Annotated in this window: 51 protein-coding genes (1 of these 51 cut by a window edge); 15 read left to right on the top strand and 36 right to left on the bottom strand. The window is 62.6% G+C overall.

The window, feature by feature from the left end; translation table 11 throughout:
- The first annotated feature begins 12 nt into the window (after window positions 1-12).
- Window positions 13-978 carry a DUF2608 domain-containing protein gene (locus AEYBE204_RS31870; RefSeq protein ID WP_023462613.1) on the top strand — a complete coding sequence of 322 codons (966 nt, stop codon included), beginning with the start codon at window positions 13-15 and terminating at the stop codon, window positions 976-978.
- Window positions 975-1,949: a nucleoside hydrolase gene (locus AEYBE204_RS31865; protein WP_023462612.1), complete on the top strand. Its 975-nt coding sequence runs from the start codon at window positions 975-977 to the stop codon at window positions 1,947-1,949. The genes AEYBE204_RS31870 and AEYBE204_RS31865 overlap by 4 nt, the downstream gene beginning before the upstream one ends.
- On the opposite strand, the gene AEYBE204_RS31860 is transcribed toward AEYBE204_RS31865, so the two are convergent.
- The 3 genes from AEYBE204_RS31860 to AEYBE204_RS31850 all read right to left on the bottom strand — a co-directional run bounded on the left by AEYBE204_RS31860 (window position 1,950) and on the right by AEYBE204_RS31850 (window position 7,093).
- On the bottom strand, window positions 1,950-3,995 hold the full coding sequence (locus AEYBE204_RS31860; RefSeq protein WP_023462611.1) for a glycoside hydrolase 43 family protein: 2,046 nt from the start codon (window positions 3,993-3,995) through the stop codon (window positions 1,950-1,952).
- 66 nt (window positions 3,996-4,061) lie between these two features.
- Complete coding sequence (locus AEYBE204_RS31855; protein WP_023462610.1) at window positions 4,062-5,396, bottom strand: sigma-54 dependent transcriptional regulator; 1,335 nt, start codon at window positions 5,394-5,396, stop codon at window positions 4,062-4,064.
- On the bottom strand, window positions 5,393-7,093 hold the full coding sequence (locus AEYBE204_RS31850) for an ATP-binding protein (protein WP_023462609.1): 1,701 nt from the start codon (window positions 7,091-7,093) through the stop codon (window positions 5,393-5,395). The genes AEYBE204_RS31855 and AEYBE204_RS31850 overlap by 4 nt, the downstream gene beginning before the upstream one ends.
- Window positions 7,094-7,316: 223 nt before the next feature.
- Between AEYBE204_RS31850 and AEYBE204_RS31840 the strand changes: the two genes are divergently transcribed.
- From AEYBE204_RS31840 to AEYBE204_RS31830, 3 genes are all read left to right on the top strand, one after another.
- Window positions 7,317-8,687 (top strand): dicarboxylate/amino acid:cation symporter, encoded by a 1,371-nt coding sequence (locus AEYBE204_RS31840; RefSeq protein ID WP_023462607.1) that lies wholly within the window; start codon window positions 7,317-7,319, stop codon window positions 8,685-8,687.
- Window positions 8,688-8,749: 62 nt separating this feature from the next.
- Window positions 8,750-11,821, top strand: coding sequence for a TonB-dependent receptor domain-containing protein (locus tag AEYBE204_RS31835; RefSeq protein WP_023462606.1), 3,072 nt, complete (start codon window positions 8,750-8,752; stop codon window positions 11,819-11,821).
- Window positions 11,822-11,960: 139 nt separating this feature from the next.
- Window positions 11,961-13,235, top strand: coding sequence for a hypothetical protein (locus tag AEYBE204_RS31830; protein ID WP_023462605.1), 1,275 nt, complete (start codon window positions 11,961-11,963; stop codon window positions 13,233-13,235).
- 67 nt (window positions 13,236-13,302) lie between these two features.
- Here the strand turns inward: AEYBE204_RS31830 and AEYBE204_RS39560 are convergent, their stop codons facing one another.
- Window positions 13,303-13,881, bottom strand: coding sequence for an NTP transferase domain-containing protein (locus AEYBE204_RS39560; RefSeq protein ID WP_023462604.1), 579 nt, complete (start codon window positions 13,879-13,881; stop codon window positions 13,303-13,305).
- A 197-nt stretch (window positions 13,882-14,078) separates the two neighbouring features.
- Between AEYBE204_RS39560 and paoA the strand changes: the two genes are divergently transcribed.
- The 4 genes from paoA to AEYBE204_RS31805 are packed head-to-tail and all read left to right on the top strand — an operon-like array spanning window position 14,079 to window position 18,790.
- A complete protein-coding gene (gene paoA / locus AEYBE204_RS31820; RefSeq protein ID WP_035442066.1) occupies window positions 14,079-14,708 on the top strand; it encodes an aldehyde dehydrogenase iron-sulfur subunit PaoA in 630 nt (209 codons plus the stop codon).
- Window positions 14,705-15,655, top strand: coding sequence for a xanthine dehydrogenase family protein subunit M (locus AEYBE204_RS31815; RefSeq protein WP_023462602.1), 951 nt, complete (start codon window positions 14,705-14,707; stop codon window positions 15,653-15,655). Before paoA ends, AEYBE204_RS31815 begins: the two co-directional genes overlap by 4 nt.
- 3 nt (window positions 15,656-15,658) lie before the next feature.
- Entirely contained in the window at window positions 15,659-17,854 is a 2,196-nt protein-coding gene (gene paoC, locus AEYBE204_RS31810) for an aldehyde oxidoreductase molybdenum-binding subunit PaoC (RefSeq protein ID WP_023462601.1), read from the top strand.
- Window positions 17,855-18,790 (top strand): XdhC family protein, encoded by a 936-nt coding sequence (locus tag AEYBE204_RS31805; protein ID WP_023462600.1) that lies wholly within the window; start codon window positions 17,855-17,857, stop codon window positions 18,788-18,790.
- Here AEYBE204_RS31805 and manD read toward each other — a convergent pair.
- Window positions 18,780-19,988: a D-mannonate dehydratase ManD gene (gene manD, locus AEYBE204_RS31800; protein ID WP_023462599.1), complete on the bottom strand. Its 1,209-nt coding sequence runs from the start codon at window positions 19,986-19,988 to the stop codon at window positions 18,780-18,782. The two genes, AEYBE204_RS31805 and manD, sit on opposite strands and share 11 nt — an antisense overlap.
- A gap of 123 nt (window positions 19,989-20,111) precedes the next feature.
- Here manD and AEYBE204_RS31795 point away from each other — a divergent pair, with 123 nt between their 5' ends.
- On the top strand, window positions 20,112-22,856 hold the full coding sequence (locus AEYBE204_RS31795; RefSeq protein WP_081724680.1) for a glycosyl hydrolase 115 family protein: 2,745 nt from the start codon (window positions 20,112-20,114) through the stop codon (window positions 22,854-22,856).
- A 3-nt stretch (window positions 22,857-22,859) separates the two neighbouring features.
- Here AEYBE204_RS31795 and AEYBE204_RS31790 read toward each other — a convergent pair whose 3' ends face one another.
- From AEYBE204_RS31790 to AEYBE204_RS31780, 3 genes are read right to left on the bottom strand one after another with little or no spacing between them, the layout of a single operon-like run.
- Window positions 22,860-23,867, bottom strand: coding sequence for an aldo/keto reductase (locus AEYBE204_RS31790; protein WP_023462597.1), 1,008 nt, complete (start codon window positions 23,865-23,867; stop codon window positions 22,860-22,862).
- Between the two features lie 13 nt (window positions 23,868-23,880).
- Complete coding sequence (locus AEYBE204_RS31785; RefSeq protein ID WP_023462596.1) at window positions 23,881-24,174, bottom strand: putative quinol monooxygenase; 294 nt, start codon at window positions 24,172-24,174, stop codon at window positions 23,881-23,883.
- 51 nt (window positions 24,175-24,225) lie between these two features.
- Entirely contained in the window at window positions 24,226-25,026 is an 801-nt protein-coding gene (locus AEYBE204_RS31780; RefSeq protein ID WP_023462595.1) for a type 1 glutamine amidotransferase domain-containing protein, read from the bottom strand.
- Window positions 25,027-25,192: 166 nt separating this feature from the next.
- Between AEYBE204_RS31780 and AEYBE204_RS31775 the strand changes: the two genes are divergently transcribed.
- Window positions 25,193-26,095 (top strand): LysR substrate-binding domain-containing protein, encoded by a 903-nt coding sequence (locus tag AEYBE204_RS31775; protein ID WP_023462594.1) that lies wholly within the window; start codon window positions 25,193-25,195, stop codon window positions 26,093-26,095.
- Here the strand turns inward: AEYBE204_RS31775 and AEYBE204_RS31770 are convergent.
- From AEYBE204_RS31770 to AEYBE204_RS31750, 5 genes are all read right to left on the bottom strand, one after another.
- Entirely contained in the window at window positions 26,085-26,774 is a 690-nt protein-coding gene (locus AEYBE204_RS31770) for an ABC-type transport auxiliary lipoprotein family protein (protein ID WP_023462593.1), read from the bottom strand. The genes AEYBE204_RS31775 and AEYBE204_RS31770 overlap by 11 nt on opposite strands.
- 2 nt (window positions 26,775-26,776) lie before the next feature.
- Window positions 26,777-27,736 (bottom strand): MlaD family protein, encoded by a 960-nt coding sequence (locus AEYBE204_RS31765; protein ID WP_023462592.1) that lies wholly within the window; start codon window positions 27,734-27,736, stop codon window positions 26,777-26,779.
- Window position 27,737: 1 nt separating this feature from the next.
- Window positions 27,738-28,550 carry an ABC transporter ATP-binding protein gene (locus AEYBE204_RS31760; protein WP_031230768.1) on the bottom strand — a complete coding sequence of 271 codons (813 nt, stop codon included), beginning with the start codon at window positions 28,548-28,550 and terminating at the stop codon, window positions 27,738-27,740.
- Between the two features lie 8 nt (window positions 28,551-28,558).
- Window positions 28,559-29,692 (bottom strand): ABC transporter permease, encoded by a 1,134-nt coding sequence (locus AEYBE204_RS31755; protein WP_023462590.1) that lies wholly within the window; start codon window positions 29,690-29,692, stop codon window positions 28,559-28,561.
- A gap of 94 nt (window positions 29,693-29,786) precedes the next feature.
- Window positions 29,787-30,038, bottom strand: a complete 252-nt coding sequence (locus tag AEYBE204_RS31750) for a DUF3253 domain-containing protein (protein ID WP_023462589.1) — start codon at window positions 30,036-30,038, stop codon at window positions 29,787-29,789.
- Between the two features lie 37 nt (window positions 30,039-30,075).
- Here AEYBE204_RS31750 and AEYBE204_RS31745 point away from each other — a divergent pair, with 37 nt between their 5' ends.
- The gene (locus AEYBE204_RS31745) at window positions 30,076-30,522 is read left to right on the top strand and encodes a PaaI family thioesterase (protein WP_023462588.1); all 447 of its coding nucleotides are present in this window, start codon (window positions 30,076-30,078) and stop codon (window positions 30,520-30,522) included.
- A 3-nt stretch (window positions 30,523-30,525) separates the two neighbouring features.
- Here the strand turns inward: AEYBE204_RS31745 and AEYBE204_RS31740 are convergent, their stop codons facing one another.
- The 14 genes from AEYBE204_RS31740 to AEYBE204_RS31685 all read right to left on the bottom strand — a co-directional run bounded on the left by AEYBE204_RS31740 (window position 30,526) and on the right by AEYBE204_RS31685 (window position 45,315).
- Window positions 30,526-31,842: a flavodoxin domain-containing protein gene (locus tag AEYBE204_RS31740; protein WP_023462587.1), complete on the bottom strand. Its 1,317-nt coding sequence runs from the start codon at window positions 31,840-31,842 to the stop codon at window positions 30,526-30,528.
- On the bottom strand, window positions 31,839-32,834 hold the full coding sequence (locus AEYBE204_RS31735) for an FAD:protein FMN transferase (protein WP_023462586.1): 996 nt from the start codon (window positions 32,832-32,834) through the stop codon (window positions 31,839-31,841). The genes AEYBE204_RS31740 and AEYBE204_RS31735 overlap by 4 nt, the downstream gene beginning before the upstream one ends.
- Window positions 32,835-32,875: 41 nt before the next feature.
- Window positions 32,876-33,385 (bottom strand): DUF2271 domain-containing protein, encoded by a 510-nt coding sequence (locus AEYBE204_RS31730; RefSeq protein ID WP_023462585.1) that lies wholly within the window; start codon window positions 33,383-33,385, stop codon window positions 32,876-32,878.
- Window positions 33,386-33,395: 10 nt separating this feature from the next.
- Window positions 33,396-34,016, bottom strand: a complete 621-nt coding sequence (locus tag AEYBE204_RS31725; protein WP_023462584.1) for a PepSY-associated TM helix domain-containing protein — start codon at window positions 34,014-34,016, stop codon at window positions 33,396-33,398.
- Window positions 34,017-34,140: 124 nt separating this feature from the next.
- On the bottom strand, window positions 34,141-35,232 hold the full coding sequence (locus AEYBE204_RS31720) for an alpha-hydroxy acid oxidase (protein ID WP_023462583.1): 1,092 nt from the start codon (window positions 35,230-35,232) through the stop codon (window positions 34,141-34,143).
- The gene (locus AEYBE204_RS31715) at window positions 35,229-35,909 is read right to left on the bottom strand and encodes a Fe2+-dependent dioxygenase (protein ID WP_023462582.1); all 681 of its coding nucleotides are present in this window, start codon (window positions 35,907-35,909) and stop codon (window positions 35,229-35,231) included. Before AEYBE204_RS31715 ends, AEYBE204_RS31720 begins: the two co-directional genes overlap by 4 nt.
- Before the next feature lie 127 nt (window positions 35,910-36,036).
- Complete coding sequence (locus AEYBE204_RS31710) at window positions 36,037-38,259, bottom strand: TonB-dependent siderophore receptor (RefSeq protein ID WP_023462581.1); 2,223 nt, start codon at window positions 38,257-38,259, stop codon at window positions 36,037-36,039.
- A 376-nt stretch (window positions 38,260-38,635) separates the two neighbouring features.
- The gene (locus AEYBE204_RS0120385) at window positions 38,636-39,664 is read right to left on the bottom strand and encodes a DUF4198 domain-containing protein (RefSeq protein WP_023462580.1); all 1,029 of its coding nucleotides are present in this window, start codon (window positions 39,662-39,664) and stop codon (window positions 38,636-38,638) included.
- Window positions 39,661-40,572, bottom strand: a complete 912-nt coding sequence (locus tag AEYBE204_RS39555) for an energy transducer TonB (protein WP_023462579.1) — start codon at window positions 40,570-40,572, stop codon at window positions 39,661-39,663. Before AEYBE204_RS39555 ends, AEYBE204_RS0120385 begins: the two co-directional genes overlap by 4 nt.
- Window positions 40,573-40,869: 297 nt before the next feature.
- A complete protein-coding gene (locus AEYBE204_RS31705) occupies window positions 40,870-41,322 on the bottom strand; it encodes a hypothetical protein (protein ID WP_023462578.1) in 453 nt (150 codons plus the stop codon).
- A gap of 260 nt (window positions 41,323-41,582) precedes the next feature.
- Entirely contained in the window at window positions 41,583-42,179 is a 597-nt protein-coding gene (locus tag AEYBE204_RS31700) for a hypothetical protein (RefSeq protein ID WP_155908375.1), read from the bottom strand.
- Entirely contained in the window at window positions 42,176-43,585 is a 1,410-nt protein-coding gene (locus AEYBE204_RS31695) for a HAMP domain-containing sensor histidine kinase (RefSeq protein ID WP_023462576.1), read from the bottom strand. Before AEYBE204_RS31695 ends, AEYBE204_RS31700 begins: the two co-directional genes overlap by 4 nt.
- Before the next feature lie 3 nt (window positions 43,586-43,588).
- Entirely contained in the window at window positions 43,589-44,302 is a 714-nt protein-coding gene (locus AEYBE204_RS31690) for a response regulator transcription factor (protein WP_023462575.1), read from the bottom strand.
- Between the two features lie 110 nt (window positions 44,303-44,412).
- Entirely contained in the window at window positions 44,413-45,315 is a 903-nt protein-coding gene (locus AEYBE204_RS31685) for a LysR family transcriptional regulator (protein ID WP_023462574.1), read from the bottom strand.
- A gap of 91 nt (window positions 45,316-45,406) precedes the next feature.
- Here AEYBE204_RS31685 and AEYBE204_RS31680 point away from each other — a divergent pair, with 91 nt between their 5' ends.
- Window positions 45,407-45,817: a cupin domain-containing protein gene (locus tag AEYBE204_RS31680; RefSeq protein ID WP_023462573.1), complete on the top strand. Its 411-nt coding sequence runs from the start codon at window positions 45,407-45,409 to the stop codon at window positions 45,815-45,817.
- Window positions 45,818-45,890: 73 nt separating this feature from the next.
- On the opposite strand, the gene AEYBE204_RS31675 is transcribed toward AEYBE204_RS31680, so the two are convergent.
- From AEYBE204_RS31675 to AEYBE204_RS31635, 9 genes are all read right to left on the bottom strand, one after another.
- Complete coding sequence (locus AEYBE204_RS31675; RefSeq protein WP_023462572.1) at window positions 45,891-47,525, bottom strand: pectate lyase; 1,635 nt, start codon at window positions 47,523-47,525, stop codon at window positions 45,891-45,893.
- Window positions 47,526-47,563: 38 nt separating this feature from the next.
- Window positions 47,564-48,280: a LamG-like jellyroll fold domain-containing protein gene (locus AEYBE204_RS31670; RefSeq protein WP_031230756.1), complete on the bottom strand. Its 717-nt coding sequence runs from the start codon at window positions 48,278-48,280 to the stop codon at window positions 47,564-47,566.
- On the bottom strand, window positions 48,277-49,566 hold the full coding sequence (locus AEYBE204_RS31665) for an MFS transporter (protein ID WP_031230754.1): 1,290 nt from the start codon (window positions 49,564-49,566) through the stop codon (window positions 48,277-48,279). The genes AEYBE204_RS31670 and AEYBE204_RS31665 overlap by 4 nt, the downstream gene beginning before the upstream one ends.
- Window positions 49,567-49,918: 352 nt before the next feature.
- Window positions 49,919-51,457 carry a response regulator gene (locus AEYBE204_RS31660; protein WP_023462569.1) on the bottom strand — a complete coding sequence of 513 codons (1,539 nt, stop codon included), beginning with the start codon at window positions 51,455-51,457 and terminating at the stop codon, window positions 49,919-49,921.
- Window positions 51,450-53,237, bottom strand: coding sequence for an ATP-binding protein (locus tag AEYBE204_RS31655; RefSeq protein ID WP_023462568.1), 1,788 nt, complete (start codon window positions 53,235-53,237; stop codon window positions 51,450-51,452). The genes AEYBE204_RS31660 and AEYBE204_RS31655 overlap by 8 nt, the downstream gene beginning before the upstream one ends.
- A 2-nt stretch (window positions 53,238-53,239) precedes the next feature.
- Complete coding sequence (locus AEYBE204_RS31650; protein WP_023462567.1) at window positions 53,240-54,262, bottom strand: ATP-binding SpoIIE family protein phosphatase; 1,023 nt, start codon at window positions 54,260-54,262, stop codon at window positions 53,240-53,242.
- Complete coding sequence (locus AEYBE204_RS31645; protein ID WP_023462566.1) at window positions 54,253-54,666, bottom strand: anti-sigma regulatory factor; 414 nt, start codon at window positions 54,664-54,666, stop codon at window positions 54,253-54,255. The genes AEYBE204_RS31650 and AEYBE204_RS31645 overlap by 10 nt, the downstream gene beginning before the upstream one ends.
- On the bottom strand, window positions 54,638-55,045 hold the full coding sequence (locus AEYBE204_RS31640; protein WP_023462565.1) for an STAS domain-containing protein: 408 nt from the start codon (window positions 55,043-55,045) through the stop codon (window positions 54,638-54,640). Before AEYBE204_RS31640 ends, AEYBE204_RS31645 begins: the two co-directional genes overlap by 29 nt.
- A gap of 7 nt (window positions 55,046-55,052) precedes the next feature.
- On the bottom strand, window positions 55,053-55,901 hold the full coding sequence (locus tag AEYBE204_RS31635) for an STAS domain-containing protein (protein ID WP_031230746.1): 849 nt from the start codon (window positions 55,899-55,901) through the stop codon (window positions 55,053-55,055).
- A 297-nt stretch (window positions 55,902-56,198) separates the two neighbouring features.
- Here AEYBE204_RS31635 and AEYBE204_RS31630 point away from each other — a divergent pair, with 297 nt between their 5' ends.
- Window positions 56,199-56,567 (top strand): peptidoglycan-binding protein, encoded by a 369-nt coding sequence (locus tag AEYBE204_RS31630; RefSeq protein WP_023462563.1) that lies wholly within the window; start codon window positions 56,199-56,201, stop codon window positions 56,565-56,567.
- 52 nt (window positions 56,568-56,619) lie between these two features.
- Window positions 56,620-57,088 carry the 5' portion of an amidohydrolase family protein gene (locus AEYBE204_RS31625; RefSeq protein ID WP_023462562.1) on the top strand. It continues 548 nt past the right edge of the window, so the window shows 469 of its 1,017 coding nt (coding positions 1-469); its start codon is at window positions 56,620-56,622; its stop codon lies off the right edge, out of view.

Genomic DNA, 57,088 nt, shown 5'->3' with positions numbered 1-57,088 from the left:
GAAGGAACAAACATGCGCGTTCATCGCACTAAAGGGCTTGTGGGAAGCCTTATTTTCGGCCTCGCCCTGCTGGCCGCGCCCGTTATGGCGCAAACCGCTCATCCCGAACTGAGCCCCGAGGGCTTCTATTCGGTGACCGACCTCAATGTGCCGGTTGAGAAGGCCCTGAGCGAACACGCCAACCGGAAACGTGTGCTGGTCGTTGTCGATATCGACGACACGATCATGACCATGCCGCAGGATCTGGGTTCCGAAGGCTGGCTGGCCGAACGCATGAATGAGGTGCGCGCCAAAACGCCCGAAGGCCAGACGCCGAATTTCGAGCCGATCTTCTTCGAACAGGCCGTCTGGTATCAGGTGACCAATATGATGCCGACGCAACCCGACGGTCCGGCGCTGATCGCGAAATTGCAAGGCGAGGGCGTGCCGGTTTTCGCCCTGACCGCCCGCAATCCGGCTTTGCGCGGGGCGACGGAGCGCGTGCTGGAACTCAATAAAATCGACCTGTCGAAAGCGCCGGAGTGCATCAAGCCCTTGTGTACCAAGAGCGGCCGTCTGCGCGATTCTGAGATCCGCGCGGCAGGACAAAAACTCAATGTGACGTTGCTCAACACGCCCTATAAGGACATTACCGTGTCCGACGGCATTATGATGACGACGGGTCAGGACAAGGGCATTATGCTGCGCCTTCTGGCCGGATCGCTGGGCCAGACCTTCGACCTGATCATCTTTGTCGACGACAGCAAGCGCAATGTCGAAAACGTCGTCCGCGCCTCGAAGGACATGAAGATTCCGGTCTATACCTACCGGTACGAGCGCATCTGGCCGAAGGTCGCCGCGATTCATGCGACACCGGAACGTATGCGCGCCGCCGACGCCATAGCCGAAACGACGCTTAAGATCATGTGTCTGGCGGTCGTGTCGGACCTGTGCAGCGCGCCGCCCATCGCGCAAACGCCTCTGGAGCCGGTGCAATGAAGATCATTTTCGACACCGATCCGGGCATCGACGATGCCATGGCCATGGCCTTTCTGGGGGCCCATCCTCAGGCCGAACTGCTGGCCATCACCACGGTCTTCGGCAATGGCGGGGTGGATATCACTACGCGCAACGCCCTTTATCTGACGCAGCGTTTCGGTATCGACGTGCCGGTCTATAAGGGGGCGCATACGCCGCTGCACCTGCCCGCGCCGACGCCGGCACCGCACGTGCATGGCTATGACGGTCTGGGCGATATCGGAGCCTTGCAAGGCTTCGAAGCCGAGCCGGAAACGACACCCGCGCCCGTGCGCATCGTTGAACTGATCCGCGAATATCCGGGCGAGGTGACGCTTCTGGCGGTCGGGCCGCTGACCAATCTGGCGCTGGCGCTGGAGCTTGATCCGGCGATTACGGGGCTGGTCAAGGAGGTCGTCATTATGGGCGGCGCGTTCGGCTGGGGGCCGCGACGCGGCAATGTCTCGCCGGTCGCCGAAGCCAATATCATCAACGATCCGCACGCCGCCGACCGTGTCTTCACCGCCCCGTGGCCGGTGCGCGCCATCGGGCTCGACGTGACGACGCAGTGCATCTTTTCGACAGCGGCGGCTGAGATCCTCGGTGAGACCGGCGGCGATACGGGGAAGTTTCTGTTCGACATTTCGCGCGGCTATGAAAAGCTCTACCGCGAACGCGACGGCTTTGCCGGATGCGCCCTGCATGACGTGGCCGCCGCCATCGCCGTGTTCGAGCCGCAGTTGTTCGGCTATGCCAAGGGCACGATCCGCGCGGTGACGGAAGGAATTGCCTTGGGGCAGACCATCCTCAAACAGGACGGGCTATTGTTCCCACCGGGTCCGTGGGACGATCTGCCGAGCCAGACCATCTGCATCGAGGTCGATGCCGAGGGGGTTCTGGATACCTATGCCCGCATCATTTCGCAAAAAGCGCAGATGAAGAAGGCCAGCTAACTACTTTATTTTCCACACAAACCGCACCCCGTCCTTGCCGTCCGACTGCGGGCCGGGGCTGTCGGCAGCAACCGTGCCGGTCTGCGGATCGAGGCGCAAGAAGCGATTGGTCGCCAGCGACATCAAGACCAGCTCACCGGTCGGCGCCTCAATCCACTGGAAGCTTTGCGCCGGGCCGGGTTTGACCGCGAGAAGGCTGACCGCGCCGGTTGCATCGACGCTTAGATAGCGGTCGCCGGATTTCAGCGCCACGCGGCCCAGCTTGGTGTCGACGACCGTAAACGGTTTTGCTTTCAACGCCGTGGCCAGATCGGTTGTCCGCCCAAACGCCGTCAGGGCCACGCTTTTGCCGTAGGGAATCGGTCGCATCAGGCCCTTGGGATGCGGCTCGAAAATCTCGACCGAGTCGAAATCGGCGACGCCCCCTTCAGAACCTAAATTATTGTAATTGAACAAGGTATAGCGCACGCCCTGAAAGGTGCGCAGTTGAAACACCATCGTGAAGTCACGACCCAGAGCCTTGAACGTCTTGCCGTCCACCGAGTAGCTAAACCGGGCTTTTTCGATCATGAAATCGGCGTCGGCGCGCAGCCACAGCTTCGTCGCGCCGGTTTTGACACGGGCGCTTTCGCCGGTCTGCTGATCGAACTGCACGATATCGAGGCCGGTCGCGGTCTTTTCGACGCCGATCCACGCATAGGGCTGGCTGAACAGGGCCAGACCCGCCACGTCGCCGGTTGTCATCCCCGCCGCATCGAGCGCCACGGTCGGGCGCGACTGCGGCCCGATTGAACGCTGGGTCAGGCTGTTGCGCGCCTCCCACACCGTTTTGGCGGGCAGGGCGTGCAATCGCAGGAAGCCCGGGCGCTCGCTCAGCGACCACTTGCCGTCGACCGGGACGTGGCTCCATTGCCAGACGGGTTTCAGCGTCTTACCCGCAAAATCGTCGCTGCGTTCATAGGGGGCGTGCGGCACCGAAATGTGGCCCGTATCAGGCTTGACCCAGGTCCGCGGGTTACGCGTCAGATTGCCGGGCAGGCCGAAATAGGGCCAGCCGTCCTTCCACGTCACCGGCGCGAGGCTGAGCAGACGACCGACCGAATTATAGTCCATCATCGAAAAACCCCACCATTCGCCGGTCTGGGTCTGAACGACGCCGCCCTGATGCAGGGACAGGCGACCATTAGGTGCCGGATTGGGCGGGATGACCTTGAACGGCGCGGTCTTCCCCTCAAGCCGATAGCCCTCGGCGAGACCGAAATCCTCGTCGGTGCTGATCGCCGGATTGACCTCGTAAGGCCCCCAGACAGTGTCGGCGCGCGCGGCGGGCATCCGCATCCGTCCCGCAAACCACGCCGAGGTGATATAGTATTTGCCGTCCAGTTTGTAGAAATGAACGCCTTCGCCCATGCCGCCCTTCGGATCGGCCGAGGCCGGGATGATTTCGCGCTCGGTCCCCGGCACGGCGTCGGTCAGGTCGTCGTTGAGCTGCACCATCTTGATGCCCTTATAGCCCCAGATCGCATAGACCTTGCCATCGTCGTCGAACAACACCGACAGGTCGTGGAAAGAGCGCTTCATCTCGGTGCGCGTCCATGGCCCTTTTGGGTCGGTAGCGCGGAAAACCTGCGTCTTCTGACCGTTCACATTGCTGAAGATATAAAAGGTGCCGTTGTGATAGCGGAAGCTGGGCGCCCAGATACCCTGACCATAGATGTCCTTGCCATCCTCCAGTCGAAAACGCGGCCCCAGATCGAGCTTGTCCGACGCATAGGTGAGGAAGGTCCAGTTGATCAGGTCTTTGGAGTGCAGGATCGGCAGGCCCGGCATCGAATGCATGGTGGTGCCGGTCAGGTAGTAGTCGTCACCAACACGTATCAGGTCGGGATCGGAAAACTCGTCATAGAACAAAGGATTGGTGAAGGTGCCATTGCCATTATCGGCGGTCCAGGTTGCCGAGGCCAGAGGCGCGTTGCGGGCCTCCTGCGCCGCGACCGTCACGCCACCCAGCACCATCAAGGCCGCCGCGATTATCCAAACCCGCATCTGTCCGCTCCCGTTTTTGGTTTGTTTAAAACGGCTTGGCGACGAATGCAATAATACTCAGACAATTTATCCGGATTTCAGCTTGCCGCGATAGGCGTCGAGGTCGATGCCGTAGCGGTTGACCTTGTCGTAGAAGGTCTTGCGCGGCAGTTTCAGGGCCTCCATCGTCGTCCTGACATCGCCCTTGTGCAGCGAGAGCGTCTCGGTCAGGACGGCGGCCTCGTACTGGCTCACCTGTTCGGCCAGGCCGGGCGCGGCGGCATGGGCGGGCAGGCGGGCCTCGTCCAGCCCCAGAGCGTACAGTTCGGCGAATTGTTCCAGCTCACGCACATTGCCCGGCCAGTCGTGGCGGCGCAGATAGGTCTGGGCGGGCAAGGTCAGTTTCGGCGCCGGCAGGTTCAGCCGCGCCGAGGCGCTGAGCAGGAAGTGCTGAAAGAGCAGGCCGACGTCCTCCAGCCGCTCCGACAGAGGCGGTACGCGCAAGGAAACCCCGCTCAGACGATAATAGAGGTCAGCGCGGAAGTGACCGTCGCGCACCCTTTGCGTCAGGTCGGCGCGGCTGGCGGCGACAAGGCGGATATCGAGCGAGCGCGGCGCTTCGGCACCCACGGCCCAGATTTCGCGCGTTTCGATGACCTGCAGGATGCGAGCCTGCTGCGACAGGCTGAGGCTATCGATCTCGTCGAGGAAAAGGGTGCCTTTGTGCGCCTTTTCCAGCCGCCCCGTGACGCGCGCCGCACCCGGCCGCGCCTCGATCCCGAACAGCTCCGCCGCATAGGTCTCTTCATCGAGCGCCGCACAGCCGATATGCACGAAGGGTTTGGCCCGGCGCGGACTGAGGGCGTGCAGGGCGCGGGCGACGCGGGCCTTGCCGACCCCGGTATCGCCGGTGATCAGGGCGTCGACCCCGGCCTCGGCCATGCGCGCCACAACGTCTTTCAGATGCCGCATCGGCGCGGACTCGCCGATCAGCAGGGCATCGGCGGGGGTGTCGGGCGTGTGCAGGCGGCGCAGGCGGCGGTTTTCCAGCACCAGATCGCGCGTTTGCACGGCGCGCTTAACGGACTGAATCAGCTCGTCCATCGCAAAGGGCTTGGAGATGAAATCGTAGGCCCCGTCTTTCAGCGCCGCCACCGCCATCGGCACATCGCCGTGGCCGGTCATCAGGATGACGGGGATGTCGGAGTCGATATCGCGCACCCGACGAAACACCGTCAGGCCGTCCATCTGCGGCATACGCACGTCGCTGATGACGACGCCCGCGAAATCGGCGGTCAGCTGTTTCAGCGCGTCCGCCCCGCTGGAAAAGGCGCGTACCGCGAACCCGGCCAGTTCCAGCCCCTGAGTCTGGGCCGCCAGCAGGTCGAGGTCGTCGTCGATGAAGATAATATCGCCGCTCATGGCACCACCTTGCGCAGTTTGAGGGTGAAGGTCGTGCCGCTATCGTCGCTCTCGGCGCTCAGTTCGCCGCCGAAATCGCGCAGGATATCGTGGGCGATGACGAGGCCGAGTCCCAGTCCCTTGGGCTTGGTAGTGACGAACGGCGTGAACAGGGCCTCGCGGACCTGCGGCGGCAGGCCGGGGCCATTATCCGCCACACATACCACCACCCAGTCCGCGTCCTCGGCTACGGTAATGCGCACGACCGGGTCGGGCGTCGCCTCCAATGCCTCGAAGGCGTTTTGCAGCAGATTGACCAGCACCTGTTCGAGGCGAACGCGCCCGGCCATGACCCTCAGCGCCGGATCGATGCGGTCGCGCAGCAGTTTCACCCGGTTTTCATGCAGACGGCTTTTGTTGAGGAGAATGGAAGAGTCGATTGTTTCTTTTAGGCTAATCGGTTCCGTCTCGCCGGTCGCCTTGCGCGAAAAGGTGCGCAGTTCGCCGGTGATATGGCCGATGCGCTCGCACATCCGGGCGATGGTCCCCAGATTGTCGCCGATCGCTTTGGCCGGGCTTTTGCGCTCGATCATCCTGAGGGTGTTGTCGGCCAGTACGCGGATGGTGGCGACCGGCTGGTTGATTTCGTGCGCCACACCGGCGGTGATCTGTCCCAGACTGGCCAGCTTGTTGGCCTGAACGAGGTCGGCCTGAAGGCTGTTGAGGCGCTGTTCCGCCTGATGGCGTTCGTGGATTTCGTCCGACAGGCGGGCATTGGTGACGCTCAGCGCCTCGGTCCGGGCGGCGACGTCGTGCTCCAGCCGTTCGCGGTATTCGGCCTCGCGCACGGCGCGCTCGGCGATTTGCCGCCGCCGTCGCCACTGCCACGCCAGAAGGGTAAGGATCAGCCCCAGCCCCAGCACCGCCGTCAGGGTCGCACCGGAGGCCAGCCGTTCCGCTGGACGACGCGACCCCACCAGATGCAATTGCCAGCCCTTCGCCGGGGCGGGCAGGGTGGTCAGGAACTGATCACGAGTGAGCGTTGGCACCTTGTGAAAGCGCTGTTCGGGGTGACTGGTCAGCAGGATCTCGTCGTTGGGACCCGTGACGAAGGTCGGCTCCGCGCTGTCGGCCCAGGTCGCTTCGATGGCGTCGAACTCCATCTTGACGACGACGACGCCCAGCGTCTTGCCTTCCTCGACGATGCTGTGCGCCAGATAAAGCCCCGGACGGCGGCTGACCGTACCGAGCGCGAATTGTTCCGATGTCCCCTTCGTCAGAGCTTCGCGGAAATAGGGCCGAAAGCCGTAGGCCGATCCCACAAACGAGGTCGGCAGGGCCCAGTTCGAGGCCGCCACCGTCGTACCCGATGCGTCGATGATATAGATGACGGCGCTGCGCGTCTCGTGCTGCAGACGCTCCAGTTTCTGCGAAATGCGGCGGAAACGCTCCGGATCAGGGCGTTGCAGGGCGCTGACCACGTCGCTGTCGTCGGCCAGAATCACCGGTGCCGAACGCTGCTTGTCGAGCTCGCTTTGCAGGACCGCGACGCGCAGTTGCGCCGTCACGCGGGCATCGCGCGTCAGGCCGTTCATCGCGCCCGCATAGGTCAGGCTATGGGTTTCATATAGGATGAAGGCCGCCACAATGGCCAGTCCCGCCAGTAGCCACGGCCAGAGACTTTTCGAAGGAAACCGGGGGAGAGAGGGCAAACGCATGAAACAGTCTTTCGACGCAAGACGGTCGCGCATTGATGTCATCTGGCGATATTTCGCACAAGTAAAATTTTTCGTGTGCGAAAATCCACACAAAATTACACCCGTAAAATATAAAAATATGTTTTATTTCATTAAGTTAATACAAGAGCGCATAATTATTGCGTGCTTCTTTGTGCGGTCTATTCTGCCCTTAACCAAAAAGTAAGTCGAGTTGAGGAAATCCATGCTGATGCAGACCCCGGTCAGTGCGACCCCGCGCAAAAAATCGCCGTTCTACACCCATCTGTATTTTCAGGTGCTGGTGGCGATCGCGGCAGGCGCGGCCATCGGGCATTTTTATCCGGCGACGGGTGAGGCGCTGAAACCGTTGGGCGACGGCTTCATCAAGCTGGTCAAGATGATCATTTCGCCGGTCATCTTCCTGACCATCGTCACCGGCATCGCAGGCATGGGCTCGCTCAAGGGCGTGGGCTCGGTCGTCGGCAAATCTTTCACCTATTTTCTGACCTTTTCGACGCTGGCCCTGATCGTCGGCCTGATCGTCGCCAATGTCGTCCAGCCGGGCCGGGGGATGAATATCGACCCGTCGACCCTGCACGATCCGAAGGTCGCCGAATACGCCGCCAAGGCCCACGATTCGACGCTTATCGGCTTTGCGATGGACATCATCCCGACGACCTTCACCTCGGCCTTCGTCGAAGGCAATATCTTGCAGGTGCTGTTCATCGCCATTCTGTTCGGCATTTCGCTTGTCCTGATCGGCGATAAGGCCAAACCGCTGGTCAACATCCTCGAAGTCGTCAGCCACGGCATCTTCAAGATGGTGTCGATCCTGATGAAGGCCGCACCCATCGGGGCGTTCGGGGCTTTCGCCTTCACCATCGGCAAGTACGGGATCGCGTCGATCGTCAATCTGGCGGCGCTGGTCGGCACCTTCTACGCCACCTCGGCCCTGTTCGTGATCGTCATTCTGGGGGCGGTGTGCGCCGTCAACGGCTTCTCGATCTTCAAACTGATCGGCTATCTCAAGGCCGAACTGCTGCTGGTGCTCGGCACCTCGTCGTCGGAATCGGCCCTGCCGAGCCTGATGGAAAAGATGGAGGCGGCGGGCTGCAAGCGCTCGGTCGTCGGCCTCGTGGTCCCCACCGGTTATTCGTTCAATCTCGACGGCACCAATATCTATATGACTCTGGCGGCGCTGTTCATCGCTCAGGCGACCAATACGCACCTGTCGCTGGAAGAGCAGTTGCTGCTGCTGTCGGTGGCCATGCTGTCGTCCAAGGGCGCGGCGGGCGTGACCGGGGCGGGTTTCATCACGCTGGCGGCGACCCTGTCGGTCGTGCCGACCGTGCCGCTGGCCGGGATGGCGATCATCCTCGGCGTCGACCGCTTCATGTCGGAATGCCGCTCGCTGACCAACTTCATCGGTAATGCGGTCGCCACCGTCGTCGTGTCGCGCTGGGAAAAGTCGATAGACATGCCGCTGTTCCGGGCCACCCTTTCAGGCAAGGCTTTGCCGCGCGAACCTGAGCCCGTCACCGTCCTTGCCGGCGCGCCCGCCGGTGTCCAGATCGGGGAAAAGAGCCCCGACTGATCAAAGCTAAAAATACGGCGAACACAAAAACAAACACGCCGAAGACATACAGGAGAGAGAAAATGACTAAAGGACTTCCCCGCAACCTTCATGCTTTTTTGCTGACGGGCGTGGCCGCCAGCGCCCTGCTGAGCGCCCCGGCCTTTGCGCAGGAGGCGGCCCCCGCCGCCGCGCCGCCGATCGAAGAGGTCGTCGTCGTCGGTTCGCGCATCAAAGGCGCGAAAGTGACGACCGCCTTACCGGTCATCGTCGTCGACGAAGAACAGATCGCCGCCACGGGCGCGGTGTCGGGCGACGACCTGATGCGTTCGATCCCGCAGATGGGCGACGTCCTGTTCGACGCCGCCAACAACCCTCAGACCTCGAACTCGGCGCGCGGCGACGTCAACTCGGTCAATCTGCGCTCGCTCGGCGTCGGCAATACGCTGGTCCTGCTCAATGGCCGCCGTCTGGTTCAGCACCCGACCAGCCAGGGCACGTCCGACACCGGCACGGTGCCGGTGCAGTCGTTCAACTCCAACGCCGTCCCGGTGGCGGGCCTGCAACGCGTCGAAGTCCTGCTCGACGGCGCCGCCGCCATCTACGGTGCCGACGCCGTGGCGGGCGTGGTCAATACGGTTCTCAAGAGCAATTACGACGGCCTGACCGTCGAACTTCAGCACGGCGGCGCCGAAGGCACCTCTATGACCGAGACCGAACTGAACCTCTATGCGGGCAAGAACTTCGCCAAGGGCAATCTGTCGGTCTTCCTCAACTACGCCAACCGCACCAAGCTGATGGCCGAGGATCAGGACTTCACCCGCTCCGACGATATGCGGCCGTTCTTCGCCGGTTATACGGGCTACGAGACCTCGACTGTGCCCGACGCGCGCTCGTCGCACTCGCCGTGGGCGCAGCTGTCCATTCCGGCCACCACCACGGCCCTGCGTCCGCGTCAGGGCACGACCGTCCTGACCACGGCGGCCGGTGCCTTCCACTATCAGCCGTCGAGCTTCGGCTGCGTCGGGGCCAGCGTCGGCAACGATATCTGTCTGGTATCCGGCACGGTCGCCTATACGGGCGTCAACCGCGAGATGCGCTACGACACCCGCCACGGCACCACGGTTCGTCCGTCGGTCGAACGCGTCAATCTCTATGCCACCGGCCATTACGAACTGACCTCGACATTGACCGCGTTCGGCGAAGTGGGTTTCTACGCCGCCGAAAGCCAGGCTATTCAGCCGCCCGTCGTCAACCTCAACGCCCTGTGGATTCCGGCCTCGAACTACTGGAACCCGTTCGGGCCGGTGACCTTTGCCAACGGACAGACCAACCCCAACCGCCTGACGGGTCTGGTCAATGTGCCGGTGACCGGTCTGGCGGTGAAGCTCGGCAATTACCGCTTCGTCGACGCCGGGTTCCAGACCGTGACGGTCAAGAACTATCAGTCGCGCCTTGTCGCGGGTCTGCGCGGCGAATGGGCGGGCTTCGACTGGGAATCGGCCTTCACCTATTCGGAAGCCGAGGCCGAGGACATCTCGCCCAACATCAATATGACCAAGCTTCAGGCGCAACTGGCCCTGTCGACGCCGGACGCCTATAACCCGTTCAGCGGCGGTTGCGTCGCGACGCCGAGCTATGCCGACTGCTCGCCGTCCTCGGCCGCGGCGGTCAGTGGCATCGTCTTCGACATGCGCCGCTTCTCGCGCACCACCCTGACCATGCTCGACTTCAAGATGACCAAGCGCGACCTGTTCAGCCTGCCCGCGGGCTCGGTCGGCGTCGCCTTCGGGGCGGAGGCGCGCAAGGAAACCCAACTCGACGATCGCGACGCCAATCTCGACGGCACCTATACCTTCACCGACAGCGTGTCGGGCGAGAAGAACCTGTCGAACGTCTCTGCCGTCAGCCCGAACCCCGATACGCGCGGCAAGCGCAACGTCTCCGCCGCCTATATCGAGTTCGCGGTGCCGGTCGTCTCGCCGGAAATGCACATCCCGTTGGTCCGCAGCCTCGATTTCCAGATCGCCGGTCGCTACGAGAACTATTCCGACTTCGGCTCGGTGACCAAGCCCAAGGTCGCCATGGCCTGGGACGTGATCGACGGTTTCCGCATCCGCGCCTCCTATTCCGAAGGCTTCCGTGCGCCGAACCTCGAGCAGGTCAATGCCACGCAGTATTCGCGCGCGGCGTCGGGTAACGACTATTTCCGCTGCGAAGCCGATCTGCGTGCGGGACGCATCGCCTCGATGAACGCCTGTTCGCGGGCCATTTCCTCGTCGCTGCTGATTTCGGGCAATCCGGATCTCAAGCCGGAAGAGAGCACCAACCGCTCGGTCGGCTTCGTCTTCCAGCCGCAGTTCATCCCGTCGGAATGGGGTAACTTTACCTTCACCGCCGACCGCTGGAAGATCGAGCAGGAACAGATCGTCGGCCTGCTGGGCGCCCAGAGCGCGCTGGCGCTGGATTACCTGCTGCGAATGCAGGGCTCGTCCAATCCGAACGTCATCCGCGCGGCAGTGACCTCGGACGATACGACCGTCTTCGCCGGAACGGGCCTGACCGCCACCGGTCAGGTGACGGCCATCAGCGACCGCTTCGTCAACCTGCTGCCTCAGACGGTTGAGGGCGTCGATCTCGGCTTCATCTGGCAGAAACGCCGCACCAAACTGGGCAGCTTCAATGTGCGCATCAACGCCTCGCAACTGCTGGAATTCAAGCGCGAGCCGGGGGATATCGTCGATACGCTCTACGCCGCCCGCGCGGCGGGGACGATCAACACCCTGACGCCGCTGCCCGACTCCAGCCAGTTGATCGCGATCAATGGCCGCCCGGAATGGAAGGTCACCACCTCGATCACCTGGAACAAGGGCAACTGGCGTTCGGGCCTGTCGACGCAATATGTCAGCGAGGTCAACCAGACGGGACTCCTGTCCGATGTCGGCACGCCGTGGCTCGTCAAGGAACAGCTTATCACCAACCTCTATGTGCAGTATGAGTTCGAGAAAGCCGGTCTGGCGTCCCATTCCAAGGTGCGTCTCGGCGTCCGCGACCTGTTCGACGAAGGCCCGTCTCTGGCCGACGGCGGTTATCTCGGTTCGGTCCAGCGTCCCTATGGCCGCTACTGGTATCTGAACGTCTCGAAAACCTTCTGATCTATCATGGGGGAAAAGGATTTTCCCCCATGTGCCCCCTTTTCGGTTTCGAGAAAACGCTATTTGGGGCGGCCCGGCGTGGCGTTTTCACATTATGCTTTGACTTCCCGGCGAAGCCGGGAAGATTTAGGTTAGGCCCATGAAGCGCTTATTGTTGAGTTTGTTGTTCGGTTTGATGCCTGTCGCTGCCCATGCGCAAGCCCCCGCCGAAAGGCCGTGTCCGGCTTCGGTCGCCAAGATTGCCAAATGCTACGCCGCACAGGACTCACACGGTGCTTTCCTGTGGTTCGCCATCCCGACCGCATGGAACAAGACCCTGATCGTCCACGCCCACGGCGGCCCCAGCCTTGGCACACCGAAGGTCGAGGAATCCGCCGAGGATATGGATCGCTTCAATGTGTTTGTGAATCAGGGCTTTGCCTGGGTCAGTTCAACCTATCGCAGGGGCGGGTACGGCGTGCGCATGGCCGCCGCCGATGTCGACAACAGCCGTCAGGTCTTCTGGAAAGCCTTCGGCAAGCCCCAGCGCACGATCCTGCACGGACAATCCTACGGCGGCAATGTCGCGGCCAAGACGGCTGAACTCTATGCGCTGGCCATTGACGGGACGCAAAACTACGACGGAGTCATGCTGACCAACGGGCTGCTCTACGGTGGCACACGCGGTTACGTTTTCCGCGCCGATCTGCGCGCGGTTTATCAATATTATTGCCAGAACCATCCGGGGGAGGGCGAGGCGAAATACCCGGTCTGGCAAGGCCTGCCGACCGACTCCCAACTGACCACTGCCGAGCTTAAAGCGCGCATCGACACCTGCACCGGCGTCAGCCTGAAACCGTCCGAACGCACGGCACAGCAGGCGTACCGGTTGAAACAGATTCTGGCGGTCACCGGCGTCAAGGAAAAGCAACTGGTTTCGCACATGACGTGGGCGACCTTTACCTTCCGCGACCTGATCTCGCGCGTCGGCGGCAACCCGTTCGACAATCGCACGACCGTCTATAAGGGCTCAGACGATGACAAAGCGCTCAATGCCGGGATCGAGCGCTTCGACGCCGACCCCAAGGCCGTGGCGCGGCTGGCCTACGACGCCGACCTGTCGGGTCTGATCGTCCTGCCGACCGTTACCATCCACGCCAAGAACGATCCGACGGTGTCCTTCGCCGCCGAGGCCGTCTATACCGAAACCGTAAAAAAAGCCGGGCGCGGCGATCTGCTGGTCCAGACGGCGACCGACGAAGACAGCCATTCCAAACTGGCCGAAACCGAATATGTGGCGTTGCTACAAAGCCTTATGAGCTGGCTCGATGGCAGTGAAAAACCAACCCCGGACGGAATCGCGCGCCGCTGTGCCACGTTGCAAGCCACGGTTCCCGGCGGCTGCCATTTCGTACCGGCCGCGTCGGGATCATAACGCGCCATAATTTCCCATAAGATATATTATGCGCAAATAGTGTGCCGCGAGAGCGGATTCACCGGCTCTAAGAGTCCGCATAGCGGCGTGCCGTGCGCAAATCGTCAGGCGTATCCACGTCCAGGGCCTCCTCCGGCGACAAAGGCACCCGTATCGCCTCATGCGCCTCGATAAGCTGTCGCGCGCCCTGATCGCCGGACAGCCGTTTCAGGGCTTCGAAATGAGTCGCGTGAAACAGCACCGGCGGCAAGCTGAGCGCGCCGTCTCGACTTATAATTATAGTATTATTTTCAGCGACTTCCAGCATCTGGCTCACATGTCTCAACGACACGAAGGGCATGTCGGCCAGCACGATCAGCGCCGCCCGGATATCCGTCGATTGGCCGATGGCCCGGGCCATATTATCCCCCATCCCGGCCTTTGCCTGTGCCGGAGCGATCACCCGAAATCCCAGCGCGCTCAAAGGCGCTTCGAGATCGCCGCCGTGAATCGCCACGCGATCGCCCCACGGCAGGACCGACAGCCTTTGTGGCGTGTGCAACCCCAAAGCCAGCCCGCCCAGGGACGCGCTGAGCTTGTCCTCGGTCCCGAAACGCTCGGAACGGCCAGCAGCCAGTACGATCAGCGCCACCTCTTCGGCTTTCATCGATTCGCCTTCCTGCGGGTTGAGGCCGCACAAACCTACGGCATTTTTATACAGTCTGGTTTAGCGTTTACCATCTCTCGAGAAAACGGCATTCATGAGTTCAGTTTATAAGTCTTAGCGGAAAACAACCGCTATTCACCGAGCGAACCGCCGCGTACCGTCACCTGATGTAAGCGGCCCTGAAAATGGAAATCGATATGGATGACGCCAGCGACCCTGACTTCAACCGTCGCGACGTGCTCGTCGGCACGACGGCTTCTTTCGCCCTGACCGGCGGCGGGACGGCGGCGGCCCAGCCCATAGCCGTTTCGGCACCCGTCGTGTCGAAAGTCGCGTTTCGCGTCAATGGCAAGGATCAGGTGCTCGACCTCGACCTACGCACCACCCTGCTCGATGCCCTGCGCGAACATCTGAATCTGACCGGCACCAAGAAGGGCTGCGACCACGGTCAGTGCGGTGCCTGCACGGTCATCGTCGACGGGCGGCGCATCAATGCCTGCCTCAGCCTAGCGGTTATGCACGAAGGCGACGAGATCACCACCATCGAAGGCCTTGGCACACCTACCGACTTGCACCCCATGCAGGCCGCCTTCGTCAAACACGACGGCTATCAGTGCGGTTACTGCACACCGGGGCAGATCTGCTCGGCCGTGGCGGTGCTCGACGAAATCAAGGCGGGCATCCCCAGCCACGTCACGCGCGATCTCACCGGAACGGTCGAACTCAGTCCGGCGGAAATCCGCGAACGGATGAGCGGCAATATCTGTCGCTGCGGGGCCTATTCCAACATCATCGACGCGATCGAAGACGTAGCGGGTGTGGCATGAGAGCCTTTACCTATCAGCGCGCCGCCTCCCCCGCCGAAGCCGCCGCCGCGGCGCTGAAAACACCGGGCGCGAAGTTCATCGCCGGTGGCACCAACCTGCTTGACCTGATGAAGCTGGAGATCGAGACGCCGCCGCACCTGATCGACGTCAACGGATTGGGGCTGGACAAAATCGAACCGACGAAGGGCGGCGGGCTGCGTATCGGGGCGCTGGTGCGCAATACCGATCTGGCCGCCGATGCCAAGGTGCGCAAGGACTACGCCGTCCTGTCGCGCGCCCTGCTGGCCGGGGCGTCGGGGCAGCTGCGCAACAAGGCGACGACCGCCGGGAACCTGCTGCAACGAACGCGCTGCCCCTATTTTTACGATACAAATCAGGCCTGTAACAAGCGTCTTCCGGGCAGCGGCTGTTCGGCTATCGGCGGCATCAGCCGTCAGCACGCCGTCGTCGGCGCCAGCACGGCCTGCATCGCCACCCACCCCAGCGACATGGCCGTCGCCATGCGGTTGCTGGATGCCAAGGTCGAGACCGTGCGTCCGAACGGTCAGACGCGCGTCATCCCCATCGCCGACTTCCATCGTTTGCCGGGGACAACGCCGCATATCGAAACCAGCCTGCAACCGGGCGAGTTCATCACCGCGGTGACCCTGCCCAAGCCTATCGGCGGCACGCATATCTATACCAAGGTGCGTGACCGCGCCTCCTATGCCTTCGCGCTGGTCTCGGTCGCGGCGGTCATTCAAACCGACGGCACGGGTCGCATCGCGCTCGGCGGCGTGGCGCACAAGCCGTGGCGCGTCGAGGCTGCCGAGAAGGAACTGCCCAGGGGGGCGAAGGCCGTGTCGGCCAAGCTGTTCGCCAATGCCGTGCCGACGCCGGAAAACCGCTTCAAACTGACTCTGGCCGAACGCACCCTTGCGGCGGCGCTCCTCGAAGCAAAGGGCTAGGTCATGAAATTCGATACCCCCGCCACGACCAACCCCATCGATCAGCTTAAGGTCATCGGCAAGCCCACCGACCGCATCGACGGGCCGCTGAAAACGACCGGCACCGCGCCCTATGCCTACGAACGGCACGACGCCGTCGACAACCCCGCCTATGGTTACGTCGTCGGGGCCGGGATCGCCAAGGGCCGTATCGCCGCGATGGACCTGGCCAAGGCCAAGGCCGCACCCGGTGTGCTGGCCATCGTCACCGCCGACACGGCAGGCAAGCTGCAAAAGGGCAATTTCAACACCGCCAACCTGCTCGGCGGGCCGGAGATCGAACACTACCATCAGGCCATAGCCGTCGTCGTCGCCGAAACCTTCGAGCAGGCCCGTGCCGCCGCCGCCCTGATCAAGGTCAGATATACCAAGACGCCGGGCCAGTACGATCTTGAAGCCGTGCGCAAAGACGCTCCGCCTGCCGAAAAGGGCAAGAACGACGTCAAGATCGGTGATTTCGCTGGAGCGTTCGCGCAAGCCGCTGTGACGCTCGACGCCACCTATCGCACGCCCGACCACGCCCACGCTATGATGGAGCCGCACGCCTCGACCGCGCAGTGGGACGGTGACAAACTCACCGTATGGACCTCGAACCAGATGATCGCCTGGGGCGCGGGCGACGTCGCCAAGACGCTCGGCATCCCCAAGGACAAGGTACGGCTGATCTCGCCCTATATCGGCGGCGGTTTCGGCGGCAAGCTGTTCGTGCGCGCCGACGCCTTGCTGGCGGCTCTGGGGTCGAAGGCCGCCAATCGCCCTGTCAAGGTGGCCCTCACCCGCCCGTTCATGTTCAACAACACGACCCACCGCCCGGCGACGATCCAGCGTATTCGTATCGGCGCGACCAAGGACGGCACGATCACCGCTATCGGCCACGAGACGTGGTCCGGCGACCTGCCCGAGGGCGGGCCGGAAACGGCGGCGGAACAGACCAAGCTGCTCTATGCCGGGGCCAACCGGCTGATGGCGACGAAGCTGGCCGTGCTCGACCTGCCCGAAGGCAATGCCATGCGCGCCCCCGGCGAAGCGCCGGGCCTGATGGCGCTGGAAATCGCCATGGACGAAATGGCCGAAAAGCTCGGTATCGACCCGATAAAATTCCGCGTGCTCAACGACACGCAGGTCGATCCGGCCAAGCCCGAACGGCTCTTCTCGCAACGCCAACTGATCAAGTGCCTTGAGACCGGCGCGGACACATTCGGCTGGTCGAAGCGCAAGGCACCCGGCACGGCCCGCGACGGTCAGTGGCTGACCGGCATGGGCGTCGCAGCAGCCTTCCGCAACAATATCGTCATGAAGTCCGCCGCCCGCGTCAAACTCGACGCTAAGGGCGTGGTCACGGTCGAAACCGACATGACCGATATCGGCACCGGCACCTATACCATCATCGCTCAGACCGCCGCCGAAATGATGGGCGTGCCGCTGGATAAGGTCGTCGTAAAGCTCGGCGACTCGACCTTCCCCGTTTCCGCCGGATCGGGCGGGCAATGGGGGGCCAACTCATCCACCGCCGGGGTCTATGCCGCCTGCGTCAAGCTGCGCGAGGCGGTGGCGACCTCGGCCGGTATAGACCCGACGAAAGCCGTCTTCGCCAATGGCCGCGTCCGTTCGGGTAATAAGAGCGTGGCCCTGGGCGACGCCGTGGGGGTCAATGGCCTTGTCGCCGAAGACCTGATCGAATTCGGCGATCTCGGTAAAAAGTACCAGCAATCGACCTTCGGCGGGCATTTCGTCGAGGTCGGGGTTCACGCCGCAACCGGTGAAATCCGCATCCGGCGGATGCTGGCGGTGTGCGCTGCCGGCCGTATTCTCAACCCCAAATCGGCGCGCAGTCAGGTGATCGGCGCGATGACCATGGGCGCGGGTGCGGCTTTGATGGAAGAACTGGCCGTCGACAAACGCCACGGCTTCTTCGTCAATCACGACCTCGCCGGCTACGAAGTCCCGGTCCACGCCGACATCCCGCATCAGGAGGTCATCTTTCTCGACGAAACCGACCCCATGTCGTCGCCGATGAAGGCCAAGGGCGTCGGCGAACTGGGAATCTGCGGCGTCGGGGCGGCGGTGGCCAATGCCATCTATAACGCCACGGGCATCCGGGTGCGCGAATACCCGATCACGCTGGACAAGCTACTCGATCGCCTGCCCGAGGTGGTGTGAATGCGCGCCGAATTCGCCGACGCCTTCGTCCCCGCGCCCGTCAGGGATATTCCTACGCCGGTCTATGCCGACTACGTGCTCGACGCGCTGCAAGGCTTCCGGCGCGAGGGTTTGCGCACGGCGTTGGTGACACTGGTGGCGGTCGACGGCTCCTCCCCTCGTCCGCCGGGCAGCCAGATCGCGGTGGCCGAAAATGGACGCGCGGTCGGGGCGGTGACCGGCGGCTGTGCCGAAGCCGCCATCATCCGCGATGCGGTGGACGCCATCGTGCGCGGCCGCAACCACGTAGAACTGTATGGCAAGGGCTCGCGTTTCAAGGATATCGTCCTGCCGTGCGGGTCCGGCGTTCACCTGTTCTTCGACACGACCCTGAGCGACGCTCGGCTCGACGACCTGATCGCGGCGCGACGCGACCGGCGCGTGACGGTCTACACCTGCGACGCGCCGCAAGGCACGTTTGAGCGGCCTTACTTGCCTCAGCGTCGTTTGCTGGTGTTCGGGCGCGGCCATATCGTCCCGGCGCTGACGCAGGTGGCGCACCTCAATGAATACGATGTGCAGGTGTTTTGCCCCGACGCCACGACGCGCGACCTGTGCCGCGCTTTCGCCACGGCGCATCCGCTGACCGGGACAAGCGGCTGGGATGAAACCCTGCTCGATCCCTTTGCCGGCGTCGTCAGCCTGTTCCACGACCACGACTTCGAACCCGACATCCTGTCAGCCGCCCTGCGCTCACCCGCCTTCTATATCGGCGCCTTGGGCAGTAGCGGCACGCACGCCAAACGTCTGGAGGCTCTGAGCCGTACAGGCTGGAATGAAGCCGACCTTACACGTATTTCAGGTCCGGTCGGCCTCTACATCGGCGCGCGGACCCCGCCCGAAATCGCCTTGTCGATCATGGCCGAGGTCGTCCGCCGCGCCCGCGCTACCAGTTGAACAGCGTCCCGTCCTGGAGGCGATTGACCGGCAGATAGGCGCGTTTGTACGGATATTTCGCCGCCAGATCCTCATCGATATCGACGCCGAGACCCGGCGCTTCCGGCACCCTCAGATAGCCGTCATCGAAGCTGTAGCCGTGCGGGAAGACCGCATCGGTCTCAGGCGTATGGCGCATATATTCCTGTAGGCCGAAATTCGGGATCGACACGTCGAAATGCAGCGCCGCCGCCATGCAGATCGGCGACAGGTCGGTAGCGCCATGACAGCCGGTGCGGACATTGTAGATATCGGCGAACGCCGCCAGTTTCTTCAGGTGCGAAATCCCGCCCGCATGGACGACGGTGGCGCGGATATAGTCGATCAGCTGGTTCTGGATCAGATCCTTGGCATCCCACAGCGACGAGAAGATTTCCCCGACCGCAATCGGCGTCGTCGTATGCTGACGGATCAGTCTGAAATTGTCCTGATTTTCGGCGACGACGGCGTCTTCCATCCAGAACGGGCGGTAGGGCTCCAGATCCTTGCCCAGCCGTCCGGCCTCGATCGGCGTCAGGCGGTGGTGGACGTCGTGCAGCAGATGCACCTCTTCGCCGAGGGCCGCGCGCGCCTGTTTGAACAGCTCCGGTACGACGCGTAAGTAAGCCTCGGTCGACCAGACGTTCTCCGTCGGCAGGTCGGCGTCGGCGGGCTCGTAGAACATCTTATCCTTCGACACGCCGTAGGTCGAGGCCAGACCCGGCACGCCGCATTGCAGACGGATCGCCTTGTAGCCCTGCGCCTTGTAAGTTTGGGCAACCTCGATGGTATCCTCGATCGACGTGCCGTTGGCATGGCCGTAGACCATGACGCCGGTGCGGCACTTGCCGCCCAGCATCTGATAGACTGGCAGGCCCGCGACCTTACCCTTGATGTCCCACAGGCACATATCGACCGCAGCGATCGAGGTCATGGTCACCGGGCCCCGGCGCCAGTAGGCGCCGCGGTAGAGATATTGCCAGATATCCTCGATCTGATGCGGGTCGCGCCCGATCAGGCACGGAATGACGTGCTCCTCAAGATAGGCCACGACCGCCAGTTCGCGCCCGTTCAACGTCGCGTCGCCTATGCCGTAGACGCCTTCGTCGGTCGTGATCTTCAACGTGACGAAGTTGCGACCCGGGCAGGTGACAATGACCTTGGCGGACGTGATTTTCATGGGCTTTTCCTGTCTTTCCGATCCTGAACGGCATGGCTTGCGCAGCCCCTCTCCGTCACATAAAAGAACAGGCCTATCAAGGCAAAATGTGCTGGGAAATCCGGCCTGACACAGGAAACGAAGATGAACGGACGCCCCGGGACCCGGACCCTGACAACAGTCATATCGTGCCTGATCGGTTTAGCTCTATGGACTCCCGTGCTGGCGCAGCCCGTCGTTCTCTTCGACGGTAAAGAGGTGTCGGCGGTCGTCCACGACCAGGATACGACTCTGGGCCTGGCGGCTGACCTTCTGGCGCGCGACCTGAAGAGCGTGACCGGTCAGGCCCCGAAGGTGTCGCAGGACCTCAGGGACTGCACACGGGTCTGCGTCGTGATCGGGCGTTACGATTCGCCGCTGGTGGGCAAGATCGCGCGCGACGCCGGTCTCGATCTGGCCGTACTGAAAGGCCAATGGGAGCGTTACGAGCGCGTGTTCGTGCGCTCGAAGCGCAACCCGCAACAGGGCTATCTGCTCATCGCCGGGTCCGACACGCGCGGCACGGTGTGGGGCGTCATCGACCTGACGCGCGAGATGGGCGTCTCGGCCTGGGAATGGTGGGCCGATGTGACGCCGCGCCAGGTGGCACATCTCACCGTCGAGGGCGGCCAGCGCCGGTCGGATTCGCCGTCCGTGCAGTATCGCGGCATTTTCCTCAATGACGAGGACTGGGGCCTTCAGCCGTGGGCGGCCAAGACCTATGAGCCGGAGGTCGGCGATATCGGGCCGAAGACCTATGGCCGCATCTTCGAGCTGATGTGGCGCCTGAAGGCCAATACCCTGTGGCCGGCCATGCACGATTCGACCAAGCCCTTTTATCAGATCAAGGGCAATGCTGAAAAAGCGGCGGCCTATGGCATCGTCATGGGCACCTCGCACGCCGAGCCGATGATGCGCAACAACGTCCGCGAATGGGACGACAAGACGCGCGGCGAATTCAACTTCTTCACCAACCGCGACCAGATGATCAAATACTGGGCCGAACGCGCCGATGAGGTGAAGGCCTTCGACAATATCTGGTCGATCGGCCTGCGCGGCAAACACGACTCGGCGATGGAGGGCGCAAAAACACCGGAACAGGCGCGCGACGCCCTGGCCGAGGTCTTCAAAATCCAGCGCGGCCTGTTGTCGAAGGCACAGGGCAAGCCCGCGACCGAGGTGCCGCAGGTCCTGACGCTGTATAAGGAAGTCCTTGACATCTACATGACCGGCCTCACCGTGCCGGACGACGTGACGCTTGTGTGGCCGGAGAACAATTACGGCTATATCAACCAGTTATCGACACCGGAAGAGCAGAAGCGCAAGGGCGGATCGGGCGTATATTACCATATCTCCTACTGGGGGCGGCCGCACGACTATCTGTGGCTGGGGACGACGCACCCGGCCCTGATCCGCGAACAGATGGACCGGGCGTATCAGATGGACGCGCGCAAGATCTGGATCGTCAATGTCGGCGATATCAAGCCGGGCGAATATCTGACGCAGTATTTCCTCGACCTCGCCTTCGACCGCAAGGCCTTCGAGCAGACGCCGCGCGCCCACCTCAAGGCGTGGGCGGCGCAGCAGTTCGGCGCGGATAAGGCCGACGACATCGCCGATATCATGACCGAATACTACGATCTCGCGTGGGAGCGCCGTCCGGAATTTATGGGCGGCGGTCAGACCGAGCCGACGCGTCCCAATGTCATCAGCGACTACGTCCGCACCGGCGGTGCCGAAGCGCAGGCGCGGCTCGACCGCTACGCCGAGCTGACCCGGCGCGCCGAAGCCGTGGGGGCCGCCCTGCCCGCCGACCGTCAGGACGCCTTCTTCCACCTGGTGCTATATCCGGTACGCGGCGCGGCCAGTCTGAATGAGCGTATCCTCAAACTCGATATGGCCGCCGTCTATGCCAAGGCCGGACGTGCCAATGTCAACGCCCTGTCGGATCAGGCCAGGGCCGCCCATGCGCGCATCGTCGCCGATACGGCCACCTATAATGCGGGCAAATGGAGCGGCATGATGGACATGGCGCCGCGTCGCCTCCCTGTCTTCGATGAGCCGATCTATCCGCAGTGGACCCTGCCGACGAAACCCGGCTGTTCGGTGGACGCCTCGGCGTTGACTTTTACCGTCGGCAAGCCCTCGACAAAATACGTGACGATCTATAGCGCGGGCCAGCCCGCCGACTGGACGCTCACGGGATTCACAACGGATGGTATCAGCGGAAAATTGAGCCCGGCCAACGGGTTCGAGCAACGTGTAAAGGTAAGTTATGAGGGCGGCGCATCCATCGATGGTAGTGTCGTCTGCGGCGGCAAGACGATCAAGGTGGCGACGAAACTATTGAAAACGGACGCCCCCTCCGAGCTCAACCGCATCATCTCCCTGCCCGCCACCGCCGCGTCCGGCCCGCAGTGGGAGGCCGTGCCGGGTCTGGGGTCGCGCGGTGCGGCGCTGCGGTCGAAGCTCGACCTGAAATCGGTGACAGACACCGCCGGAGTGACGCCGCTGGTCTATGACTTCACGATAGGCGCAAAGACCGATGTGGACGTGAAAATCGTCGCCCTCCCTGTCCATCCCCTGACCTCGACCAATGGCGTGCGGATTGGCGTCTCGATCGACGGCGGCCCGGTACAGGTCCTGGATTATCAAACCTTCGGACGCAGCGAAGAGTGGAAACAGAACGTCCTCAGCAATACGGCGGTGCGGTCGATCCCCCTCAAACAGCTTCCTGCCGGGAAGCACCGGGTGGAAATCTACGCGCTCGATCCGGGCTTTATCCTCGACCGCATCGATGTGCGCCTCGACGGCGCGCCGGACTATTACGGCGCGCCACCGACACAATAGACCTTAGACAGGCAGGGGCGCGTCGGGATGGACCAGCCCGGCCTGACGCAACTCGCGCCAGAAATCCGCCGGAATGGTCTCGCTGAGGGCGGCGCTGTCCTCTGCGATGCGACCCGGACGGCTGGCGCCGGGGATAACCGCGGCGACCGCCGGATTGGCCAGCGCAAATTGCAGGCCCGCCGCCTTCATGCTGATGCTGTAGCGATCGGCGATTGCCTTGATGCGCGCCACCTTGTCGAGGATAGCAGGCGTGGCGGGCGCGTATTCGAAATTCGGACCGCCGACCAGCGCGCCGGAGCTATAGGGGCCGCCGACCACGATCCCCAGACCGCGTTCGGTGACGGTCGGCATGACGCGTTGCAGGGCCTTGTCATGATCGAGCAGGGTATAGCGTCCGGCCAGAAGGAAGGCGTCGGGGCGCGGCTCATCCAACGCCAGCAGGGTCTCGATCGGCTCGACCCGGTTGACGCCCAGCCCCCACGCCTTGATGACGCCTTCGTCGCGCAGACGGTCCAGCACACGGAAGGCGCCGGTACGCGCTTCCTCGAATTTTTCCAGCCAGTGGTCGCCCCAGAAGTCCTGCGCCAGATCGTGGACGAAGGCGATGTCGATATGGTCGGTTTGCAAACGCTTCAGGCTGTCTTCGATCGAGCGCAGGGTGGCGTCGGCGGTGTAGTCGTTGACGATCTTATTAGCGCGACCATACTGAAACACGCCGGCCTTTTCGCCGAGATCGCGGGCGCTGATGTCTTCAACTTCATCGAGGATCACCCGACCCACCTTGGTCGAGATGACGTAGTCGGCGCGCGGCTTGTCTTTCAGCGCCTCGCCCATGCGGATTTCGGCGAGCCCCGCGCCATAGAAGGGCGCGTTGTCGTAATAGCGGATGCCGTCGTTCCACGCGGCCTCGACCGTGGCCAGGGCCTCGTCTTCGGGGATGTCGCGGAACATGTTGCCGAGCGGGGCGGCGCCGAAGCCGAGCTGGCCCGGCAGGATGTCTTTGAGTGCCATGAGAATATCTCCTTTAGAGAACCTGAACCGGGTCGAGCACCCAGGCGGTGCGCTCGGCCAGATCATTGATGTGGGCCAGATAGGTCTGGAAATGGGGGGTCGCGCGGTGCGCCGCAACGGCGTCGCTGTCGATATAGAGCTCGTCGAGGACGAAACGCGCCGGATCGGCGTGGTCCTGCCACAGGTCGTAGCGCAGATTACCCGGTTCGGCGCGCGAGGGACCAGTCATGCCGGACAGGAGGGCCTGTAAGGCTTCGATCTTGTCAGGACGAGCGACGAGGATGGCAATAACCTTGACGGAGGTCATAGAATAATTCCTTTTTTCACACCTCTCCCCTCACGAGGGGAGAGGTGTGGGTTAAGCCGCGACCATTGCGCGGTTGAGCGCCGCTACAAAACGCGCGGCCAGCGGACGATCGGAACGGGGGTTCTGACCGGTGATCAGTTCGCGGTCTTCGATGACATTGGGCTCGAAATCGACCGGGGTGGTGAGAACCTCGGCTCCGGCGGTTTCCAGCGCATCGACCACGTTGAAATAGAGCTTGGCGTTGAGGATATAGTCCTCGACGACCTTTTCCTCGCTGTTGGAAAAGACGGTCATCTTATAACCGGCATAAGCCCAGCCCCTAGCCCATTCGGCGGCCTTTGCCACATCGCCGGCGATCAGGGCGGCGCGGAATTCGCGAGCGTGCGGCAAGGCTGCGGCGACGGCGATCGGGCCGTGACACAACAGGGCCGTCGGCTTTTCGCGTTCGTGGAAATGACGCAGGATTTCGCCGAGGTCGGCATCCTGCATCAGATCGACGACCGGGGCCTGACCGCCCGGCACGAAGACCCCGGCATAGCGATCCAGACCGCCTTCGATCACCGCGCGCAGGGTGCGCACGTCATTCATCGACGGGTCGTTGGCATAGAAGGCACGGGCGCGTTCCAGCGCGGCCTGATCGCCGCCGAAGTGATCGACCGCGTCGGATACGGGGTCGATATGAGGCTTGCTACCGTTCGGCGTGGCAAGGACGATATCGTAACCGGCCTCGATGATCGCCATCGCCGGGACGACGGTTTCGTTGAGATATTGCCCGGTGGCGCCAAAGCCACCGCCCTGAACCTCAATGCGCGTGGCGTTGGAGCCGATAATAAGAACTGTACCCTTGGTCATCTTAGTCTCCATAAGCACACCCCGAAAAGTGTGAAGCGGTTTTCGGAAAAAGGTGCGCGTCTAAATATTCGTTTGCCCGTTGTGGACAGGCCGAATATGCGCTGCGCAGGCATATTCCTGAAATTTATTTGTTTTATTTTAGTTATTCACATAACAATATAACTGAATGCGATACGACCTGAACCTGCTACCGGTTTTCGTGGCCCTGATGGAGGAGCGCAATGTCACGCGCGCCGCCGAACGGCTGGGGATCACCCAGCCGGCCCTGTCCAACGCCCTCAATCGCCTGCGCGACACCCTGCGCGACCCTCTGTTCATCCGCGAACGCTACGGTATGAAGCCGACGGAAAAGGCCGAAGAACTGGCGCCGGTCATCGCCGCGGCTCTGGCGCAGCTTGATGACATTATTCTCGGTCAACAGGACTTCGATCCGACCAAGGCAGAGCGCCTGTTCACCGTCGCGCCCAATTCCTATGTCGAATTCGTGCTGATGCCTGCGGTGGTGGCGCGGTTACGCCAGCGGGCGCCCGGTATCCGGTTGAGGCTGGTCCCTTTCGGCACCGACCTGGCCGATACGGGCGTCGTGTCGGGGACGACGGCGATGGTACTGGGCCGCCTCGTCGATCCGCCGGATAATCTGATCGTGCAGCACCTGATGGACGAAGGTCTGGCCTGCGTCGTCCGCGTCGGTCACCCGGAAATCCACGATACCCTGTCGCGCGAACAATACGAACGGCTAAAGCATGTCAACGTGCTGCCGCCGGGGCGACTGCGCGCGGGCCTGTTTCAGACTCTGGATCGCCAAGGCGTCAAGCGCGAAGTCGCCGTGTCGGTGACGCATTTCCTTGCGGTGCCGGAAATGATCGCGGTGACCGATTACTGCGCGACCCTGCCACGATTGATCTGCCGTCACCTGGCCCACGACCGGCGGCTGAAGACGGTGGAAGCCCCTGTCGATCTGGGTACCTTTCCGGTCGAAATGGCGTGGCACGTCCGTTACCGCCACGATCCGGCGCACCGCTGGCTGCGATCGCTGATTGCCGAGGTGGCGCGCGAGCTTACTTCTTGACCGGGCCCTGCGGCGTGGCCACGGCGGTCGGCGTCTCGGCCTCGGCGGTCGCAACGGCCTCCTCGGTGAAACCGATCAGGCTGACCACGGCCTGAGACGAGGCCTTTTCATAGCCTTCGACCAGCAGAGTCAGGTCGTTCTTGCGCACGGCCACGTCCGACGAAATCAGACGCTGGGCGACGACCTTGCGATCCGACAGGCGCACCACGCGGGCGTCCAGCGCCACGATGATGCTGGGCTTGCGGCGCACATAGGCGGCTTCGAAGCGGCGCACATCGACATCCAGACGATACTTGGCCGTCACCCGGCCCTGCCCGCCGATGCGGAGACGGTCGGATCCCACCCGGGCAAAGCCTTCCGACAGCAGGTCGCGGAACTGCCCCTGCGCGGCGCTGGCCCAGCGGCCGCCGGAGATATAGGACACTTCGTTGCCCTCGGTCGTCAGGATGCGGTCGCCTGCCGCCGCGCGCGGGAAGCTGTCGAAATTGAGGAACAGATCGACCGGTTCGGCGACCGTCGGCGTCGGAGCCAGCGGCTTGTCGACCACCTCCGGATTGAAGCGGAAGGTATAGAGCTGGATCGGCTTCACCTCCGGCAGGAGCGTGATGCAACCGGCCAGTCCCGTCGCGCCAACCGCCATCAGGGCGATGGCCAGGGTTTTGAATTTGGGAAAACGCATGGCTAGTTGACCTTCCTGTCCTTGGCCTTGGCCTTGCCGATCAGGCCCTGCGGGCTTGAGCGGATCTCGTCGACCAGCTGTTCGACGGCGCGGGTGGCGCTGTTGAGGTTTTGCAGGCTTTCCGCCATCGCCGGCAGCGTGCTTTCGGTAATCTCATTCACCGGACGCTCGATCGTCTTGGCGAGAGTCTGGACCTCGGTCGCGGCGTTCGCCAGTTCCGTGGCCGCGCTGTCGATGCGGGCCATGGTTTCCGGCACGCGATCCTTGACCAGCACATCGACCGAGTCGGCCAGTTTCGACAGATTTTGCGCCGCGATCCCGGCCTGAACGATGGCCTCGTGCGCATCGTCGAGCATCTGCTTGCGGCTCTTGAGGTCCTCGGTTACCTCGCCGATGTCGCCGGTAATATCTTCAATGTTCTTAAGCGATTGTGCAAATGAATTAAGGTTCTGATCCGACAGGAGCTTGTTGATCCGGCTCAGAGATTCATAGGCGCTTTCGATCACACCGCCGGACCCGGACAACAGCTTGTCAAGGCGGCTTTCGGTCGCCCGGATGACCGGATTGGGCGCGCCCATGCCTGAGGCTTTTTTCAGCAGGGCGGCTTCCTTGGAGCCCGGCGAAATCTGGATATAGTTGAGGCCGGTAACGCCCAGCGGCTCCAGCACGGCGGTCGAATCGACGCGGATCGGCGTCGAAGCTTCAACGCGCACGGTGGCGATGACCTGACTGGTATTGACCTGCCCCAGCTTGAGCTCCTTGACCTCGCCGACCTTGATGCCGTTGAAATGAACCTCGCCGCCTTCGGTCAGGCCGTTGACCGGCGTGTTGAACAAAACATCGTATTCGGCATAGGTTTCGTTGAAACTGCCCTGAATCAGCCAGAAGGCGAACAGGAAGGCCGCGCCCGCCAGAACGAGCGTTATGAGGCCGACAAACGCGTAATGGGCCTGTCTTTCCACGCTATTCTCCTTTGCTCACGCGGCCGCGCGGGCCGTGGAAATATTCATGAATCCACGGGTGTTCGGATTTTTCCAGCACTTTCGGCGGGGCCTTTTCGACCACCTGCCGGTCGGCCAGTACTGCCACCTCGTCACAGATCGCATAGAGGCTGTCGAGGTCGTGGGTAATCATGAACACCGTCAGATTGAGGCTGTCCGACAGTTCGCGGATCAGGTTGTCGAAGGCCGCCGCGCCAATGGGGTCCAGACCGGCGGTCGGTTCGTCGAGAAACAGAAGCTCCGGGTCGAGCACCAGCGCGCGGGCCAGCGCCGTGCGCTTGATCATGCCCCCCGACAGCTCCGACGGCCGTTTGTCCGCCGCATCGAGCGGCAGACCGACCAATGCCATCTTGAGCAAGCCGATTTCCCGCGCCATGGCCGGTTTGAGCCGCGCATATTCGGTCAGCGGCACACAGATGTTTTCCACCACGCTCAGGGCCGAAAACAGGGCGCCGCTTTGAAACAGCACACCGAAGCGCGACTGCATGGCGCGCATCTTCTTCTCGCTGAGTTTCGTGATGTCCTGCCCGAACAGGTGGATGCTGCCGCCGGTCGGGCGTTGCAGCCCGAGGATCGAGTTGAGCAGCACGGTCTTGCCGGTGCCGGAGCCGCCGACGACGCCCAGCACCTTGCCGCGTTCGACCGTCAGGTCCAGACCCTCATGCACCACGGTGCTGCCGAACTGATTGCGCAGGCCTTCGATGACGATGGGATGCACCGCGCGTCCGGCTTCCGCCTGTGCCGCTTCGGTCGCTTCGATATCGGGATCGTCCATATGGGCCATCAGAAGTTGAACCCGTTGAACATCATGGCGATCGCCGCGTCGATCAGGATGATGGTAAAGATCGCCTGAACCACCGCGCGGGTCACCTGTTTGCCGAGCGAGATCACATCCGACGTCACGATCATGCCCAGACGGCAGCCGATGACCGTAATGGCAATGGCGAACAACGGCGTCTTGATGAAACCGACGAAGTAATTGACGAAGGGTACGTACTCGCTCATGCGGCCGAGGAAGAAGTTGGGGCCATAGCCCAGCGTCCCCCAGACGACGATCAGGCCGCCGAACAGGCCGGCCATCGAACCGACGAACGAGACCAGCGGCACGGTCAGGATCAGCGCCGCCAGACGCGGGAAGATCAGGGCGTCGAAGGGATTGATGCCCATGACGCGCATGGCGTCGATTTCCTGATTCATCTTCATGGCGCCGATTTCAGCGGTAAAGCTAGAGGCCGAACGCCCCGCCATCAGCACGGCGGCAATCACCGGCCCGAATTCGCGCAGCACCGAAATGCCGATCAGCTCCACCGCAAAGACCGAGGCCCCGAAGGCCTGCAATTGCAGGATACCGAGGAAGGCCACGACCGCGCCGACGAAGAAATTGGTGACGCAGACGACCGGCAGCGCCCCAAGGCCGGCCTGCTGCATTTGCGCGACCAGCGGCGTCCAGCGGATGCGGCCCGGCGTGACAAACGACAGGAAACTGACCGTCACCAGCTGCCCAATGAAGATATTGAGATTACGCAGATCGGCCAGCAATTCGGCGGTGCTGTGGCCGACGGCCGCCAGGGCATTGACGATCGGCGAAAAGGCGTTGCGCGCGGTCTTGGCCTGAGCCTCGGCAACCTTGGGCTGAAGGTCGCAGACCAGCGCATAGACGCGCTGATGGCTGTCGTGTTCGGTGAACAGGTCGTCGTCGCAATTGTCGCCCACCGCCGAGCGCACCGCATAGGCCCCGGCGGTATCGAAGGCTTTCAGTTCGGCGCTGTCGATGCGGATATTCGTCTTGCCTTTGAGGGCCGCCGTCAGACGCTCACCGGCGTCGCGCAGGCTCACCGCCGTCCAGTCACCCTTGAGGCTGACGACGGGATTCCCCTCTCCCGAAGCGGTCTGAACTGTAAAATCGGCTTTCGACATCAAGGCGTATGTAATCACTAAACACTGAAACAGCTATTAAAATACACTGTTCTGCATAAAGCGGGCCGTATAAGCGGACAATAGGTGTTTCTGACTATTGCCCCGTCCGAGCGAGGCGCAGTCTGTAAATACCTTTGATGCCTTCGAAATCGACGACCTTGCCTTTACGCAGGACCTCGATCTTGCCTTCATCGACCAGCTTCTGTATGGCGGCGCGGACCTGCGGCAACTGGCGGCGCCAGTTTTCCTCATTAATCGTCTTGGCGACTTGATTGGGGCTCAGGGTGTCGTTACTTTTGAGATCAGTCAGGAGTTCGACAATGAGCTCTTCTACCGGGTTCGACATGTTTGAGCCTGCAACTGTGTTTGTGTAAGGATGGACTATGGCCGATCAACTGCAACCCGTTCAGGTCGAGGACGGCGAATTCAAGGGTTGGTTTCTTTCGCCCTTTCATGACGACTATGTCAACCTCATCGGCCCGTTTTATTACCTGCCCGACGTCGACGGGAAGATGCAGGTCGCGCTCAAGGTCGAGCAGCGTCACCTGAACGGCGGCGGCATCATGCACGGCGGCTGCCTGCTGTCGCTGGCCGATACGGCGCTCTACGTCTTTGCCGTGGAAACCTTCAAAACGTCGGGCGGCGTAACCATGCAACTGGATGCGCACTTTCTCAGCCCCGGCAATCTGGGCGACGTCGTGATCGCCACGGGTGAAATCACTCGCGCCGGACAATCGACGATTTTCGGCCGCGGCCAGATCAAGGTCGGCGACCGTATGGTGATGACCTTCTCCGGCGTCATCAAACGCGCCAGCAAGTCGGGAGCCTAGAGTTTAATACAGGTCCCGGCGGTAATGGCCAGATGTCAGGGCGGCGTCGAGCCAGCCCTCGCCCATGATGTCTCGCAAGGTCGCTTCGACCGCGCGGCCCATATCGAGCCCGCCGCAGACCATCACCGCCCCGTCAACGCTCAGATAGTCGCGCACTGCGGCAGCGCGTTGGCTCAGCAGGTCCTGCACATATTGCTTTGCGCCATCATTGGGCCGCGAAAAGGCCAGGTCGAGGCGCTTTAACCTCCCCTGCCCTTGCCACGCCTGCATGTCGCGGCTAAGCGCCCCGTCATGGACCGGATGCCGCTCGCCATAGACCAGCCAACACGGACGGCCTTGGGCGGCCAGCGCGATCAGATGCGGCCTGAGCCCGGCCAGCCCCGATCCGGCGGCGATCAGCAGGACCGGACCTTTACCCGCCGGTGCATGAAACCCCTTGTGCGACTTGAGCCGCAGCGGCACGGTGTCGTCGGCATTGAGCGCGTGAGTCAGCAGACCCGAACCCACGCCGCGCGACCCGTCATCCTTGATCACCTCGCGCACGAACAGGCTCAACCGGCCCTCTTCGGGCAATGTGGCGATGGAATAGTCGCGGCGATGGCCGTCCGGCGTCAGGATTTCGGTGAGGTCACCCGCTTGCCACGCCACGCCGTCCGGCACGGTGAAATCGACGCGGAAAAGGCCCGCAGCGGGACTGTCGGGATTGAGTCGCGCCCGCGCGGTCAGAGTCCACGGCGCGAACGGATTGCTTTCCTCGACATGGCTGCCGCCCCATTCAGCGAGGTAGTTTTCCCACGTTTTCAGCGCCGCGGCGTCTAGGTCGTCAACCTCCAGTACCGGTTTTTTCGCCGTCGCGCCGCACGCTTTCAGCCAGTCATCGATCCGATGTCCGAAGGCGCAGAAATCCTCGTAAGACCGGTCGCCTAAGGCGAGGATGGCGAAGCTTTGCGCGGACAGGTCGGGTTTGGTCGCCATCAGAGTCTTTTCGAACATGCGGCCATCGTCCGGTGCGTCGCCGACGCCGGTGGTCGAGGCCACGCACAGGATGAGCTTGGTGTTTTGCAGGTCCGCCGCATCGACTGCGCCGATCGAGGCATAGCGCGTCGTCAGGCCGCCCGCCGCCAGAGTCTTTTGCGTGTGACGCGCCAGTTCCTCGGCCTGACCGGATTGCGACGCCGACAGGATCAAGGCATCGACGATCTCGGCGCTACTTTTGCGCCCGCGCGGCCACAGGATCGCGGCGCTCATGAACAGCCACAGAACACCGGCCCCGGCGGCGAGGCTCAGACGCAGCGTATCAGTATTGACCAGTTCGATCACAACCAGGCCTCCAGCGCCGGGCTCAGGCGTTCGTGGCCCGCCTGCATCCGCATCAGGCAGGGAATATCATGGGCCGCGCAAAACGCCATGGCTGTGTCCTCGCCCATCACCATCAAAGCCGTGGCCAGCGCGTCGGCGCGCCAGCAGGCGGCGTCGAACACCGTGACCGAGCTGACGCCCGACCGCGTCGGCGCGGCGGTCGCGGCATCGATGGTATGCGACAGGATTTCACCGTCGTGGATAAAGAACCGTCTGGAATCGCCGGACGTCGCCACGGCCAGATCGCATAGCGCGATGACAGTGCGTTGGTTGGCGCCTTCGACCTCGACCCAGTAGGGCAAACCGTCGTCGCGCACCCCGAACCCTTTGAGTTCGCCGCCGATCTCGACCAGCGCCGAACGGATGCCCGGCGTCGTGCGCAAAATCTGCGTCAGGCCGTCAACCGCATAGCCTTTGGCGATGCCGCACAGGTCGAGCCTCAGACCGGCGGGCTTGATAAGGCCGTGCGCCGCCCAGTCGAGCGCACGCCAGTCGGCGCGACGTTTCAGGCTTTGTACGGCGACCGGCGACAGGACGCCCGGCGCGACGGTCTTGGCGCCGAACCCCCACGCCTCGACGGCCTCCAGCAGAGCCGGATCGTAGGCCCCGTCGGTCATGCGGGCGATGTTGAGCGCCTGACGAATGACCTGAAGCAGCATCGGCGGCAAGGGCACGTAGGCGCTGTCTGGCGCGCTATTGAAGCGCGTCAGGTCGGAATCGGCGCGATACGGCGACATCTGGGCGTCGATGCGGTCGAGATAGGCCTGAGCGGTTGCCTGTAACGCGTCGATATCGATAGCCCGGTCGGCATGAAATACCACCTGCCACGTCGTCGCGAAGGCCTTGCCCGACAGCACATACCGCGCGCAGCCCGCCGCGTCCTCCGGCCTGCGGTGCAGGTCGGGAACGAGGACGCGATTGTCCGGCGCGGGGCTGTGCAGGGTTGGGGTCATTATCACTTACATCCCTCCCTGTTTACGGGGAGGTATTAATCTTAAGGCTTATAGGCGAACTTGACTTCGCCGAGTTCCGCCGTGCCCTTGGCCGACGCCGCCGAAGCCTTCTTGCCGTCCCATTTGATCGGTACCTTGACGACTTCGCGGCCGCCGCCTTCGCGCGAGGCCTCGACGTTCAGCACGTAGTCACCGGCGGCGAGGCCCTTGAAGGCCGGGGAATTCGAGTCGAGCTTCACCGTCTGGCGGCCCGGGGCCTTGGTCGCCGAGGTCAGGCCGTCGATCGGCAAGGTCAGGTCACGGCCCGACTTGCGCCACCAGGTGCGGATGTCTTTCAGCCACTTGTCGCCCTTGCCGATCTGATACCAAACGAACAGGTTCGACTTGTGCGCACCGGCGGCGTCTTCGATCCAGCCCGCGACATAGGGCTTATGGTATTCGGCAACGCCAAGGCGCGGCACCTCGACCTCAACGGTAACGGTTCCGGCCTGAGCGGCGCCTACAGCGCCAGCCCCAAGAACGGTCGCCCAAACAGCAGATTTCGCAAACATAGTCGTGTCCTTACGAATGGATAAACAGAAGAAACAGGATGAACGGCACGATGGTGCCGAGGCCGATCAACGGCCAGGTGATCCTGCGACCGCGCGCATAGATCCACAGCAGGCCCAATCCGGTCAGGCAGAAGATGACCGAGGCGATGGCGATGATGTCGATGAACCAGCCCCACGCCGGTCCGGCGTTGCGGCCCTTATGCAGATCGTTAAGGACCGCAATGACGCCGCGATGGCTCTTTTCATAGGTGACGTAGCCCGTATCGCGCTCGATATTCAGCCACTCGTCGAAGCCCGGCCCCGGCAGGGCGAAATAGATTTCGGAGTCCGACACTTCCGGCGCGACTTTCGCCACATCGATACCCGTATCGGCCTTGATCGCGGCGGCCAGATCGGCAGGCACGGCAACCTTGTCCTCGGCCTTGGGCAATAGTGCGATGGTACCGTCCGTCAGGTCTTTTTCCCACGAGGTGACTTGCGGTTTCGCCTCGATCTGCGCTGCGTGGTTGAGCGTGAAACCCGTCACCGAAAACAGGATCATCCCCACCAGACAGAGGGCGGAGGAAATCCAGTGCCACTGCCGCAACTGATTGCGCCAGAAGGACGGGCTGGGTTTGAAGGAAACGGACATCAGGGCCTTATCGGGCTTGGAAATACGGATTGCTAATAATCATTCTCATTATCAACCCCATTCTGTAATGGCAAGCCGACATATCCATAATTACGCCGTCCGCGTGCCGAATCCTGCGCGAACGTCAGAGAAAAAGGTGGTCCGGGCCGATATCGGCCAACGTCTTCGCCCCAGACAGGGCCATGACGATCTCAAGCTCCTCGCGCAGGGTGCGCAGGGCGTGCGCGACCCCCAAGGCACCGGCGGTGGCCAGCGCCTGCACATAGGGCCGCCCGACCATGACGGCGGTCGCCCCCAGCGCTATGGCCTTGAATACGTCGGACCCGCGCCGCACACCGCCATCGAGCAGGATCGGGATGCGGCCCTGAATGATTTCCGCTATGCGCGGCAAGGCGTCGAGGCTGGCCGGAACGGTATCCAGCACCCGTCCCCCGTGGTTCGACACGACGATCCCTGCGGCCCCCAGAGCACGGGCGTGTTCGGCGTCTTCGGGGGCGAGAATGCCTTTGATCAGCACGGGAACCCGCGCCTCTTTCAGCACCCATTCGATGTCTTTCCAGGTCGGCGCGGCGGGCATCAGGCTGTCGAAAATAAGGCTCTCACCGGCGCCCACCTGTGGGACCGGCGGCGTGCCGGGCAGATTCACCGGTGATAACGGCGCGGGCAAAGTGAACCCCGCCCTTTGCTCACGGTTACGCACCCCGGCCAAAGGGGCATCGACCGTCACGACCAATGCGCGGTAGCCTTCGCGTTCGGCCCGGCGGATCAGGTCAAGCGACACGGCGCGATCACGCTGAAGATAAAGCTGGAACCATAGTTGCGCGGTCTGCGCCGCCGCGACCTCTTCGAGCGTGGTGGTAGACAGGGTCGAGAGCACCATAAGCGTCTGCGTCACCGCCGCGCCCAGCGCCGTGGCCAGTTCGCCGCCGGCATGGAACAGCTTCTGATAGGCGACCGGTGCCAGAAAAATCGGATGCTCGTAGGTCTGACCGAACAGGTTCAGCCGCGTATGGCCGCCACCGACCTCCCCCAGCACGCGACCTTTCAGGCGTATGTCCTTGAAGGCGGCGACATTGTCCATCATCGTCCATTCGTCGCCCGCGCCGGAATCGAGATATTCCCATGCCATCGGGCTGAGGCGCTCCCTGGCATAGGGCGCGTAGTCGTTGACCGAGACGATATCCGACGGAATGGCCGTGAGCGGTGGCTTGATCATAGGTCGGCCCACTGACGCAGAAGATTATGATAATGTGCCGTCAAGCCGACGACCTCTTCGGTATCGCCGATCTGTCCGCGCAGGCGCAATATGGTCATGTCGAGTTCGAACAGCATCCGGCGGCGCTCGCCGTCCTTCACCATGCTTTGCGTCCACAAAAACGAGGCCAGACGAATACCCTCGGTCACCGGCTCGACGCGATGCAACGAGGTGGACGGATAGAGGATCGCATCCCCGGCGGCCAGTTTGACCTCGTGCGCGCCGTAGGTGTCCTCGATGATCAGTTCGCCACCTTCATAGTCTTCGGGAGCGTTGAGAAACACCGTCGTCGAGACATCGGTGCGGGCGGTCAGGCCCTTGAACGGATCGCTATGAATGGCGGTATCGACGTGGTTGCCGTAATGGCCGCCGCCCTGATAGGCATTGAAGCGCGGCGTGATCACCACGCGCGGCAGGGCTGCCGACACAAACAGCGGATGACGACGCAGCGCCGCTTCGATGCGGTCGCCCAGTATGCGCGCTTCGGGCGCATCGGCGGGTAGTTGTCGATTCTGCTTGACCTTCTGCGCCATCGGCCCGGCGCTGAGCGCGCCATCGGCCCAGCGCGCCTGCTCAAGCTCAGCACGGATTTCGGCCACCTCGGCAGCGGTCAGGACTTCGGGCAGGTGCAGCAGCATCGGTATCTCGTAACGAAAAAGGCTCCGACCGGAGGGATCGGAGCCAGTAGATCATGAAAGTCCTTGAAGAAAGGTCAAGGGGCGGCGGCGGGGATATAATGCCGCAGACCTTTGAACATCCCTCACCTTAGAACTTGTAGTTCAGGGTCAGAGACGCCGTACGCGGGGCACCGGCAATCAGACGCGCGCCGCCGTTGTTCAGGACCGAGATATATTCCTCATCGGCGATGTTATAGACGTTCAGTTGCAGCGCCGCCTTGGCGGTCAGTTGATACGAACCATAGGCGTCGACGACCCAGTATTCCGGGATCTTGGCCATGTTCGTGGTCGCAGGCGTTTCGCCGACCGTCAGGTCGCGCTTCTGCTCGCCCATATAACGCGCACCGCCGCCCAGCTTGATCTTGTCCGAGAACGCGTAGGTGGACCAGAACGAGCCCGACACTTCCGGCGACCAGCGCGTGGTAGCGCCAACCGTGCCGCCCTCTTTCTGCTTGTCGTCCATGGTCTGGATACCGCCGGTGATGTTCCACTTGTCGGTGATCTGACCGTTCAAGCCGAACTCGAAGCCCTTGATTTCACGGTCGCCGTAGTTTTCGGCGAAACCGTCACCATCGGTATCCTGCACCAGCTGGTTGGTCAGGTTGGTCTTGTACCAGGCGCCGGTCAGGCCGAGGCGGCCCGCGAACAGGTCCCACTTGGCACCCACTTCGAGGTTCTTGGTCTCCGACGGATCGACATTGGCGTTGTTGATATTGACCGCGGTCGAGGACAGGGTCCCGGCATTGCCCGGAGGCGTCAGCGAGGTGGCGTAGGATACATAGACCGAGCCGTTCGGGGTCGGCTTATAGACCAGACCGGCCTTGTAAGCGCTGATCGATCTGGCGGCCTTGAGATCGGCGGTCTTGGTGCCCGTGCTGGTATGGGTCGAATATTCGATGCGATAGGAGTCCGAACGGAAACCGAGATTGACGATCCACTTTTCATTGAAGGTCAGGGTGTCGAAAGCATAGATCGACGCCACCTGCGAGTCGCTGATCGTCCACGCCGTGCCGGTCGCCGTCCCGATCAGGTTCAACGGGGCCATGACGTCGTTGGCGTTCGGGTTATACAGGTTGGCGTTCGGCGTCGTGCCGACCGTACCATAGGTGCCGACATTGGTCGTCTCATCCGAATATTCGAAACCGAAGACGAGGTCGTGCGTCACGGAGCCGGTCGTGAAGCTGGTGACGAAATTCGAGACGTTGTTGAAGGTCTCGGCCTTCTGGCCGACGCGCTGACGCGAACGGGCCAGGGTCCAGGTTGAGGGGTTGGACACGGTGGTCGCCGTGATGCCGTTGACGCCCGTCAGGACGCGCTCCAGCGAGGTGTTCGACCAGCGCGCCACGTTGGTGAAATAGATGCCGGCGTCGAAGTCGTGCTCGAACTTGGCCGTGACCGAGCCCTGCTCCTGCTTCTCGTAGTCGTTGACGCTGCCGTAATAGTTCTCGACGCGCACCTTCGGCGCGTTGCGCACTTCGGCGGTGGCGTTGTAGAAGCCCGGCCAGCCAATCGACGAGATGCCGCCGTCCGGCGTATTGTCGTTGTTCAGATACTGACCCGACAGGTGGAAGCGGGTCTTGGTCTCAAGGCCGATGCCGTAGGCGGCGGCGACGCCGTAGCCCGAACGCTTCACGAAATCGCGGCCCGCCGTGTCGATATCCTGCGACAGGACGTTGAGGCGCAGGGCGCTGGTTTCGCCGATCGCCTTGTTGACGTCGGCCGTAGCACGGTAACCGCCCTGGCTGTAGGCGGTGGCCGAAGCCGAGGCCGCGTCGTCTAGCGAAGCCTGCTTGGTCGAGACGTTGATATAGCCCGACGACGAACCGCGGCCCGAATCGGCGCCACCGGCGCCCTTGACGACTTCGATCTGCTCGATATTGAAGGTATCGCGCGTGGCGACGCCACGGTCGCGCAGACCGTCGACCAGCAACGAACCCGACATGTCGAAGCCGCGCATCTGGAAGGTATCGCCCGAAGACGTGTTGCCGTTTTCGCCCATCTGCATGGTGATGCCCGGCGTATTGCGCAGGGCTTCCATCAGGGTCGTCGCCTGCTGCTCCTGAATGACTTCCTTCTTGATGACCTGAACGGTCTTCGGGGTATCGACCAGCGCCTGGGTTTGCTTCGGCGACGACACGACATCGGCCTTATAGGCGTTCTCTTCGGCGGTGACGGTCACGCCGTCCAGCTTCTTGTCGGTCTTTTCTTGCGCAATAGCAGCGGACGACAGCGCCGGGACGGCGGCAGCGGCCAAAAGCGCCGCGCTCAGATAACGGTTGGCGCCGTGCTTGCGGTTACGGATGTGAGTCATGAGTGTCTCTTTTTGTTAGGCCGCGTCAGGAAGGCGACGGAGCCGAAATGAAGGCGATCAGAGCGGGCATACGCCCCGCGTCCGAACGCCTGAAGAGGTGGCCCCTGTACGCGGGCCGGATATGAAAAACGGGATCTCGGTGAGATTGCGAATAATTATTAGGTGCCAATAAAGATTTGCGAATGCATTGCAACATCTAATTGACAAAAGTTTTCAGGATTGACACGACTCCCTGCGAGTGTGTCGCAAAATCAACACCATTGTTGACAATTCGGTCGAATAGCGAACAGAAAAAGGCCGGAGCCGCAGGCGCCCACACGCCCGCCACTCCGGCCTCAACCCTTTGTGTGCAAAGGGCTTATCCTGTTTTTTCGTCTTAGTACGGCAGAACTTCGACCGTCAGCGCGTAGGATGAACGCAGCGGCACCATGTCGCGGGGAATGCCGCCGCCCATGCCGCCCTGACGACCACCCATACCTTGACCACCTTGACCCTGAGCGCCGGGACCGCCGGCGCCTTGACCCGCCTGACCCTGGCCCTGCGGACGCGGGGCACCTTCGCCGCCTTGAGCCTGACCTTGCTGGCCTTGGGGACGCTGACCGCCCTGGCCACCGGCTGCCGGACCATGATCGTCGTCATCGGCTTCCGGACGCGGCGGATAGGAGGTGTTGAGGTAATAGGCGCCGCCGAATTTCCAGTCGATGGCGATCGTGCCTTCGGCATCCGCCGTCACCGTCTGGTCGCCCAGTTCGCCACGGAAGCGCACGCCGCCGGGGGTTACCTTGACCTTGAGGTTCGGCACGGGCTTGCCGTCGAGCAGAACGCGGAACTTCGCCTTTTCGCCGACGACGAAATCGGTCGTCGGTTGCAGCGGGAACAGTTCGAGACCCTTGCCGACCGGCTTGATTTCCGAGGGTTTACCGGCCGTCACGAAGGTTTCGACGCGGCCGAAGTTGCGGCTGATCTTGAGCTCGGCAGCATTGGCCGGGACGTCGGTCTTGAGCGTTTCTTCGGTGCCGCGGAAGACCTTGGTTTCCTCACCGACCTTGTAGGTAGCGACGACCGAGGCGTTGACCGAGGCGATACGATAGGTACCGGGCGTCGCCAGCTTGACGTCGAAGGTCGAACGCAGCTTGCCCGTCGACGGGCTTTCCGGCTGGATCAACGAACCGTCCGGCGCGCTGATGACGATATTGGTCAGGCGCATGGCGTTGTGATCGGCGTAGAACAGGCCGTTCGAGGTGGCCGCGTCGACCGTCACATAGGTCGGACGCTCCGGGTTGGTCGAGGCCTCGACCTGAGTCGCAGACGGCAGCAGCCACTGGCTGTGCGCCATCGCGGCAGGCGCGGCGGCCAGCAGGCCTAGCACGGCGGTGGTTGCCATAAGGCGCTTCATAACGCTCATTGATCATCTCCTTGAGTATTTCGGTCGGGGCGGCCTTGACCGCGTCCATCTGGATTACGTTTGTCATCGCGCGGGCCGCGATCGTCACCACGGGGGCCATCACGACCGTCTGTTCGACCGTCCGGGCCGCCCCGGTCCGGACCACCGCCACGCTTCCTGAAGCCGAAGGTGATCGGCACCGTGGCCCACGAATCGACCGGCTTGCCGCCCTGAGTCGCTGGCTTGAAGCGCCAGCGCTGCACGGCGGCGGCGGCGGCATTGTCCAGCCGCATCGAGCCGCTCGACTGCTTGATCTGTACGTCGCCGACGCTGCCGTCGCCGCGCACCTGAAGGCGCAGGACGACCGTGCCTTCTTCGTGGCGGGCCTTAGCCTGCGGCGGATAGGGCGGCGACGGATTGTTGGTAAGGGCCGAGTCGACATCGACGGCCACGAAATCGTTCTTGGGCCCGGCCACGGCACCAGGCGGCGCGGGCGGGCCCTTGGCCACTTCCGGCGGCGACGGCGCCTGAGACACGACGCGCTCCTCGGTCTTCACCGGCGGCAGCGGCAGGGGCGGTACATCCTGAAAAATGGGCGTCGGCGTTTCACGCGGCTGAAGGATCGGCTTGGTGTCGGGCGGTGGCGGCGGTGGCGGTGTTTGCGGCGTCTCTTCGGGCGTTGGCAGCGGCCCCATACTGACCAGAATGGCCTCCGCCTCGTCCTGCTTGTATTCCGGCAGGACGAACTGCGTCGTAATGACATAGGCGGCAATCGCCGCGTGGAAGCCGATGGAGAGTCCGATGGCCCACGCCAGACCGGCATTGATCTTCTTTTTGATCGCAGGTGAACCGGCCCGTGTCGGTGACGCCACGTGGCGCGGCAAGGCGCCCTCCCCGGCCAGACCTTCGGTTATACCCTGAACGCTCATCGCTTGTAGATCGCCCGTATCACGTCATTAACACTTGTGGGTTTGCCGTAACACTCTTGCAACTCATTCGCAAGGCAATCCTGATAATGTGTCTCAGTTTTATTCGCACTGCGGTAATATAACACATTATTGACGCGCATCCGATTCCAAAATCGCCGCACACTTTTTTGGGATGCGCTTGCTCGTTCTTTGACGCGCATCCGATGCCAAAAACCGCTGCACACTTTTTGGGATGCGCTTGAACACAAAAAAAGCCCCGCATCGCTGCGGGGCTTTTTCGATATGAGAACCAAAAACTTACGAATTGTCGCCGGTGATGACCTTGACCAGTTTCAGCGTGTCGCCCAGCGCCGCTTCGGTCACCTTTTCACAGGCGGCCTTGCCTTCGGCCTCGGTGGCGTTCGGCATCTTGAGGAATTCGCGCCAGCAGGTCTTGGTATCCGGGCACAGTTGCTTGGCCTGGTCCTCGATCAGGTTGATGAATTCCTTGGTCTTGGCCTCGTCTTCCGAGATCTTCAGGGTCAGCTGGTAGGAGATATCCTTGACCTGATTGTAGATATCGACGCCCTGCACGCCCTGACAGATATAAGCGACCTGCATCGAGAGCATCAGGCTTTCCGGCAGCTTGCCTGCGGCCTCGACGGCCGGAGACGCGGTCGGGGCAGGCGTCGGTGCCGGGGCCTGAGCATAGGCCTGCGGGCCGAAGGAGATGAGCGAGAGCGCGGCGACGGCGGCGACCAGGCGTTTCATGGGCAAAGGTCCTTATGGAAATCGTTTGGAATATCTACTGACCTTGAGCACCATGCCGCGGGCCGCATTTTCGCCACAAACCTAAACATGTCCGTCGTCAGCGTCTATAAAATTTACGCGGATTGGAATGAAAAGGCCGGTGGGCTGTGTCTCCTGAATGACATGTCCGGATGAGACCTGCATCTTACATTGACTGTAAGGCGCTTTTATCGCTCAGGATTTTGCTTGTCGCACACCCCCTGTGTCGTCGCCGACACAGTTTAATTCATCACAAGGTAGAACTTGGCGGGTTTGCGAGAGGTATTGACGACCGTGATCGACGACGGTGCGGTATAGACCGGCACCCAGCGACAGCCGAGATTTTCCGACGATGCGGTAACCGCACACACCTCGTCGCCCTCATCGTCGATCACCCGGAGCGATAGGGCGGCACCCGGCGCGGGTACGACCAGAATATCGGCCATCTGTCCGCCGGCAAAGCTTTGCCGCGTCGTGAATTTACCGTTGGCGGCGATCTTGCCGGATTTGTAGGCCGGGCCGAGCAGCAGCCCGCGCGAGGCATAGAAGGTCTTGGGCAGTTTCGCGCCCATCGTCTGGGCGTCCCTGATCCATACGCGCACCAGATCGGCATCGCCGGTATCCGGCCGCGCTCCGCTGCGGGCCAGGGCCAGTGCCGCCTTCAGCAACGCCTCGCCGTCGCCGCGCGCCTGGGCTTCGAGGCCGTCGCGCAGGATATCGCCCACCGCCACCGACACCTCGCGCTCCTGCGCCGACGCCAGCTGTACACTGGACAGGCCGGTACTGGACAAAACGAGGGCGGCGACACAGCCCTTCAGCACCCGACTCCCCCGGCTCATGCCACCTCTCCACCAACCCGACCTCTGGCGACCACGAAGCGCGCACCGCGCTGTCCGGTCGTCGCATCCATATGCGCGTCTTCGACTTTTAGGCCGAGATCGTGGCGTTCGGCAATGGCTTTTACCAGCGCCAGCCCCAAACCGTGTCCCTTCTGGGCTGGTTGGCCGTCCGATGTGGCAATCCGGCGATAGCGTTCGAAAATCCTTGATTTTTCCGCGTCGGGGACACCCGCCCCGTCGTCCTCGACCACGATCACCGGCCCTGGCTTGACGCTCAGGCGGATTTCCTGCCCGTCCGCGCCATATTTCAAAGCGTTATCAAGCAGATTGACCATCAGGCGCGACATCTGCATAGCATCGGCGCGCATCGTCACGCCCTCGTCTATGTCGCAGACCAGCCGCAGGCCGGCGTCTTCGGCGCTCAGTTCGTAAAGCTCGGCGATCGAGCGGGCGACTTCGGAAATATCGATCTCGTCCAGCGCCTTGACGCCGCCGCTCTGGGCCTCGGCCGAGGCGATGTCGAGCAGGGCATCGAGCAGGCGCAGCAGGGTGCGGATGCGCTCCAATGCGCTGTCGAGCGGCTTGAGCACCGCCGGGTCCGTGCTGGCCGACTGCGCCAGACGGATGTCGCGTTCGACGCTCATCAGGGGCGTGCGCGTTTCGTGCGCCGTGTGGTCCGACACATCGCGCTGAGCCTTCATCAGGCGATGGATGCGGGCGGTGGCGGCATTGACGTGCTGCCCCAGTTGATCCAGTTCGTCGCCGTCGGGACGTACCGTGGCGCGGGCGTCGAGCTGCCCGGTTTCCAGCGCGTCGAACACGGCGTTCAGATTGTCCACGCGGGTGCGCAACTTCCGCGAGGCATAACCGGAAATGAAGATCGACGCAGCGACCATCAGGCCCAGCGCGATCAGAAACAGGTTGCGCACCTGCGCCAGGGTCGCCTGCAACATAGCGTCTGAGCGCCCGGCGATCAGGACATAGCCACCGCGCAGGGTCGTGGCGCGCGCCTCGCCCGTCACCGCCGTCCCGTCATCTTCGCCCAGCACAACCTTTCCGACCTCGGACTTCACCGGATCGAGCCGCAGTGCGGTGGTGATATTGCCGGCCAGTGCCTTGCCCGACGGATCGCGCAGCACATAATAGGGTTGTTCGGCGCGCGTCGGCGCCAGATCGAGCCGCGCCGACAGCGCCCCTAGCAGACCGTCGGCGCCTTGCGCGCCGTAGATATCAACCAGCCCGGCCAGATCGGTATCGATCGTCTGGCGAATCGCCGCCTCGCCCTGCTGGCGCAGACCGGCATAGACCAGCGCGAAGGCCGCGGCGCAGACGACGACCGAAGCGGCGACCAGCCGCAGCGTCAGAGGTCGGGTCAGGCTGCGGGTAAAGACGGTGAAAAAGGCCATTCCCTACCCCGCTTTCGGGGTCTGGACGCGCAGGAGACGAAAGCCCGCGCCGCGCACGGTTTCCAGCACCGGCTGGGTAAAACCCTCTTCGAGGCGGTTGCGCAGACGGCTCATATTGACGTCGATGACATTGGTCTGCGGGTCGAAATTGAGCTTCCACACCTTTTGCAGCAGCATGTCGCGGGTGACGGTGTCGCCTGCGTGGTCCATGAGCAGCTTGAGGATGTCGTATTCCTTGGGGCTGAGCGCCAGATGCTTGCCCGCGCGATAGGCGGTGCGCGATTTGACGTGCAGTTCGATGTCGCCGAACAGCATGACGGCCGAATGGACCTGATTTTTCGAGCGGCGCAGCAGGGCCTTGACCCGCGCGATCAGTTCATGGGCATCGAACGGCTTGCCCAGATAGTCGTCGGCCCCGCCTTCGAGACCATCGACGCGGTTTTCGCTGCGCGACAGGGCCGACAACATGAGGACCGGCGTCGGTACGCCCGCGGCGCGCAGTTGCGCCAGCACCTCGATACCGCTGATCCCCGGCAACATGCGGTCGAGGATGATCAGGTCGTAGGCCGTCTCTCCGGCCTCGCTCAGACCTTTTTCGCCGTCCGCGCACCAGGTGATGACAAACCCTTCCGGCTCCAGCGTCTCGCGAATGATGCGCGCGCTGTCGGCTTCGTCTTCGATCAGCAGCAATTGCGCCGGAGGAGTCTGGGTCGTCATGAACTCGGGTACCGTTCTTATGGATTTCGAGAGTCAGTTAAACCGCCAAACCGCCGTTCGCGCAATTTACAAAGGTTGTTATGTTTGCAATCACCCCCTGAACAGGGGGGTTATTTGTGCCGATATGCCGCCCTTAGCGCATCGAGCAACACGGTAAAGGCCGGGGTGTTCTGCCGACGGCTGGGGTAATAGAGGTGATAGCCGGAAAACGGCGGACACCAGTCGGCCAGCACACGAATCAGACGCCCGTCGTCGATTTCCGCCCGCACCACATCCATCGGCAAACAGGCGAGCCCAAGGCCGCGCACCGCCGCGCTGACCACCTGACGGCCGGTGTTAAAGATAAGCTGTCCGTCGACGCGCACGTTCAGTTCGCGCCCGCCCTGTTCCAGTTCCCAGGCATAGAGCCCGCCGCGCGTCGGCAGCCGCAGATTGATGCAGTTGTGCGCGATCAGATCCGGCGGGGTCAGGGGATGCGGGTGCCGTTCGAAATAGGTGGGCGACGCCACGACCGCCATTTCGAGGTCCGGGCCGATGCGCACGGCGATCATGTCCCTGGCTACCTGTTCACTCAGCCGGATACCGGCATCGTAGCGTTCGGACACGATATCGGTCAGACCCAGATCGACCGTTACCTCGACGCGGATATCAGGATAGAGCGGCAGGATTTTCTCCAGCGCCGGCATCAACAAATGCTCCGCCGCGTGTTCACCGCTGGTGATGCGGATCGTCCCGGCAGGGGTATCGCGCAGGTCGCTCAAGGCGGCCAGCTCGGCGTCGATCTCGTCGAACTTGGGGCCTATGGTGTTTAGGAGATGCTCACCGGCTTCGGTCGGGGCCACGCTGCGCGTCGTGCGCGTCAGCAAGCGCACGCCCAAACGTGCCTCCAGTCCGCGCAGCGTATGGCTGAGCGCCGATTGCGACACGCCCAGTCTGGCGGCGGCCTTGGTAAAGCTGCCGTCGCGCGCCACGGCGATGAAGGCCATCAGGTCGTTCAGATTTTCGCGCGCCATTGATGAGCCCTGATCATAAGTCCATGCGCATCTTAGCGGCTAATGGCGGCAAAGCCTATCCTGTATATCTGGCCAAAAAGGAGACAAACCCATGCAAATCGTTCGCCGCATCGACTGGCAGGCCTCGCAAAAAGGGCCGGAGGCCTATTTTACGGGGTCGGTGCGCATCGATCCGCTCTTCCCGGCGCAGGAAGGCTCACGCGTGACCGGCGCCCTGGTCACCTTCGAGCCCGGCGCACGCACGGCGTGGCACACCCATCCGCTGGGTCAGAATCTGATCGTCGTCTCCGGTATCGGCTGGACGCGGTGCGAGGGCGGTCCCAAACAGGAAATTCGTGCGGGCGACGTCGTATCCTGCCCGTGCCATCGGCGGCACTGGCACGGCGCGACCGCCAGCAATGGCATGAGCCACATCGCCATTACCGAAGCGCTCGACGGGGTGCCCGTGACGTGGATGGAAAAGGTCAGCGACGCCGACTATCTGGCGGAGGTGACACCTTGAGCGCGTCGCAACTGGCATTAAAAAACCGGACACAGCGCGGGCTGTGTCCGGTTTTTATTTTTCAGTCTCAGCCCTAGGCCTTGGCAACTGTGGGCAGGCCGCGGATCAGCGTCCCCATATTGGCCACGAAGACCGCCGTCGAAATCCCCAGCGACGGTTTGGGATCGGTGAAGGCCGAGGTATCCGTCACATCCCCGACGTGGGTCGTCGCATAGTCACCCGGTGCCGGTGCATCGGTCGAGTCGCGCGTGTAACGGTAGCTGGTCGATTTGAGCGGTGTCAGCCAGATGCCGTCGGCATCGACCGAGGTCAGGACCTTGCTCACCTCATCCGGGGTCGACGGCTTCACGGTTTGTACAGCGTCCGTGCGCAGATCCTCGAAGCCCACCTCCTTGAAGGTGAAGTAGCGCGGCAGCGGCTTGCGACCGCCCTTGAGCGGCGAGGTCTTGGTCAGCTCCGCCGGATCGATCTTCATCAAGGCGTCGTAGCGCTTGCGCAGCGCCGCCGGATTGATGCCGCGGAAGGAGCTGTAGTGGGCGATGGTGCGGTTGATATCGCCATTGGCGTAGTATTCGCCATTGACGACGTTCGAGCCCTTGCGGTGGATGAACATAGGCTTGCCGGTGCCGATCTCGATAAAGGTCGGGTAGCGCTGCTGCGGGTCGAACGACGCGGGCAGGCGGATCGATTCGAGCCAGTCGAAGGCTTCCGGCAGACGCGCCATGAACTTCGGATCGCCCGTCAGTTCGTAGAAGTCCATCATCAGCTGGCAATTGCCCTGCGTGGTGTGCGAGACCATCGCAGGCGGCTCATAGGTACGCGCTCCGGTGGGCTTGAGGTCGGCGACCGTGTGCTGAAGGCCCCAGCCGGCCTGCGGTTTCGGCTGCTGGGCCTTGGCGAAGCAGTCCATGCCGCGCGCAATGGGGTCGAGCGCGCGTTTGTCGCCCAGCGTCTGCCAGACCATGATCAGGAATTCGATATTTTCCGCCGACACGTCGTCGTTGAAGGTCACCAGCGACGTATAGTCCGGGCGACCGTGGTGGTGGAATTCGTCTTTCAACGGGAAGCGCTGCGGCCAACCGCCATTCTTGTACTGGCTGTCGAGGACGAACTTGATGACCTTGTCGAGCGAGTCCTTGTAGCGCGGGTTCTTCTTTTCGAGATAGATGCGCAACATGAACTTGGCGACGTCGGAGGTACACGAATCGTCGAAGGTGCCGTTGCCGTAATAGTGCTGGAACTCCTCCAGACGCCAGGCGTTCTTGCCGATGGTGTCGTACCACTTTTTCAGCGAGGCCTCGCCTTTCAGATCGAACAGGTAGTTCCAGCCGCCGCTCGGCAACTGCCCGCGGATCAGGACGTCGGCGGCCTTGGCGGCGGCTTGGTAGAAGTATTCGTCGCCCGTGGCGTGATAGGCGTCGAGATAGAGCTGACCGACCAGCGGCGTGCCGGGGTTCTGAATCCACACCGACGACCGATAGGCCTCGATCTCGCCCCACTCGCGCGAACGGTCCGGCAGGGTCTGCCAGACATAACCGCCCTCGTGGCTGACCTTATCGACCATATAACGCGCTGCCTTGCGCATGGCGGCCTTGATGGCGGTGGGGTCGGCGGGCTGAGCTTGCGCCAGAACCGGGGTAGCGGCGACGGCGGCCAGAGCGGCAGCGCTCGACAGCAGATGGCGGCGGGAAAGCGAGAGGTGCGACATAGGGAGACTCCTTCGGCCCAATGGGGACCGGATAGGTATTATTTGCGTAATTTCAGAAACTTTTCATGCGGAACGAAGCTTGGCGTGAAGCGCGCCGTGGCGATAGCCCCCTTGAACGGATTGACGCCGTTCAGGCGGATGCCCGCCGACGACCGGCCCGGCCCCTGCGGCGTGAAGGCGATCGCCGCCTCCCCTTGCAGCACGCCGTCGACATAGGCGCGGTAGGCCGTGCCGTCATAGGTCTGGGCCACGTGATACCACTGCCCGACCGGGAACAGTTTTTCGGGGAAGATCAGGGTCTGCTTGTAGCCCGGTCCGGTGACGAAGGTGTCGAGATACCACTTGTCCTCGACGACGCGGATTTCGAACAGGAAGCGCGTGCCGTTCGGCACCACCTTGGGATCGGCTTTCGGATCGACCTCGGCCAGATGGAACCAGCGCTGTTCGAACACACCGCCGTCCGGGCGGAAGATGGCCTCGAAGGCGAAGGTCTTCGCCCCGGCCAGCGGGTGTTCGTCAAAAAACAGGGCGTCATCGACACCGTCGAACTGCACGGCCTTACCCTGCGGTGAGTCGATCACCACCGGGTTGCCCTGCACGCGTGGGGTCAATCCACCGATGCGGTCCAGCCGGTCGAAGGTCCAGACTTTCGCCTTCGTCTGTGGCTTCATCGGCTCCATGGCGGCGGCGACGCTGGCGGAACCGGCAACGGCCGCGCCCGCCACCATTACCTGCCTCCGGTCGAGACGGCTCATGACTGTGCCTCACCGGGGATCTTGACCGGCGTCATCTTCGGCATAAGCAAGTGTACGGCCAGCAGGGCGAGGAAGTAACCGCCCGCCGCATAGACGAAGATAGGCGTATAGCTGCCGATCTTGTCGAGCACAAAGCCCGCATACTTGGCCATGGCCATACCGCCGAAGGCCCCGAACATGCCGCCGATACCAACGACCGAGCCTACCGCGCCGTTCGGAAACACGTCCGACGGCAGGGTATAGAGGTTGGCCGAAAAGCCCTGATGCGCGGCGGTCGCCACGCCGATGATCAGCACCGCGACCCACAGATTGTCGGCCAGCGCCGCCGCACCCACCGGCAGGGCGAGAGTCGCACAGATAAGCATGGTGATCTTGCGCGCCTTGTTGACGCTCCAGCCGCGCTTGATGAACTGCGACGATAGCCAGCCGCCGCTCACCGAACCGATGTCAGACAAGAGATAGATGGCGACCAGCGGCGGGCCGAAGGTCTTGAGGTCGAGGCCGTGGCGCTTATGCAGGAAATCCGGCAGCCAGAACAGGAACATCCACCAGATCGGGTCGATCAGGAACTTGCCCGCCGCATAGGCCCAGGTTTCACGCGTGCGCATGACCTTGAGCCACGAGATTTTCTGTACCTGCACGACCGGGTCCTGCTCGATGTGAGCCAGTTCGGCGGCATTGACCTTGGGGTGTTCGCGCGGGCGGCGGTACATCAACCACCAGATCGGCAGCCAGATCAGGCCCAGCGCCCCGGTGACGATGAACGCGGCTTTCCAACCATAGGCGATGGTGATTGCCGGGATGACGAGCGGCGTGACGATGGCACCGATATTGGTCCCGGCATTGAACAGGCCCATGGCGAAGGCGCGTTCGGCCTTGGGGAACCATTCCGACACGGCCTTGACGCCGCCGGGGAAGGCCCCGCCCTCACCGATACCGAGGAAGACGCGGGCGATGATGGCATCCTTGAGCGACGACATACCGGCGTGGGCGATGTGCGCCGCCTGCCAGATCAGGAAGGCGACCGAAAAGCCGACGCGCGCCCCAAAACGGTCCACGATGCGCCCGAAAGCGAGATAAGAAATGGCGTAGGCGAACTGGAACCAGAAGATCAGGTCGGCATAATTGGTTTCCGACCAGCCGAATTCCCCCTCCAGATGCGGCTTGAGCAGGCCGACGGTCTGACGGTCGACATAGTTGATGACCATCGCCGTGAACAGCAGGGCGACGACGACCCAACGGTATTTAGTGGCTCCGGCGGGAGCGGAGGTTGGGGGGGCTTCCATGCGTGTCGGACCTCAACTGTGACTTGGAGCCGCGCAAACCTTTGCACGGGCAAACGGAAATGAATGGCGTGGGGCGTGAGGCGCACCGGACCCCTGCCGCTTAAATCGTGCGGGCAGTCGGAATCCTGCGGTGATGCACCGAAAAAATGTAGTCCTGGGTTCCTCTTGTTCGCCCTGTAAGGCCATGACCGGCTACGGCCATTTTTTGTTGTTCAGAGATTAAGCCATAAAATGTCACCGGTGTCATCACCGATTTTACACATTTTGCGCCACCCTGCCACGCCCAATTGTTAGCGCTAACTTTTTAGCTCGGCAAGTGAATTTTGCGGCCGCCGACTCGCAGCGAATTAGGTTATTTTACGATCGATGCCAGCAAATGTTCGAACTGGGCGATATTTATCGGTTTGGCCAGATAGTCATCCATCCCGGCTTCCAGGCATTTTTCGCGATCGCCCGCCATGCCATAGGCGGTCATGGCAATGATCGGCAGACGAGTACGCCCCTGCGCCGCTTCCCACATCCGGTAGCGACGCGTGGTCTCAAACCCGTCCATGCCGTCCATCTGCACGTCCATCAATGCCAGATGAAACGGTTCGGATGTCAACCGGTCAAGGCCTTCGACGCCGTTGGCCGCAACCGTGACGTCATAGCCGAAACTTTCCAGCAGGGCCGTAGCGACGACGACATTGGCGGCATTATCCTCGATCAGCAGGACACGCCCGCCTTTTGAAACTTCTGCATCGACGCGATCCGACGGACCTTGCCTACCCGCCTGACCCTCGTCCTTTTTCAGCGGCAGGATGAGGGTGAAATGCGTCCCTTCTCCCAGACGGCTGGACACTTCCAGCGTGCCGCCCATGCGGTCGGCCAGACTGCGCGCGATCGGCAGACCCAGCCCCGTGCCGCCGTAACGACGCGTGGTCGAGCTTTCGGCCTGAACGAACTTCTCGAAAATCTGACCCATATTTTCCGGCGCGATGCCGATGCCGGTGTCTATAACCTCGAAGCGCAGGACCGAATCCGGCCCCGACGGCGTTTCGGACAGCGCAACCCTGACGTCGCCCGTTTCGGTGAACTTTACGGCGTTGCTGACCAGATTGAGCAGGATCTGATACAGGCGCTGAGGATCGCCGATGAAACTCCCCGTCACTTCGCCCGGCCTGTAGACGAGCCCGATGCCCTTGTCGGCGGCCTGCTGGCTCAACATCTTGAACACCCGGTCGATGACATCGGTTGGCCGGAATGGCACGGCCTCCAGCTCGATCTTGTTGTCCTCGATCTTGGAAATATCGAGCAGGTCGTTGACCAGCGCCAGCAGCGAGTCGGCGCTTTGCTGGAGCGTCGTGACGAATTTTTCCTGCTGAGGATTGAGCGGCGTGCGCGCCAATATGCCGGATATACCGATGATGGCGTTCATCGGCGTGCGGATTTCATGGCTCATATTGGCCAGAAACTCGCTTTTGGCCTGACTGGCCTCTTCCGCCTTTTCCAGCGCCTCTTTCAGCCGGTGTTCGGCGTCGCGCACCCTGAGCAGCGAGCGCACCGTAGCCACCAGTTCCAGCGCGTCGATCGGCGTTGTCAGATAGCCGTCGGCCCCGCATTCCAGCCCCTGCGCCCGGTCGCGGCCTTCGATGAACAGAGCCGACGTCATCAGCACCGGCACCGAGGCCAGTTGCGGCTGAAGCTTGATGCGTACGCACATGTCGAAGCCCGTACCATCCGGCAGGTTGACGTCGAGAATGACCAGATCGACCGGTTGCGCCAGCAGCTGGGCCATGCCGTCTTTCAGGGTCGCCGCCTCCAGAGTCGCGTAACCCGCCTTGGCCAGCAGGCGCGAAAAGGCGTAGCGATTGGTCGTGGTGTCGTCGATGATGAGGATGGTTTCAGGCATGGGACGCCGCCTTTGGCCGGAGGGTTATACGCGAAAAAATATCGGCGATGCGCCGTTTGCGCTCGCCGTGGGACAGGGATTTCGACAGGACCGCATCGGCATCGGCCAGAAGGGCGTCCAGTTGCGCGTCGGACAGCACCTTGCTCGAATTGACGATGACCGGGATATCGCGCGTCTCAGGCAGACGCTTCAGTTCCTTCAGCACGTGTTCGCCGGGGATGTCGGGCAGATTCAGGTCGAGAAAAATTGCTAACGGCTTGCGGCTCACCGCAGCGCTGAGGCCGCTGGCCCCGTCGATGGCCTCGATCACCTCGTCGGCGTGGCGCTCGACCGTCCGGCGGATGACGTAGCGGTCGGGCGTATGGTCGTCGATGATCAGGACGCGCGCCTGACGGACGCCAGTCAGTTCGGCGTCCGGCGCGGCCTCTTCCACGCCTTCGATACCGGCATAATGACGCGGCAGCAGCAGCGAAAAGGTCGAGCCTTCGCCCGGCGCGCTGTCGACCATGACCTGTCCGCCGAGCATGGTGGCCAGCTTGCGCGACAACGGCAGGCCAAGGCCCGTGCCCTGAATGCGCAACTGGTGGTCGCCGTCGATCTGGGTGAAATCCTCGAAGATGCGGTCCTGATCCTCTAACGCGATGCCGATGCCGGTATCCGCCACGGCGAATTCGACCCAGTCGTCGTCGACGCTGCGCGCCGAGACGCGGATTTCGCCGGTATGGGTATATTTCAGGGCGTTGGAAATGAAGTTGCGCAGGATCTGCGACACCTTGCCTTCGTCGCTGATCAGGGGCGGATGACGCGCCGCGTCCTCGAAGATCAGCTCGACCGGATGGTTGGGCAGGACCAGCGGCTTGAGCATCCCGCGCAGGACGCGGAACATCTCATCGACCTCGAACGACCGCGGCCGGATGACGACCTTGCCCGCCTCGACCTTGGCCAGGTCGAGCACGTCATTGACCATGGCCGACAGTTCGCGGGCGCTGTTGCGGATGAAGCCGATCTGCTTTTCCTGCTCGTCGGTCAGGTCGCCGTCCAGACGGTCGATCAGGATGCTGGAAATGCTGATGATCGAATTGAGCGGCGTGCGCAGTTCGTGGGTGATGGTCGAGAGAAACTCGGTCTTCAGTTCCGAGGCGCGTTTCTGGTAGTCGGCGCGCTGCTCAAGTTCGCTTGAGAGTGCGACGACGCCGCGATTGGTTTCCTCAAGCTCGATATTGAGCTGGGTCAGGCGCGTCTGCTGGCGCTGCACCTCATCGAGCGCCGCCAGAAGCTCCTGATTCTGCCGCTGCATTTCCTCGAACGGATTTTGCGGTTCTTCGGCGGCCAGAGCCATACCGATCTGGGCGGCGGTTTGTTTGGTGACGGGCGGGGCGCGTTTGGGCAGAAAACAGGCGATGTCGATGACCGTGCCGCCCGTGTCGGACTCGATAGCGAAGTCGTCGACCAGCCGCCGGGCGCCGGACAAGCCGACGCCCATGCCGGTCTTTGAGACATATTGCCCCGACATGATGGCCTCAAGCTCGCGAATGCCGTGGCCACGGTCGCTGACGCGGATCAGAAACTTGCCCGGATCACCGGCTTCGAGGCCGAACTCGACGCGGCCGCCGGGGGTATATTGAAATACATTACGCACCAGCTCGGACAGGGCCGTGGCGATGCGCACCTGATCCTGCGGGGCGTAGTTGAGGTGTTCGGCGATCTGACGCGCGCGGCGGCGCGCCAGGACGACGTCCTGCTCGTAACGGATTTCCACCTTGAGCAAGGCCACGGGCACGGTTACGCCCTCCTGATGACGACGACGACGGTCGCATCGTCGCGACCGCGCTGAAAATGCTTGTACATCACCCCCGCAATGACGCTGGGGGCGCGATGCGCCAGACCGGGAAATTCTTCGAGTTTCCAGTGCGTGGTCAGACCGTCCGAGTGAAAGATCAGCACATCGTTCGGCCCGCAATCCGTCGAAAAAGCCTTAACCCTGGCGTTGGAATGACCGACGATGCCGTTCATCGAGACAAGACCCTTCGCCTTGGGCACGGTCATGACATAGCCGGCGATATTGCCGATTCCAGCACTGGTCAGACGACCCTGTGCGGCATCGAGCGAAGCGGTCATCACCGCCGCTCCGCGGGTGGGCCGCATGGCGGCGTTAAGAGCTTCCAGAAGGCCTTGCGCGTCCTGACCCGGCTTGCGGTCAAAAGTGTCCAGCGCCACGTCGCTGGCCTCTGCCGCCAGGGGGCCATGGCCCAGCCCGTCGCTGACCACGATATCGACGCCGTTCTCGCGCTCGCGTACCCGCCAGCCGTCGCCGCATAGCCGCTCGCCCACCACCGGCAGACAGATCGCGCCGATATCGTAGGCCTCCGGCTTCAAAGCCTGCATCTCCGTCGGCGGCGTGAAGACCTGCGCCACCAGCACGCTGCCCTTGCCGTGCAGAGAATATGTTTCCAGCCGGTCGGCCAGACGCTTTACGGCGCCGAGCCCCGTGCCGGGACTGCCCGCCGTCGAATAGCCGTCTTCGAAGCAGCGCTGAAGGTCCATGCCGGGCCCGTCGTCCAGCGACATGATCTCAAGGCCGCGCGCCTCGCCCGCCCTGACGGCGCGCAGGATGATCGTGCCGCCGCCCGCGTGCTTGGCCAGATTTCCGGCAAGCTCCGTCGCGACGATGCCGACCCGGCCATTGACGGTTTCATCGAAGCTCAGATTCTTGCCGGCATTCATCGCCTGACGGCGGGCGTCGCCGACATCGTGCTGTTGCTTGACAGTTATGGCCAGAGACTGGCGGAACAGGTCTATTTCCATCGCGCGATCATGACGCGCGTGCCCTGCCCCACAACGGAGTGAATGGAAAAGTCATTGCTCAGGCGCTTGGCCCCGCTGAGGCCCAGCCCCATGCCGCTGCCCGACGTATAGCCGTCGGTCATGGCCTTTTCGATGTCCGGAATACCCGGCCCCTGGTCTTCGAAGGTCAATCTCACGCCTTTACGTATGCCGTCCTGAAGAGACTCGATCAATGCCGTGCCGCCACCGCCATAGATCAGGGCGTTGCGCGCCAGTTCGCTGGTGGCGGTGACCAGCTTGGTCACATCGACCAGCCCCAGCCCGGCTTCGGTCGCCACGGCACGGGCCTTTTGCCGCACCATCACCACATCGGCTTCGGCGCGGATCGGCAGAGTCTCAGTACTCCTGACGATCATCGTCGCCATCGCTTTCCGGCGGCACAACGCTACCGCCCCCGATGACCCTCAGCATCTGCATGCCTTTTTCAACGTCGAGCGCGGTCTTCACGCCCGGCAGCGTCAGGCCCAACTCGACCAGCGTGATGGCGACCGCAGGCTGCATACCGACGATGACCGTCTGAGCGTCGAGGACGCGCGACATGGCCGAGATATTGGAAATCATCCGGCCGATGAAGGAATCGACGATTTCCAGCGCCGAAATGTCGATCAGCACGCCGGTGGCACCGGTCTTCGAAATACGCGTCGTCAGGTCGTCCTGAAGCGTCATGGCCAGACGATCGTGCATGTCGACCTGAATGGTGACCAGCAGGAAGTCACCCATACGCAGAATAGGGATACGTTCCATAGTCGGTTTACGCCTGAGGTTTACTACGCACGATTTTCATGCCCTGACGATCCAGCGCCACGGCGAACGCCGAGGCCAGCGTCGCCTTGGTCGTGACATTGCCGAGTTCGACGCCGAGGTGGACGATGGTCTGGGCGATCTGAGGGCGGATGCCGCTGATCAGGCAGTCTGCACCCATCAGGCGGGCGGCGGTGACGGTTTTCAACAGATGCTGCGCCACAAGTGTATCGACGGTCGGCACGCCGGTAATGTCGATGATCGCTTGAGTCGAACCCGTCTCGACGATGCGTTGCAACAGCGATTCCATGACCACCTGTGTGCGGGCGCTATCAAGCGTGCCGATCACCGGCAGGGCCAGAATGCCTTCGGCAAGACTGACCACCGGGGTCGACAGTTCCAGCATGTCTTCCTGCTGACGGGCGATGATTGTCTCGCGCGTCTTGAGGTAGACGTCCATCGTATGCAGACCCAGACGGTCGAGGATGGCGGTCGCTTCCCACACGGCGTCGGCTAAAGCCTTGCCGTCGTCCTGATGCGCCTTGCCCAGAGCCGTGAACAACGGCCGCTTGAACGAAAAGACGAAGGTCGCGGTCTCGGACGGCGAAAAGCCCTGCTCGCCACGGCTGCTCGACACGTCGCTCAAAAACCGCAACACCGCCTCCCATTCCGGGGTGCGCAGGTCGGTCGTATTGCCGTCCCTTATGGCCTGAACAAACAGGCGCAGAAAGGTCTCGCACTGCTGGCGCAACTCCGTCTCGCGGATCGCGCCCTGCCGGCTGAAGGCGCCGATCTGTTCCTTTACCCATTCATCCAGAAGGGCCTTTTCGTTATCGAGAACTGCCTGATAAAGGGCCATCTTCCCCGCCTCGCCGCCAATCATAGGTTTTCCAATACGGATCTTGCCGGCACCACATCGGGTCCGGATCACTCCGCTTGCGCCACACAGCGCGGAAAACACTAGCTAGTGTTTCATTCTCCGCGTCAAGTTGCACACCGGGCCGCAAAAGGCAGATTCATATCGGAAATTTATAAGTCGCGATTGAGCGCAATGACGCTTGCGCGGGGCAAATACGAGACCTGCCACTATTGTGTTGCGATATCACGACCGGAGGCTATCCTTGCCGCCTGTAAAATCGATACCTGAGATGGAACCATGCCGGCGCTGGGAAGCGACAAGCGACTGAAAATAACCACCGTGGCGTTTGTCGGCGTCGCGGTCGCGGTAATCGTGTGGGGGGCGATGCAGACCAAACCGCCCGCGAATCAAGCGGATCGGGCAAAAGGCCCGTCGCCGGTAGTGGTCGCCTCGTCGCGGGCAAATCCGGACACGATCCTGAACATTCAGAAATTGCTGACGCGACTGGGGTACGACCCCGGTGCTGCCGACGGCGTGTTGAGCGCCAAGACCGAACTGGCCATCGCGCAGTTCAAGGTCGACGGCAACCGCACGTTTCAGGTGACCGACTATGAGGCCATCCTCAGCGCTCTGGTCAGCGCCGTCTCGGCGGAACCGGCAAGGTAATCGATTGCCATGTCGCACGACCATGTTATCCTTCTGTCGAAGAGGGGCAATCATGCGCATATTACCATACCTGCTGATCATCCTTGCGACCGCCGCACAGGCCCAGACGGAGGCGCCGGACCGCGGTCCGGTCATCGACATGCACATCCACGCCTATGGCGCCGGAGGCGAAGGCCCGCCCTCCTATATCTGCACGCCCTTTCCCGCGTGGAAGCCCCTCGATCCGGGTAAGGGCGGTGCCGGACTGCCGGGCTATCTCGGCAGCATGTTCGGCAATCCGGATTGTCCGAAGCGTATCTTCTCGGCCACGACGGACGACGAACTGCGCACAAAAACCCTGGCCGAACTGCGCAAGAACGACGCCTATGCCGTGGCGGGCGGCTCGGCGAAATATGTCGACCGCTGGCTGGCCGACGAACCGAAACGCCTTATCCCGGCGATCGGGGCCGGATCGTTCGCCAAACTGCCGAGCGTGGAGGACCTGCGGAAACGCCATGCGGAAGGCCGCCTGAAATCCCTGT

It is taken from the genome of Asticcacaulis sp. YBE204 (assembly GCF_000495855.1).
Taxonomy (GTDB): domain Bacteria; phylum Pseudomonadota; class Alphaproteobacteria; order Caulobacterales; family Caulobacteraceae; genus Asticcacaulis.
Note: the sequence above shows the minus strand (reverse complement) of the source record. Positions and strands in the feature narration are given on the sequence as shown.

Bases quoted from the DNA above. Each gene is read 5' to 3' on its own strand.
- AEYBE204_RS31685 (WP_023462574.1), bottom strand. From the start codon at position 45,315: ATGGCGCGCGAAAATCTGAACGACCTGATGGCCTTCATCGCCGTGGCG.
- AEYBE204_RS31850 (WP_023462609.1), bottom strand. From the start codon at position 7,093: ATGCGTTTGCCCTCTCTCCCCCGGTTTCCTTCGAAAAGTCTCTGGCCG.
- AEYBE204_RS31840 (WP_023462607.1), top strand. From the start codon at position 7,317: ATGCTGATGCAGACCCCGGTCAGTGCGACCCCGCGCAAAAAATCGCCG.
- AEYBE204_RS31725 (WP_023462584.1), bottom strand. From the start codon at position 34,016: ATGTCCGTTTCCTTCAAACCCAGCCCGTCCTTCTGGCGCAATCAGTTG.
- AEYBE204_RS31735 (WP_023462586.1), bottom strand. From the start codon at position 32,834: ATGACCCCAACCCTGCACAGCCCCGCGCCGGACAATCGCGTCCTCGTT.
- AEYBE204_RS31730 (WP_023462585.1), bottom strand. From the start codon at position 33,385: ATGTTTGCGAAATCTGCTGTTTGGGCGACCGTTCTTGGGGCTGGCGCT.
- AEYBE204_RS31805 (WP_023462600.1), top strand. From the start codon at position 17,855: ATGCGCGCCGAATTCGCCGACGCCTTCGTCCCCGCGCCCGTCAGGGAT.
- AEYBE204_RS31650 (WP_023462567.1), bottom strand. From the start codon at position 54,262: ATGGAAATAGACCTGTTCCGCCAGTCTCTGGCCATAACTGTCAAGCAA.
- AEYBE204_RS31755 (WP_023462590.1), bottom strand. From the start codon at position 29,692: ATGTCGAAAGCCGATTTTACAGTTCAGACCGCTTCGGGAGAGGGGAAT.
- paoA (WP_035442066.1), top strand. From the start codon at position 14,079: ATGGATGACGCCAGCGACCCTGACTTCAACCGTCGCGACGTGCTCGTC.
- AEYBE204_RS31815 (WP_023462602.1), top strand. From the start codon at position 14,705: ATGAGAGCCTTTACCTATCAGCGCGCCGCCTCCCCCGCCGAAGCCGCC.
- AEYBE204_RS31860 (WP_023462611.1), bottom strand. From the start codon at position 3,995: ATGCGGGTTTGGATAATCGCGGCGGCCTTGATGGTGCTGGGTGGCGTG.
- AEYBE204_RS31795 (WP_081724680.1), top strand. From the start codon at position 20,112: ATGAACGGACGCCCCGGGACCCGGACCCTGACAACAGTCATATCGTGC.
- AEYBE204_RS39560 (WP_023462604.1), bottom strand. From the start codon at position 13,881: ATGAAAGCCGAAGAGGTGGCGCTGATCGTACTGGCTGCTGGCCGTTCC.
- AEYBE204_RS31760 (WP_031230768.1), bottom strand. From the start codon at position 28,550: ATGGACGATCCCGATATCGAAGCGACCGAAGCGGCACAGGCGGAAGCC.
- AEYBE204_RS31770 (WP_023462593.1), bottom strand. From the start codon at position 26,774: ATGCGTTTTCCCAAATTCAAAACCCTGGCCATCGCCCTGATGGCGGTT.
- AEYBE204_RS31660 (WP_023462569.1), bottom strand. From the start codon at position 51,457: ATGCCTGAAACCATCCTCATCATCGACGACACCACGACCAATCGCTAC.
- AEYBE204_RS31855 (WP_023462610.1), bottom strand. From the start codon at position 5,396: ATGAGCGGCGATATTATCTTCATCGACGACGACCTCGACCTGCTGGCG.
- AEYBE204_RS31680 (WP_023462573.1), top strand. From the start codon at position 45,407: ATGCAAATCGTTCGCCGCATCGACTGGCAGGCCTCGCAAAAAGGGCCG.
- AEYBE204_RS31720 (WP_023462583.1), bottom strand. From the start codon at position 35,232: ATGATCAAGCCACCGCTCACGGCCATTCCGTCGGATATCGTCTCGGTC.
- AEYBE204_RS31675 (WP_023462572.1), bottom strand. From the start codon at position 47,525: ATGTCGCACCTCTCGCTTTCCCGCCGCCATCTGCTGTCGAGCGCTGCC.
- AEYBE204_RS31630 (WP_023462563.1), top strand. From the start codon at position 56,199: ATGCCGGCGCTGGGAAGCGACAAGCGACTGAAAATAACCACCGTGGCG.
- AEYBE204_RS39555 (WP_023462579.1), bottom strand. From the start codon at position 40,572: ATGAGCGTTCAGGGTATAACCGAAGGTCTGGCCGGGGAGGGCGCCTTG.
- AEYBE204_RS31750 (WP_023462589.1), bottom strand. From the start codon at position 30,038: ATGTCGAACCCGGTAGAAGAGCTCATTGTCGAACTCCTGACTGATCTC.
- AEYBE204_RS31690 (WP_023462575.1), bottom strand. From the start codon at position 44,302: ATGACGACCCAGACTCCTCCGGCGCAATTGCTGCTGATCGAAGACGAA.
- AEYBE204_RS31830 (WP_023462605.1), top strand. From the start codon at position 11,961: ATGAAGCGCTTATTGTTGAGTTTGTTGTTCGGTTTGATGCCTGTCGCT.
- AEYBE204_RS31745 (WP_023462588.1), top strand. From the start codon at position 30,076: ATGGCCGATCAACTGCAACCCGTTCAGGTCGAGGACGGCGAATTCAAG.
- AEYBE204_RS31870 (WP_023462613.1), top strand. From the start codon at position 13: ATGCGCGTTCATCGCACTAAAGGGCTTGTGGGAAGCCTTATTTTCGGC.
- AEYBE204_RS31670 (WP_031230756.1), bottom strand. From the start codon at position 48,280: ATGAGCCGTCTCGACCGGAGGCAGGTAATGGTGGCGGGCGCGGCCGTT.
- paoC (WP_023462601.1), top strand. From the start codon at position 15,659: ATGAAATTCGATACCCCCGCCACGACCAACCCCATCGATCAGCTTAAG.
- AEYBE204_RS0120385 (WP_023462580.1), bottom strand. From the start codon at position 39,664: ATGAGCGTTATGAAGCGCCTTATGGCAACCACCGCCGTGCTAGGCCTG.
- AEYBE204_RS31775 (WP_023462594.1), top strand. From the start codon at position 25,193: ATGCGATACGACCTGAACCTGCTACCGGTTTTCGTGGCCCTGATGGAG.
- AEYBE204_RS31780 (WP_023462595.1), bottom strand. From the start codon at position 25,026: ATGACCAAGGGTACAGTTCTTATTATCGGCTCCAACGCCACGCGCATT.
- AEYBE204_RS31695 (WP_023462576.1), bottom strand. From the start codon at position 43,585: ATGGCCTTTTTCACCGTCTTTACCCGCAGCCTGACCCGACCTCTGACG.
- AEYBE204_RS31835 (WP_023462606.1), top strand. From the start codon at position 8,750: ATGACTAAAGGACTTCCCCGCAACCTTCATGCTTTTTTGCTGACGGGC.
- manD (WP_023462599.1), bottom strand. From the start codon at position 19,988: ATGAAAATCACGTCCGCCAAGGTCATTGTCACCTGCCCGGGTCGCAAC.
- AEYBE204_RS31715 (WP_023462582.1), bottom strand. From the start codon at position 35,909: ATGCTGCTGCACCTGCCCGAAGTCCTGACCGCTGCCGAGGTGGCCGAA.
- AEYBE204_RS31790 (WP_023462597.1), bottom strand. From the start codon at position 23,867: ATGGCACTCAAAGACATCCTGCCGGGCCAGCTCGGCTTCGGCGCCGCC.
- AEYBE204_RS31665 (WP_031230754.1), bottom strand. From the start codon at position 49,566: ATGGAAGCCCCCCCAACCTCCGCTCCCGCCGGAGCCACTAAATACCGT.
- AEYBE204_RS31635 (WP_031230746.1), bottom strand. From the start codon at position 55,901: ATGGCCCTTTATCAGGCAGTTCTCGATAACGAAAAGGCCCTTCTGGAT.
- AEYBE204_RS31705 (WP_023462578.1), bottom strand. From the start codon at position 41,322: ATGAAACGCCTGGTCGCCGCCGTCGCCGCGCTCTCGCTCATCTCCTTC.
- AEYBE204_RS31640 (WP_023462565.1), bottom strand. From the start codon at position 55,045: ATGGAACGTATCCCTATTCTGCGTATGGGTGACTTCCTGCTGGTCACC.
- AEYBE204_RS31710 (WP_023462581.1), bottom strand. From the start codon at position 38,259: ATGACTCACATCCGTAACCGCAAGCACGGCGCCAACCGTTATCTGAGC.
- AEYBE204_RS31865 (WP_023462612.1), top strand. From the start codon at position 975: ATGAAGATCATTTTCGACACCGATCCGGGCATCGACGATGCCATGGCC.
- AEYBE204_RS31645 (WP_023462566.1), bottom strand. From the start codon at position 54,666: ATGGCGACGATGATCGTCAGGAGTACTGAGACTCTGCCGATCCGCGCC.
- AEYBE204_RS31700 (WP_155908375.1), bottom strand. From the start codon at position 42,179: ATGAGCCGGGGGAGTCGGGTGCTGAAGGGCTGTGTCGCCGCCCTCGTT.
- AEYBE204_RS31785 (WP_023462596.1), bottom strand. From the start codon at position 24,174: ATGACCTCCGTCAAGGTTATTGCCATCCTCGTCGCTCGTCCTGACAAG.